Origin of the sequence: Arthrobacter sp. 131MFCol6.1, from assembly GCF_000374925.1 — a bacterium.
Lineage (GTDB): Bacteria > Actinomycetota > Actinomycetes > Actinomycetales > Micrococcaceae > Arthrobacter.
Genome location: NZ_KB895557.1, coordinates 1 through 57,671 on the forward strand (window position 1 = coordinate 1; position 57,671 = coordinate 57,671).

At 67.4% G+C, this 57,671-nt stretch carries 48 protein-coding genes, 1 tRNA gene, 1 pseudogene and 2 riboswitches (1 of these 52 running past the window's edge); of the genes and pseudogenes, 34 read left to right on the plus strand and 16 right to left on the minus strand.

Annotated features, from left to right (window positions below; genetic code table 11):
* From C566_RS23495 to C566_RS0119310, 4 genes and pseudogenes are all read right to left on the minus strand, one after another.
* Positions 1 to 153: pseudogene (locus C566_RS23495) on the minus strand (IS110 family transposase); the annotation flags it as partial.
* A gap of 116 nt (positions 154 to 269) precedes the next feature.
* Complete coding sequence (locus tag C566_RS0119300; RefSeq protein WP_018776000.1) at positions 270 to 1,916, minus strand: DNA repair helicase XPB; 1,647 nt, start codon at positions 1,914 to 1,916, stop codon at positions 270 to 272.
* Positions 1,913 to 4,405 (minus strand): helicase-associated domain-containing protein, encoded by a 2,493-nt coding sequence (locus C566_RS0119305; protein ID WP_018776001.1) that lies wholly within the window; start codon positions 4,403 to 4,405, stop codon positions 1,913 to 1,915. Before C566_RS0119305 ends, C566_RS0119300 begins: the two co-directional genes overlap by 4 nt.
* A gap of 10 nt (positions 4,406 to 4,415) precedes the next feature.
* Positions 4,416 to 4,649: a hypothetical protein gene (locus C566_RS0119310; protein ID WP_018776002.1), complete on the minus strand. Its 234-nt coding sequence runs from the start codon at positions 4,647 to 4,649 to the stop codon at positions 4,416 to 4,418.
* A gap of 178 nt (positions 4,650 to 4,827) precedes the next feature.
* Between C566_RS0119310 and C566_RS0119315 the strand changes: the two genes are divergently transcribed.
* The 3 genes from C566_RS0119315 to C566_RS21835 are packed head-to-tail and all read left to right on the plus strand — an operon-like array spanning position 4,828 to position 7,198.
* A complete protein-coding gene (locus C566_RS0119315) occupies positions 4,828 to 5,211 on the plus strand; it encodes a cold-shock protein (RefSeq protein WP_018776003.1) in 384 nt (127 codons plus the stop codon).
* Between the two features lie 8 nt (positions 5,212 to 5,219).
* Positions 5,220 to 5,834: a DUF3027 domain-containing protein gene (locus C566_RS0119320; protein WP_026266866.1), complete on the plus strand. Its 615-nt coding sequence runs from the start codon at positions 5,220 to 5,222 to the stop codon at positions 5,832 to 5,834.
* 44 nt (positions 5,835 to 5,878) lie between these two features.
* Entirely contained in the window at positions 5,879 to 7,198 is a 1,320-nt protein-coding gene (locus tag C566_RS21835; RefSeq protein WP_018776005.1) for an MFS transporter, read from the plus strand.
* Positions 7,199 to 7,259: 61 nt separating this feature from the next.
* On the opposite strand, the gene serC is transcribed toward C566_RS21835, so the two are convergent.
* Positions 7,260 to 8,390 carry a phosphoserine transaminase gene (gene serC / locus C566_RS0119330; RefSeq protein ID WP_018776006.1) on the minus strand — a complete coding sequence of 377 codons (1,131 nt, stop codon included), beginning with the start codon at positions 8,388 to 8,390 and terminating at the stop codon, positions 7,260 to 7,262.
* Positions 8,391 to 8,735: 345 nt separating this feature from the next.
* On the opposite strand from serC, the gene C566_RS0119335 reads away from it, so the two are divergent.
* The 9 genes from C566_RS0119335 to C566_RS0119375 all read left to right on the plus strand — a co-directional run bounded on the left by C566_RS0119335 (position 8,736) and on the right by C566_RS0119375 (position 19,423).
* Positions 8,736 to 9,431, plus strand: a complete 696-nt coding sequence (locus C566_RS0119335) for a metal-dependent transcriptional regulator (RefSeq protein ID WP_018776007.1) — start codon at positions 8,736 to 8,738, stop codon at positions 9,429 to 9,431.
* A 150-nt stretch (positions 9,432 to 9,581) separates the two neighbouring features.
* A riboswitch (cyclic di-AMP (ydaO/yuaA leader) is annotated at positions 9,582 to 9,796 on the plus strand.
* Positions 9,797 to 9,800: 4 nt separating this feature from the next.
* Complete coding sequence (locus C566_RS0119340) at positions 9,801 to 10,622, plus strand: M23 family metallopeptidase (RefSeq protein WP_018776008.1); 822 nt, start codon at positions 9,801 to 9,803, stop codon at positions 10,620 to 10,622.
* Positions 10,623 to 10,759: 137 nt separating this feature from the next.
* A riboswitch (cyclic di-AMP (ydaO/yuaA leader) is annotated at positions 10,760 to 10,929 on the plus strand.
* A gap of 295 nt (positions 10,930 to 11,224) precedes the next feature.
* Positions 11,225 to 11,983, plus strand: a complete 759-nt coding sequence (locus tag C566_RS0119345) for an NlpC/P60 family protein (protein WP_018776009.1) — start codon at positions 11,225 to 11,227, stop codon at positions 11,981 to 11,983.
* Between the two features lie 219 nt (positions 11,984 to 12,202).
* Entirely contained in the window at positions 12,203 to 12,703 is a 501-nt protein-coding gene (locus tag C566_RS0119350) for an HNH endonuclease (RefSeq protein WP_026266867.1), read from the plus strand.
* A 98-nt stretch (positions 12,704 to 12,801) separates the two neighbouring features.
* Entirely contained in the window at positions 12,802 to 13,473 is a 672-nt protein-coding gene (gene mobA / locus C566_RS0119355; RefSeq protein ID WP_018776010.1) for a molybdenum cofactor guanylyltransferase, read from the plus strand.
* Between the two features lie 21 nt (positions 13,474 to 13,494).
* Positions 13,495 to 13,782: a DUF6457 domain-containing protein gene (locus tag C566_RS23020; protein WP_018776011.1), complete on the plus strand. Its 288-nt coding sequence runs from the start codon at positions 13,495 to 13,497 to the stop codon at positions 13,780 to 13,782.
* Positions 13,779 to 15,290, plus strand: coding sequence for a molybdopterin molybdotransferase MoeA (locus C566_RS0119365; RefSeq protein ID WP_018776012.1), 1,512 nt, complete (start codon positions 13,779 to 13,781; stop codon positions 15,288 to 15,290). Before C566_RS23020 ends, C566_RS0119365 begins: the two co-directional genes overlap by 4 nt.
* A gap of 134 nt (positions 15,291 to 15,424) precedes the next feature.
* Positions 15,425 to 16,297, plus strand: coding sequence for a formate dehydrogenase accessory sulfurtransferase FdhD (gene fdhD, locus C566_RS0119370; RefSeq protein WP_018776013.1), 873 nt, complete (start codon positions 15,425 to 15,427; stop codon positions 16,295 to 16,297).
* Between the two features lie 90 nt (positions 16,298 to 16,387).
* Positions 16,388 to 19,423 carry an alpha-mannosidase gene (locus tag C566_RS0119375; protein ID WP_018776014.1) on the plus strand — a complete coding sequence of 1,012 codons (3,036 nt, stop codon included), beginning with the start codon at positions 16,388 to 16,390 and terminating at the stop codon, positions 19,421 to 19,423.
* A 260-nt stretch (positions 19,424 to 19,683) separates the two neighbouring features.
* On the opposite strand, the gene C566_RS0119380 is transcribed toward C566_RS0119375, so the two are convergent.
* The 3 genes from C566_RS0119380 to C566_RS0119390 are packed head-to-tail and all read right to left on the minus strand — an operon-like array spanning position 19,684 to position 21,945.
* Positions 19,684 to 20,427 (minus strand): hypothetical protein, encoded by a 744-nt coding sequence (locus C566_RS0119380; RefSeq protein ID WP_026266868.1) that lies wholly within the window; start codon positions 20,425 to 20,427, stop codon positions 19,684 to 19,686.
* 43 nt (positions 20,428 to 20,470) lie between these two features.
* Entirely contained in the window at positions 20,471 to 21,202 is a 732-nt protein-coding gene (locus C566_RS0119385; RefSeq protein ID WP_018776016.1) for a hypothetical protein, read from the minus strand.
* Positions 21,199 to 21,945, minus strand: coding sequence for a hypothetical protein (locus C566_RS0119390; protein WP_018776017.1), 747 nt, complete (start codon positions 21,943 to 21,945; stop codon positions 21,199 to 21,201). The genes C566_RS0119385 and C566_RS0119390 overlap by 4 nt, the downstream gene beginning before the upstream one ends.
* A gap of 279 nt (positions 21,946 to 22,224) precedes the next feature.
* On the opposite strand from C566_RS0119390, the gene C566_RS0119395 reads away from it, so the two are divergent.
* On the plus strand, positions 22,225 to 23,892 hold the full coding sequence (locus tag C566_RS0119395; RefSeq protein WP_018776018.1) for an ABC-F family ATP-binding cassette domain-containing protein: 1,668 nt from the start codon (positions 22,225 to 22,227) through the stop codon (positions 23,890 to 23,892).
* Complete coding sequence (locus C566_RS0119400) at positions 23,889 to 25,802, plus strand: ABC transporter ATP-binding protein (RefSeq protein ID WP_018776019.1); 1,914 nt, start codon at positions 23,889 to 23,891, stop codon at positions 25,800 to 25,802. The genes C566_RS0119395 and C566_RS0119400 overlap by 4 nt, the downstream gene beginning before the upstream one ends.
* 58 nt (positions 25,803 to 25,860) lie before the next feature.
* Here C566_RS0119400 and C566_RS0119405 read toward each other — a convergent pair whose 3' ends face one another.
* The 3 genes from C566_RS0119405 to C566_RS0119415 all read right to left on the minus strand — a co-directional run bounded on the left by C566_RS0119405 (position 25,861) and on the right by C566_RS0119415 (position 26,923).
* On the minus strand, positions 25,861 to 26,271 hold the full coding sequence (locus C566_RS0119405; RefSeq protein ID WP_018776020.1) for an NUDIX hydrolase: 411 nt from the start codon (positions 26,269 to 26,271) through the stop codon (positions 25,861 to 25,863).
* Positions 26,268 to 26,786 carry a DUF6314 family protein gene (locus tag C566_RS0119410; RefSeq protein ID WP_231386452.1) on the minus strand — a complete coding sequence of 173 codons (519 nt, stop codon included), beginning with the start codon at positions 26,784 to 26,786 and terminating at the stop codon, positions 26,268 to 26,270. Before C566_RS0119410 ends, C566_RS0119405 begins: the two co-directional genes overlap by 4 nt.
* Positions 26,787 to 26,850: 64 nt before the next feature.
* Positions 26,851 to 26,923: transfer RNA gene (locus tag C566_RS0119415), tRNA-Arg, on the minus strand.
* A gap of 82 nt (positions 26,924 to 27,005) precedes the next feature.
* Between C566_RS0119415 and C566_RS0119420 the strand changes: the two genes are divergently transcribed.
* Positions 27,006 to 27,803, plus strand: a complete 798-nt coding sequence (locus tag C566_RS0119420) for a hypothetical protein (RefSeq protein ID WP_018776022.1) — start codon at positions 27,006 to 27,008, stop codon at positions 27,801 to 27,803.
* Between the two features lie 128 nt (positions 27,804 to 27,931).
* On the opposite strand, the gene C566_RS0119425 is transcribed toward C566_RS0119420, so the two are convergent.
* Complete coding sequence (locus tag C566_RS0119425) at positions 27,932 to 29,527, minus strand: chitinase (protein WP_051082380.1); 1,596 nt, start codon at positions 29,525 to 29,527, stop codon at positions 27,932 to 27,934.
* A 519-nt stretch (positions 29,528 to 30,046) separates the two neighbouring features.
* Between C566_RS0119425 and C566_RS0119430 the strand changes: the two genes are divergently transcribed.
* Genes C566_RS0119430 through C566_RS0119440 form a run of 3 tightly spaced genes read left to right on the plus strand, consistent with a single transcriptional unit; the run spans position 30,047 to position 34,105 of the window.
* Positions 30,047 to 32,080 (plus strand): glycosyltransferase family 2 protein, encoded by a 2,034-nt coding sequence (locus tag C566_RS0119430; RefSeq protein WP_018776024.1) that lies wholly within the window; start codon positions 30,047 to 30,049, stop codon positions 32,078 to 32,080.
* Positions 32,077 to 32,583: a DUF7793 family protein gene (locus C566_RS22205; RefSeq protein WP_018776025.1), complete on the plus strand. Its 507-nt coding sequence runs from the start codon at positions 32,077 to 32,079 to the stop codon at positions 32,581 to 32,583. The genes C566_RS0119430 and C566_RS22205 overlap by 4 nt, the downstream gene beginning before the upstream one ends.
* Complete coding sequence (locus tag C566_RS0119440) at positions 32,573 to 34,105, plus strand: putative bifunctional diguanylate cyclase/phosphodiesterase (RefSeq protein WP_018776026.1); 1,533 nt, start codon at positions 32,573 to 32,575, stop codon at positions 34,103 to 34,105. The genes C566_RS22205 and C566_RS0119440 overlap by 11 nt, the downstream gene beginning before the upstream one ends.
* A gap of 108 nt (positions 34,106 to 34,213) precedes the next feature.
* Here C566_RS0119440 and C566_RS22825 read toward each other — a convergent pair whose 3' ends face one another.
* A complete protein-coding gene (locus C566_RS22825; protein ID WP_018776027.1) occupies positions 34,214 to 34,363 on the minus strand; it encodes a hypothetical protein in 150 nt (49 codons plus the stop codon).
* A gap of 217 nt (positions 34,364 to 34,580) precedes the next feature.
* Here C566_RS22825 and C566_RS0119450 point away from each other — a divergent pair, with 217 nt between their 5' ends.
* A complete protein-coding gene (locus C566_RS0119450; RefSeq protein WP_018776028.1) occupies positions 34,581 to 35,603 on the plus strand; it encodes a hypothetical protein in 1,023 nt (340 codons plus the stop codon).
* Positions 35,604 to 35,861: 258 nt separating this feature from the next.
* Here the strand turns inward: C566_RS0119450 and C566_RS0119455 are convergent, their stop codons facing one another.
* The gene (locus C566_RS0119455; protein ID WP_018776029.1) at positions 35,862 to 36,512 is read right to left on the minus strand and encodes a hypothetical protein; all 651 of its coding nucleotides are present in this window, start codon (positions 36,510 to 36,512) and stop codon (positions 35,862 to 35,864) included.
* A 101-nt stretch (positions 36,513 to 36,613) separates the two neighbouring features.
* Here C566_RS0119455 and C566_RS0119460 point away from each other — a divergent pair, with 101 nt between their 5' ends.
* The 4 genes from C566_RS0119460 to sucD all read left to right on the plus strand — a co-directional run bounded on the left by C566_RS0119460 (position 36,614) and on the right by sucD (position 42,876).
* The gene (locus C566_RS0119460) at positions 36,614 to 37,471 is read left to right on the plus strand and encodes an inositol monophosphatase family protein (protein WP_018776030.1); all 858 of its coding nucleotides are present in this window, start codon (positions 36,614 to 36,616) and stop codon (positions 37,469 to 37,471) included.
* Positions 37,472 to 37,832: 361 nt separating this feature from the next.
* On the plus strand, positions 37,833 to 40,385 hold the full coding sequence (gene pcrA / locus C566_RS0119465; protein WP_043467512.1) for a DNA helicase PcrA: 2,553 nt from the start codon (positions 37,833 to 37,835) through the stop codon (positions 40,383 to 40,385).
* 406 nt (positions 40,386 to 40,791) lie between these two features.
* Positions 40,792 to 41,961 carry an ADP-forming succinate--CoA ligase subunit beta gene (gene sucC, locus C566_RS0119470; RefSeq protein ID WP_018776032.1) on the plus strand — a complete coding sequence of 390 codons (1,170 nt, stop codon included), beginning with the start codon at positions 40,792 to 40,794 and terminating at the stop codon, positions 41,959 to 41,961.
* Between the two features lie 12 nt (positions 41,962 to 41,973).
* Positions 41,974 to 42,876: a succinate--CoA ligase subunit alpha gene (sucD, locus tag C566_RS0119475; RefSeq protein WP_018776033.1), complete on the plus strand. Its 903-nt coding sequence runs from the start codon at positions 41,974 to 41,976 to the stop codon at positions 42,874 to 42,876.
* 183 nt (positions 42,877 to 43,059) lie between these two features.
* Here the strand turns inward: sucD and C566_RS0119480 are convergent, their stop codons facing one another.
* Entirely contained in the window at positions 43,060 to 43,542 is a 483-nt protein-coding gene (locus C566_RS0119480) for an SRPBCC family protein (protein ID WP_018776034.1), read from the minus strand.
* The gene (locus tag C566_RS0119485) at positions 43,539 to 43,901 is read right to left on the minus strand and encodes an ArsR/SmtB family transcription factor (RefSeq protein ID WP_018776035.1); all 363 of its coding nucleotides are present in this window, start codon (positions 43,899 to 43,901) and stop codon (positions 43,539 to 43,541) included. The genes C566_RS0119480 and C566_RS0119485 overlap by 4 nt, the downstream gene beginning before the upstream one ends.
* Before the next feature lie 214 nt (positions 43,902 to 44,115).
* Between C566_RS0119485 and C566_RS0119490 the strand changes: the two genes are divergently transcribed.
* The 11 genes from C566_RS0119490 to C566_RS0119540 all read left to right on the plus strand — a co-directional run.
* Positions 44,116 to 45,759 (plus strand): alkaline phosphatase D family protein, encoded by a 1,644-nt coding sequence (locus C566_RS0119490; RefSeq protein WP_026266871.1) that lies wholly within the window; start codon positions 44,116 to 44,118, stop codon positions 45,757 to 45,759.
* Positions 45,756 to 47,036, plus strand: a complete 1,281-nt coding sequence (locus C566_RS0119495) for an alkaline phosphatase family protein (RefSeq protein ID WP_018776037.1) — start codon at positions 45,756 to 45,758, stop codon at positions 47,034 to 47,036. The genes C566_RS0119490 and C566_RS0119495 overlap by 4 nt, the downstream gene beginning before the upstream one ends.
* A 174-nt stretch (positions 47,037 to 47,210) precedes the next feature.
* Complete coding sequence (locus C566_RS0119500; RefSeq protein ID WP_026266873.1) at positions 47,211 to 47,615, plus strand: tautomerase family protein; 405 nt, start codon at positions 47,211 to 47,213, stop codon at positions 47,613 to 47,615.
* 221 nt (positions 47,616 to 47,836) lie between these two features.
* Positions 47,837 to 48,838, plus strand: coding sequence for a 5-dehydro-2-deoxygluconokinase (gene iolC / locus C566_RS0119505; RefSeq protein ID WP_018776039.1), 1,002 nt, complete (start codon positions 47,837 to 47,839; stop codon positions 48,836 to 48,838).
* Positions 48,835 to 49,791 carry a Cgl0159 family (beta/alpha)8-fold protein gene (locus C566_RS0119510; RefSeq protein ID WP_018776040.1) on the plus strand — a complete coding sequence of 319 codons (957 nt, stop codon included), beginning with the start codon at positions 48,835 to 48,837 and terminating at the stop codon, positions 49,789 to 49,791. The genes iolC and C566_RS0119510 overlap by 4 nt, the downstream gene beginning before the upstream one ends.
* 39 nt (positions 49,792 to 49,830) lie before the next feature.
* Positions 49,831 to 51,759 (plus strand): 3D-(3,5/4)-trihydroxycyclohexane-1,2-dione acylhydrolase (decyclizing), encoded by a 1,929-nt coding sequence (iolD, locus tag C566_RS0119515; protein WP_018776041.1) that lies wholly within the window; start codon positions 49,831 to 49,833, stop codon positions 51,757 to 51,759.
* Positions 51,760 to 51,812: 53 nt separating this feature from the next.
* Positions 51,813 to 53,321 (plus strand): CoA-acylating methylmalonate-semialdehyde dehydrogenase, encoded by a 1,509-nt coding sequence (locus C566_RS0119520; protein WP_018776042.1) that lies wholly within the window; start codon positions 51,813 to 51,815, stop codon positions 53,319 to 53,321.
* A gap of 103 nt (positions 53,322 to 53,424) precedes the next feature.
* Complete coding sequence (locus C566_RS0119525) at positions 53,425 to 54,336, plus strand: sugar phosphate isomerase/epimerase family protein (protein ID WP_018776043.1); 912 nt, start codon at positions 53,425 to 53,427, stop codon at positions 54,334 to 54,336.
* Between the two features lie 16 nt (positions 54,337 to 54,352).
* The gene (locus C566_RS0119530; protein WP_018776044.1) at positions 54,353 to 55,366 is read left to right on the plus strand and encodes a Gfo/Idh/MocA family protein; all 1,014 of its coding nucleotides are present in this window, start codon (positions 54,353 to 54,355) and stop codon (positions 55,364 to 55,366) included.
* A gap of 86 nt (positions 55,367 to 55,452) precedes the next feature.
* Positions 55,453 to 56,328: a sugar phosphate isomerase/epimerase family protein gene (locus C566_RS0119535; RefSeq protein ID WP_018776045.1), complete on the plus strand. Its 876-nt coding sequence runs from the start codon at positions 55,453 to 55,455 to the stop codon at positions 56,326 to 56,328.
* A protein-coding gene (locus C566_RS0119540) for a sugar porter family MFS transporter (RefSeq protein ID WP_018776046.1) crosses the window boundary here: on the plus strand, positions 56,325 to 57,671 show its 5' portion. 141 nt of this gene lie beyond the right edge of the window; the window shows 1,347 of its 1,488 coding nt (coding positions 1-1,347); its start codon is at positions 56,325 to 56,327; its stop codon lies beyond the right edge, outside the window. Before C566_RS0119535 ends, C566_RS0119540 begins: the two co-directional genes overlap by 4 nt.

Below are 57,671 nucleotides of genomic sequence, written 5' to 3' on the forward strand. Positions count from 1 at the left end.
CACCGGGGCCGGGAGGGACACGATCCAGGCAAGAATCTCGGCATAATCCGGGGACATCCGGTGCGGAATGATCTCGCCGGTCTGCGCGTCCAGGGCGCATCCGGCAACAGAACGGGCATGGACATCCAGGCCGACGCTTGTACGCTCAAACATAGCTGGAACCTCCAATTTCAAATGTGGCTCTACCTGTTCGCCAAGTGTGGCAGGCAACCCACGTCCCGCTTTGAAAAGGAGGTTCCAGCCCGAAAAACCCGGCTACCTCATATCGTCTAGCCAGCGGTGCCGACGTCCTTGGCGTCCATGATCCGGTAGGCGTAGCCCTGCTCGGCGAGGAACCGCTGCCGCTTCGCGGCGAAATCCTGGTCCAGGGTGTCCCGGGCCACGAGCGAGTAGAACCGGGCGGAGCGGCCGTCCTTCTTCGGGCGCAACAGCCGGCCCAGGCGCTGGGCTTCCTCCTGGCGGGAACCGAACGAACCGGAGACCTGGATCGCGACCGACGCCTCGGGCAGGTCGATGGAGAAATTGGCGACCTTGGAAACCACCAGGGTCTGCACGTCGCCGGCTCGGAAGGCGTCGAAGAGCCGCTGGCGTTCCTTCACCGACGTGTCGCCCTTGATCACCGGCGCGCCCAGGCGCTCGCCGATCTCGTCGAGCTGGTCGATGTACTGCCCGATCACCAGGAGCTGCTCCCCGGCGTGTTCGGCGACGAGTTCTTCGACCACCCGGGTCTTCGTCTCGGAGGTGGCACACAGGCGGTATTTGTCGGCGTCCTCCGCCATGGCATAGGCCACCCGTTCGTCCCGGGGCAGGTCCACCCGGACTTCCACGCAATCGGCCGGGGCGATGTAGCCCTGGGCCTCGATGTCCTTCCACGGCGCGTCGTAGCGTTTCGGACCGATCAGGCTGAAGACCTCGCCCTCCCGGCCGTCCTCGCGCACCAACGTGGCGGTCAGCCCGAGCCGGCGGCGGGCCTGCAGGTCTGCCGTCATCCGGAAGATCGGAGCGGGCAGCAGGTGGACCTCGTCGTAGATGATCAGGCCCCAATCGTTGCCGTCCACGAGCTCCAGGTGCGGGTACAGCCCGCCGCGCTTTGTAGTCAGGACTTGGTAGGTGGCGATCGTGACCGGCCGGACTTCCTTGACGGAGCCGGAGTACTCGCCGATCTCTTCCTCGGTCAGCGACGTGCGTTTGAGCAGCTCGTCCTTCCACTGCCGCGCGGCGACGGTGTTGGTCACCAGGATCAGCGTGGTGGTGGAGCTGGTGGCCATGGCGGCCGCCCCGACCAGCGTCTTGCCGGCGCCGCAGGGAAGGACGACGACGCCGCTGCCGCCGGCCCAGAAGTTCTCCGCGGCCAGTTGCTGGTAGGGCCGCAGCTTCCAGCCGGATTCGTTGAGCATGATGGGGTGCGGGGTGCCGTCCACGTAGCCGGCCAGGTCCTCAGCCGGCCAGCCCAGCTTGAGCAGCAGCTGCTTGAGCTGCCCGCGCTGGGAGGAATGCACCACCACCGTTTCCCCGTCGATCCGTGGCCCGAGCAGCGGGGCGATCTTCTTGGCGCGGCTGACTTCTTCGAGCACCGGGTAGTCGGAGGTGCGCATGACCAGGCCATGCTGCGGGTCCTTCTCCAGCCGGAGCCGGCCGTACCGGGACATGGTCTCTTCGATGTCGATCAGCAGGGAGTGGGGCACGGGGAACCGGGAGTACGTGAGCAGGGTGTCCAGCACCTTTTCGGCGTCCAGCCCGGCAGCCCGGGCATTCCAGAGCCCCAGCGGCGTCAACCGGTAGCTGTGCACATGCTCCGGGGCCCGTTCCAGCTCGGCGAACGCCGCGATGGCGTGTCGGGCCTCCGTTGCGAGTTCGTGGTCGACCTCCAGCAGGATGGTCTTGTCACTCTGGACGATCAGGGGCCCGTCATTCACTGGAACAATTCCTCTGTAGCTTCTACGTCGATAATCCGGTGGATGGACAGGACCCGCTCCATCTCCTTGTCCGGATCGAACACCCGCACCCGCCCACCGTTCACAGCTACCGGAACAACGGTCTCGCGGGTGGCATTCCCCATGCTGTCCACGACGTTCATGATGACCCGCTGCCTGAGGCGGATCGCCTTCAACAGGGTCTCGAGCCCCAGCTGGGTCGCCTCCTCGCTGCCCGGGGCCGCCGGCGGGTGGGCGCCGGAGCCGGGCGCCCGGGACCCGTTGGCGCGCAGCACGGCCAGTTGGGCCTCAATGTCGGCCTCCGGCGGGGCGGTCCGCGGAGCGGTGTAGACCGGCCGGCCGCTGCCGGGCGCGGGGGTGCTGCGGCGCAGCCGGACGACGGCGGAGGCAGCTTCCTCCAGTACGGGGGCGAGACCCAGGCCCCGGAGGACCTGGGCGGTTTCCCGGGTCGCGGCGTGGGAGACGACCACGGTGGGCGCGATGCGCACCAGCCCGAGGCCGGCGGCGGCCGGGGCGTTGAGCAGCTCCAGCAGGGCGGTCTCGTCCTCGCTTTGGATGAAGCTGGCAGCGGCCCCCACCCGGAGCCGGGAATGGCGCGCGGCGGTGTCTTCGATGAGGTACTGGAGGGGCTGCGGGATGGCTGTGGCCGAATGCTGGCGCAGGAAGTCCAGCATCGCCGCGGCGTCCTGGCCGGCGTCGAGGGCCCGGCGCACGGAGGTGACGGAGAAACGGTAGATGGTGGCCGGTCCCTGCCCTTCGGCCGCGGCCATGGTCAGGAGCCGTTCGCTCAGTTCGGGGTCGAGGTAGCCCGGCGCCACCGCCGTCAGGTCCGCCTGCAGCAACACATGCTGCAGGGCAGCGGGCAGGTGTTCGCCCAGGATCCCCAGGGCATCATCCGGCTGCTCGGCGGCGATCGCGGCGCCCAGCTGGCTGAGCGCCCCGGAGCCGATCAGGCCGAGCATCTCGGCCTCCGCGAGGATGCCGCGGATCAGCGAGCTGAAGCGCCTGGCCATCCGGGGCTGCGTCCACTCGGCACGCTCCAGCACGGCGGCGGCATCGAGGACGGGGGCCTGCCCGTCGGGCGCCGCGGCCTCGAGGGTGAGTTCGCGCAGGATTTCCAAGACCCGTTTGCGGACCACCGGGGCGTCCGGCCGCTGCGCCTCGGCAGAGAGCGCATTGATGGTGGTCCCGGCCGGGCCCCGGTGTCCGGCAGGGCCCGGCGCGGCGGCATTCACCGGCTGGCCCACGAGGGACGGCGCGCGCTCGCTGGCCAGCCAGGCGTTGACCAGCCACAGCCACTGCTCCTGGCGCGGCAGCGACAGCCACTCCAGCTGCGGCGGCTGCACCCACGCAGAACTGTCGACGTCCAGCCGCAACAGACCGGCCATTCCGCAGAGCTCCGCGAGGACGCCGGCCTCGTGCACGTCCATCCGCAGCGAATCCGCCAGCCGCTTCATCTCCCGGACCCCGACGCCCCCGCTGCGCAGCGTCGCCAGCGGCTGTTCGCGCACGGTGTAGAGCACTTCGCCCACGAGCCGCAGCGTCTCGGCGATAGCGCCCAACGCGGCGTTCCGGCGCAGCCCCGCGCTTGTGTGGCCCAGCCGGGGGACGGGCGGCGCGAGCGAAAAGTTCTCGATGACATACCCGCCGCGCAGCGACACTCCGACGCTGTGCGGCAGTTCGACGTGGGCGGCGTCCAGCGGTACCAGCAGCCCGCGCGCCAGCAGCCAGTCCACGGGGCCGACGTCGGCGCTTTCGTGGAGCACGGACGCCCGGCGCTGCGCCTGCGGAACGGCGCCCATGGCCCAGTTCCCGAACCGGGCCAGAAGGGCTGCGGTCCGATCCGGTGCGGTGGCCAGGATTTGCTGGAGCGATTCCGGTGTTGCCGTCCAGTGCTGCAGGGAAAGGGCGGCTTCCATCGGCGTCGTGGCGGGGGAGATGGTCGCCCCGCCGCGGTGCAGTTCCCCCACCAGCTGCACCACGCGCTGCGCAAAAGCGGGCTGGAGCCGTACAAGTTCGGTGTAGCTGCGTCCCAGCCCCGCCGGGTAAATGCCGATCACGTCCTTGAGGCTGCCGACCGGAAGATAGTGCCGCTGCTTGGCGGCGGCGGGAGTCGCGCCGTGCGGCGGATCGGCGCGGTTGACGAGGGCCAGTTCCTGCAGGGAATGGAGGATCCGGTCGACGGCGGCAACCGAGGAGCCGTTGATCAGTTTCTTCAGCATCGCCGCCGACGCACTGTGCCCGGTATCGGCGTTGGTGCACAGGTGCAGGGTTTCCAAGACCTGCATCTGCGGGCGGTTGAGCCGTTCGAGTGCCCGCTGCACGCTGACCCGTCCGCTGGCACGGGCGGCGAGGGCGGCGAAGTCCGGAACGCCCGGAGAAATCAGGTCCGGCCGCGCGGAGAACAGGGCCCGCAACGATTCGTCGCTTCGTGCCTGAAGTTCCTTGCTGAGCGCGCGGATGAGGGACATCGCTCCAACGTTACCTTTCGCCGGGCCCGCGCGGGCGGCGACGTGCTACCACCGAGTCCACAACAAGCGCCAGCATGAGCAGGAAGGCCACCGGGAGGCCGTAGAGGGCCGTCGAAGTAATCCAGGCGGGCGCCACGGCATTGTTGAAGGCCATGGCCATGACAGCGGCGACGGCAACCAAGGACAGCACAGCAAGAGTGGCCGCTGCGATCATCAGGGGCCGCCGGTAACGCGTCAGTGTCATGGGGGCAACGCTAACAGTCCGGCATCGCCCGCGCCTCAAGCCGCGAAAGTGAACCAGGCAGGATAACCTTGAAAGATACAGACCAACACGGTCCGGGCAGTCATACCCTGAACCCGCGTATCCATGCGGATGCGGTGACCGCCGGCCGTGTCCCCGCAGAACGAAGAAGGTTGATTACGTGCCTACCGGCAAGGTCAAGTGGTATGACAAGGAAAAAGGCTTCGGATTCCTCGCGGGCGAGGACGGCCAGGAAGTCTTCCTGCCCAAGTCCGCGCTGCCCGAAGGCATCACGGAGCTCAAGGCCGGCACTCGTGTTGAATTTGGTGTAGCCGACGGGCGCAAGGGTGCCCAGGCGCTGGGCCTGCGCGTGCTGGACAAGACGCCGTCCATCGCCAAGGCAAAGCGGCCCAGTGCCAGGGACCTTGCCCCGCTGGTCCAGGACCTCGTCAGCGTGCTGGACAACCTCTCCGGGACCCTGTCCGCGGGCAAGTACCCGGAAGGCAACAAGGGCAAGGCGATCGCAGCGGCCCTCCGTAAGGTTGCCGACGAGCTGGACGTATAAGGCTTTTGATGACTCAGGAACCTGATCAGTTGCCGGCGCCGGATGCCGGATCCACAGCGCCCGCCGGGGCCAAAGCAACCGGCCCCAAGCAGGGAATCCGCCCGCGCGCCGGCGTGCCCGTCTGGCGCACCGGCAAGCCTGACGCTTTCCTGGCCGCCGCCGTCGACGTCGCCCGCGCCGCGGTGGAGGGCATTGCCCCCGCCGAGCAGATCGGCGAGCACATCGGCGCCCGAAGCGAGGGCGACCGCCTGGTGACCCACCTCTTCGAATCCAGGCTGCCCGGCTACGGCGGCTGGCAGTGGTACGCCGTGCTGACACGCAACTCGCGGTCCAAAGTGGTCACGGTGGACGAACTCGGTCTCCTGCCCTCCGAGGACTCCATCCTGGCGCCGGCCTGGGTTCCCTGGGCCGAGCGGGTCCGCCCGGAAGACGCGCAGGCTGACGAGGCCGCCGAGACGCCGTCCGGTTCCGAGGCGCCGTCGCAGGTGTCCGACGCCGACCAGCAGGATGCTGCCGACGCCAACGCCGCTGCGATGAACGACGACGACGCCAACGACGACGACGCCAACGACGACGAGCCGAACGACGACGAGCGGGAACGCTCCGCGGACGAGGCCGACTAGCGGTTGGAAGCGTCCGGGAGCGTGTCTGGGGAGGGCTGGGGCTGATGTCCACGTTCAAATCCCTGCACATCCTGAACTACCGGATCTGGTTCGTCGGCGCCCTCATCTCCAACGTTGGCACCTGGATGCAGCGCACCGCCCAGGACTGGCTGGTGTTCGCCCACCTGACGGCGCACGATGCCGGGGCGGTGGGGATCACGATGGCCCTGCAGTTGGGTCCGCAGCTCTTCCTGGCACCCGTGGCCGGGCTGGTCGCCGATCGTTTCAACCGCAAGCGGCTCCTGGTGCTGACCCAGTCCGCCATGGCGCTGCTGAGCGCGGGGCTGGGCATCCTGGTGGTCACGGGCGCGGCGCAGCTCTGGCACGTCTACGCGTTCGCCCTGATGCTCGGCGTGGTCTCGGCCCTGGACGCCCCCGTCCGGCAGACCTTCGTCTCGGAGCTGGTCCAGGACGACTACCTGCCCAATGCGGTGGCCCTGAACAGCGCGTCCTTCAACGTTGCCCGGATGATCGGCCCGGCCGTCGCCGGCGTGCTCACGGCCGCCGTCGGGCCCGGCTGGGTCTTCCTCCTCAATACACTCACCTTCGTGCCCCTGTTGCTCAGCCTGGCGAAAATCCCGTCGTCGTCGCTGCGCCGGCTGCCGCGTGCACCTGCGGGCAAGGGCAGGATCCGGGAGGGGCTGCGCTATGTGAGGTACCGTCCGGACCTGGTCGTGGTGCTGGTGGCGATCTTCATCGTGGGAACCCTCGGGCTGAATTTCGCCCTGTTCATCGCGGCCATGGTGGGGACGGAATTCGGCCTCGATGCGGGGGCCTTCGGCTTGATGAATTCGATCATGGCCATCGGTTCCGTCGCCGGGGCCCTGTTGTCCGCCGGCCGCGGCAAGCCACGGCTGCGGGTCATTTTCGGGGCGGCCGCCGCCTTCGGCGTGACCTCGGGCATCGCAGCGATGGCCCCGAGCTACTTCTGGTACGGGGTCGCACTTGTGCCCGTGGGGCTGTTCGCGATCACCATGATGACAAGCGCTAACGGGTACGTCCAGACCACCACGGAGCCCGTGATGCGGGGCCGGGTGATGGCCCTCTACATGGCGATCTTTATGGGCGGAACTCCCCTTGGTGCGCCGCTCGTCGGCTGGGTGGCAAACACCGCGGGCCCCCGCTGGTCCATGGCGGTCGCGGCCGGCGCCGGCCTGCTGGCGGCCCTGATCGGGCTGGTGTGGATCATCCGCGCGAAGCACCTGCGGCTCCACTTCAACCGCCGCGCCCGCGGGCTGCGGTACTTCCGCGTCGAAAGCGGGACGGGCGCGGCCGGTGCCGGCCTGGACGCGCAGCCGGAGGCACAGCCGGGCGGACGGGCCTGAAACGACGACGGCGCCGTCACGGTTTGGGTTCTGTGGGGCCGTGACGACGCCGGACGCAGGGCTACTTCTTCAGTTCCGCCACGACGAAATCGATGCACTCGAGCAGTGCCGAGACATCGTCGGGCTCGATCGCCACGAAGGTGGCGATGCGCAGCTGGTTTCGGCCCAGCTTTCGGTACGGCTCGGTATCGACGACGCCGTTGGCGCGGAGCACCTTGGCGATGGCCGAGGCGTCGATTGATTCGTCGAAGTCGATCGTGGCGATCACGTTGGAACGGTCCTCAGCCTTGGCCACGAACGGCGTGGCGTATCCGGACGCCTCGGCCCAGCGGTAGATGCGGCCGGCAGAGTCCGCGGTCCGGCCGGCGGCGAAGTCCAGGCCGCCGTTGGCGTTGAGCCACTGCACCTGGGCATCGAGCGTCACCAGGGTGGCCAGCGCGGGGGTGTTGTAGGTCTGGTTCAGCCGGGAATTGTCGATCGCCGTCTGGAGGTCCAGGAAATCGGGGATCCAACGGCCGCCGGCCTTGATCCGTGCCGCCCGCTCAAGCGCCGCCGGGGAGAACAGGCCCAGCCACAGGCCGCCGTCGGACGCGAAGTTCTTCTGCGGCGCGAAGTAATACACGTCCGCCTCCGCCACGTCCACGTCCAGCCCGCCCGCGGCCGAGGTCGCGTCCACCAGCACCAGCGAGCCCTCGTCGGCGCCGGCCACGCGCTGGACGGGTGCGGCAACGCCGGTTGACGTCTCGTTCTGCGGCCACGCGTAGACGTCGACGCCGGCCTCCGCCCGGGCGGTGGGGCGGGTGCCGGGTTCTGCCTTGATGATGGAGGACTCGGCAAGGAAGGGTGCCTTGTTGGTGGCGGAGGCGAACTTTGAGCCGAACTCGCCGAAGGACAGGTGCTGCGCCTTGTTCTCCACGAGCCCGAAGCTGGCAATGTCCCAGAACGCGGTGGATCCGCCGACGCCCAGCACCACTTCATAGCCTTCCGGTGCCCGGAAGAATTCGCTGAGGCCGTTGCGGACCGAGCCGACCAGGTTTTTCACGGGTGCCTGGCGGTGCGAGGTCCCCAACAGCTTCGACGAGGCCGCGGCCAGGGCGTCCATCTGTTCCGGCCGGACTTTCGACGGGCCGGCGCCGAACCGTCCGTCCTTGGGCAGGAGGTTGGCGGGGATCGTGATGCTGGTGTCGCTCACAGTGGCTCCAATTTTCGGCTGGTTCGTAGCGTGGCTGGGAGGTGGCGGGAGGGATGGCTACCACGGACACCCCTTTTCATACTGCCTGTTCTATTTTGCCTGACAGCTCCCGGCGATACGGAAAAAGGCCTGTCATAGTCCGGTCATTGAGACACCAGGGGACGGCTGGCCGGCTGGGGCTGAGGCAATAGCTCCAGGCCGATCGAAAGATTATCCGGAGTAATTCAAAATAGGCTAGGCTGGCATGCGAACGTACGGCGGTTCCCGCCAGGGCGCATCCTGCATGCAGCCCGCACGCGGTACGGTGGGAATGACGCTAGGACTGCGCTCGAGGAGCTGAGCTGAATGACGGATCTGATCGATACCACGGAGATGTATCTTCGGACCATTCTGGAACTTGAAGAAGAAAACATCGTTGCCCTCCGCGCCCGCATCGCCGAACGGCTCCGCCACTCCGGCCCCACTGTGTCCCAGACCATCGGCCGGATGGAGCGCGACGGGCTGGTGGTTGTTTCCGGCGACCGGCACCTTGAGCTGACGGAAACCGGACGGAAACGCGCAATCGGCGTCATGCGCAAGCACCGTCTGGCCGAACGCCTCCTCGCGGACGTGATCGGGCTCGACTGGGCCTACGTCCATGAGGAAGCGTGCCGCTGGGAGCATGTCATGAGCGAACGCGTCGAGCGCAGAATCTTTGAGATGCTCAACCACCCGACAGTCTCACCCTACGGAAACCCGATTCCAGGGCTTGCGGATCTTGGCGGCGTGCCCAACGGCGCCCCCGTGGACAGGGCCGTGAACCTGCTGGAGGCCATGGCCGGCTACGGTGTGAGCTCCCGGGTTACGGTCAACCGGCTCGCGGAGCCGATCCAGGTGGAGCCGGAGCTTCTTGCCCAGCTCGACGAGGGCGGAATCAGGCCAGGCGCGCTGGTCTCGCTGGAGCGGGTGGGGGAGTACATCTCGGTCCGCGTGCCCGATATCGAAGGTGCCCTGGAGTTGCCGCCCGAGGTTGCCGCGCACGTGTTTGTAACAGTCGCCTGACCAGCCACTCCGCGCCGGTCATGGGACGACCCATGAGTTGTACACAATTGCGATTACGGATTTATTACCGGGCGGCTTAATCACCTATAGTTAGTGGCCAGTACCGATACCAAAGCGTTACCTGATCCGAAGCCGAACCCTGCCAGCGGATCAGTCGCAGAACCACCTCCTGGCAGGGGCGGGGGAACCACTTTCGGCTGCTACTTCGGCAGCCTTGGGGTGAAGTCCGTCAGCGGCAAGCAGCTTCCACCGAAGGATCCCATGGGGATGCCTCTGTGCCTGGCTGCTTGCAACGGCGGACCGGGTCTTTGATCTCTCTGACCCGAATCCGACAGCTAACTCCGCAGGCCATCCAGAGAGGAACCGTTCTTGACCACCCAGACCGCCAGGGGCCGTCGCCGCGCGACCGGTCCCGCTCCGGAGCCGCGGCCCGTCGTCGCTCACACGGCCGAACGCCCGCGTGACGTGCACCGCGATGAACGGCGTCACCGGCGCAGCCCGTTCCGCCAGGTCACGGACTTTGCCGCGGCCAGCGGAGTCGGGCAGAAGGCCGGGATCGCGCTGGCCGCAACTGGTCTGGTTCTCACCGTGACGGTTCCCGTCACGAGTCCGGTGATGGCTTCGAATCCGGGCGGATCCGGCGCGCTCACCGCTGCCGTGCAGCCGGATGTCACGGCTGCCGCCGCCGCAAAGGTTGACTTCAACCGCACGGCCGTCACCACGAAGGGTGATCCGGACGGGAAGCTCAAGCAGTTGCTGAGCGCCCAGTCTGTGGGCACCATTACCCGCGCGGCATCGGCGGGCACCCTTGGTGCGCCGCTGGACCAGCTGGTCACGGCCTCACCCTTCGGCTACCGCGTCAGCCCCATCACTGGGGGCGCGGGGGAGTTCCACCGCGGCCAGGATTTCGCCGCCCAGTGCGGCACGGCGGTCCACGCGGCCGCCAGCGGCACCGTGACCTTCAACGGTTGGCATCCCTTCGGCGGCGGAAACCGCGTGGTCATCGATCACGGCAACGGCCTGGAGACCACGTACAACCACCTGTCCTCGGCCTCGGTCCAGGTCGGCCAGAAGGTTTCCCGCGGTGACGTCGTCGCCATGAGCGGGACCACCGGCGCCTCCACGGGCTGCCACCTTCACTTTGAAGTGATGGTCAACGGCGACGTCGTTGATCCGCTCGGCTGGCTCTAAACAAGACGATGGGCTGCTCTCAAGTTCCCGTGACACGCCGTGATCTGAATGTGACATTGGATCCGGACTGCTGTAGGGTTTGAAGCACGCCAACTTTTCCGAAGTTGGCGCTCTTGAGTGGATTGCCTAGCTCTGCCACCGCTCAAGGTCCGTTCGCATTACATCGTCTGGCAGGGGCGGGGGAACCAATTTTGGCCTTCGAAAGAAGGCCTTGGGGTTAAGTCGCAAAGCTTCCCAGGAAGCAGCGCGGCCGGGTGACTCCCATCCGAATCCGACAGCTCACCTCGTAGGCATTGGGAGAGGCTACTTTCGTGTCTTCACGCCACAATTCTGCGCGCATGCGCACCGGCGAGGCTCTGTCGAGCCCGCTGGAATCCACATCACGTGCCGCCCTTGCCGGCGCCCGGATTGGATCACGTTCCGCAGGCTCAATCTCTACCGAGCCCGGACAGCATGCAGTTTCCGCTTTTGGCGCGTCTTCGCAGTACACCCTTCGCTAAGTAACCCATTTCGGGGCGATCCGGCGTACCCCCAAGATGCCGGAGCGTCCTCAGTCCGTGCCCGAAAGCGCGCGGTCCAAGGATCACGAAAGAGAGAACTTAATGACTACTCGTGCAAACGTTGCACGGCACCGCGCCGAGGTCACCAAGACCAACTCGCTGGCTGTTATTGCTAAGGCTGTCGGCGACAACGCCGGCGGCGTGGGCCGTCAGGCCGCGGTCATCGCCGCAGCTTCCGGTCTGGTCCTGACCAGCGGAATCGCAGCCAACGCTGCTGAAACCAATGTTCAGCGCGAATCCACCTCCGCTTCGGCCCTGGAAGTCCAGTCCGCAGCTCCGGCCACCATCTCGGCCGCTTCCACCATCGCGATCTCATACGAGAAGCCCGCCGTGACCACCACGCCGGCTCCCGTCGTCGAGGCTCCCAAGCCCGTCGTGAAGGTCCAGGACGCTACGGCCTCCCGCGCCGGCGGCACCGAGCTTGGCGTCAGCGGCGGCGTCGCTGCCCAGGCTCCGGCCGGCATCGGAAGCGGCGCTGGCGCGACCATCGCCGCCGCTGCCTACGCACAGATCGGCGTGGCGCAGGACTGCACCGCCCTCGCCACCAACGCACTGGCCGCGGCCGGCATCCACTACCACGGCTGGCCGGCAGGTTACCTGTCCCTGGGCCGCACCGTGAGCGCCGGCGAGGCACGCCCGGGCGACCTCGCCTACTACCAGAACGGCGGCGTGGGCATGGCTCACATCGCGGTCTACGTCGGCAACGGCATGGCAGTGCACGGCGGCTGGAACGGCGGCACCACCGCGCTGTACAGCGTAAACGTCGGCTCCGGCCCGGTCTTCATCCGCGTCGGCGCCTAAGCACGAACCCCAGCTTTTCGAAAGACCCCCGCCTGCAGGCGGGGGTCTTTTGCGTTGCCGCGCAGTGAACTTTCCGCGCCGCGGACTGCGCCGGTGAAAAAATATTCGGTGATCCGGCACTTGAGTGTTTACTCTTGTGTTGTCGATCCATAGCCCGACCATGCAGAGGGCAGCCGGCCCTCGTGCCGCTGGCGGGTGCGGCCGTGAAGAGGTATGCGGATGCGCACTCTCGTTCTGAATGCTGGATATGAACCGCTGGCGGTCATCACCTTCCGCCGGGCGCTCGTCCTTGTCCTGACCGGAAAGGCCAGCGTGGTGGCCGAAGGGGACGACCCCGTTGTCGGCCCGCAGGACATTTTGGGCCGCCCGTCCGTGATCCTGCTGAACCGCTACATCCGGCCCAGGTACAACACGATGACTGCGGTGAGCCGCCGCGGCGTGCTGCGCCGGGATGCCCACCGCTGCGCGTACTGCGGCAAGGCTGCCCACACCATCGACCACATCCAGCCCAAGTCGCGGGGCGGAGCCGACTCCTGGGAGAACCTGGTGGCGGCCTGCCTGCGGTGCAACAACGCCAAGAGCGACCATACGCCGGCGGAGATGGGCTGGAAGATCGGTTTTGTTCCGGGCCCGCCAAAGGGCGCCATCTGGCAGATCAAGGAACTCGAGAAGCCGACGCCGGCCTGGGATCCGTTCCTGCTGCCTGAATCGGCTGCCTGACCCGCCTCCTGGCCTGCTGCCTTGTCAGCTGGTGGGATTGCTGCCGGCGCACGTCACGGCTTGCTCGGCGGCCGCCGGCGCCGCGCTAGGCTGAAGCGATGGAGTTCGATGCCATCATTCTCGCCGGGGGACGGGCCTCCCGCCTCGGCGGCGTGCCCAAATCCGGGCTGATCTTCGACGGCGCCACCCTCCTGGAGCGGTCACTGCGGGCCGCGGGCGCGGCGGCGCGCACCGTCGTCGTCGGCCCCGACCCCGGGGGTCTGCCCGGCGGCGTCCTGACCTGCCGTGAGGACCCGCCCTTCGCAGGGCCGGCCGCAGCCATCGCCGCGGGCCTGGCTGCCCTGGCCGCCGACCGCGCAGGCCGGCGCACAGCCGCCGCGCCCTTTACCCTGGTTCTGGCGTGCGACATGCCGCGGTCCGCCGACGCGGTCCGCGCTCTGGCCGAGGCGCTGGCCGCACACGCCGCAGGTCCGCCGGAACGGGACGGGCCCGACGGCGTCATGGCAGTCTCGGCCGACGGCCGGAAGCAGCCGCTCGCGGGCTTTTATGGCACGGCTGTGCTACAACGTTCCGTCGCCGACGCCGCGTCCCGGAACAGGCTGGAAAACGCGTCGGTCTTCGCCCTTCTTGCTAGGCTGGACGTGCGGGAAGTTCGCGTTCCCCCGGGTTCCACGGACGACGTCGACACCTGGGATGACGCGTCCGCACTAGGGGTATCCGGCAGGATTCCCGACGGCGGTCCGGGCTCCGGCCCGGCTCTGCGCAGCTGAACTCGACCATGGAGGCAAACGGTGAAAAGCCAGGATGAAACACTGGAAGACTGGTGCCGTGCCCTGCTCCAGGCCCTGGAGCTGGACGACGTTGAGATTGACGTGAATGAGGTCCTCGCCCTGGCCGGCGTGGCCGCCCATTCCGTGGTGCGCCCCGCGGCGCCGCTGACTACGTTCATTGCCGGCTTTGCCGCCGGTCTGGCCTCGGGCTCCGGGCAGGCCACGGACTCCGTGTCCATGGAGGCGGCGATGGCCGTGGCCCGCCGGCTCGCCAAGGACTACGCAGCCGCCGAAACTTCCGGGGCATGACGGCTGCGGCCCCGGACGGCAGCGGACCCACTGCCCCTGGCAGAAACGGCGGTGGAGGCGGAGTCCGAGATGACCTCGGCGATCCCCCCATCACCGCTGACCAGGATGTAGCGGACCAGGACACCGCGGCGCAAGATGCAGCCGACCAGGACACCGAGGGCCAGGATGCGGCGGACGAGGACACCTCGGCGGAGCCGCACAGGCACCTGGCCCACACGTGGCAGGAGGCCCGGCAACTCGCGTTCGACTGCGCCGTTCCCATCCTGGCCGCCCCTGTCCCGCTGCGGCACGCGCTGGGCCGGACCCTCGCGGCGGACGTCGTTGCCCAGCAGGACATGCCCCATTACGCTTCTTCCGCAATGGACGGCTGGGCCGTCAACGGCAGCGGCCCCTGGATCCTGGCCGAACCCGGCCAGCGGCTGGCGCCGCATCAGGCCAGCACGATTGCCACCGGCGGCCTCATCCCGCCCGGGGCCAGGGCGGTGTTGCGCAGCGAAAGCGGCATCATCGGTGCCGACGAGGACGGCCTGCCCCTCCTGAAGCTGGGCGGCACCGCGAAACCAGGGGACCCGCGCAACGGCGAGCACATCAGGAAGGCCGGAGAGGAAGCCGCCGCCGGGGACGTCCTGATCAAGCGCGGCACGGTCCTGAATCCCGCCCATCTTGCCCTCGCCGCGCTGGCCGGAAGCGATACCCTTCCCGTGCTCGGCAAGGCCGTGGTACGCCTCGTCTTCACTGGCTCCGAGGTGGTGACGAGCGGGATGCCGGCACCAGGGCAGGTCCGCGACACCTTCGGACCCCAACTGGCCGCCGTGGTGGGAATGCTCGGCGGGATCTGCACCGAAGAAGTGAAAGTCGGCGACACCTACGCCGAATGGCTCGCGGCGCTGGAGGACACCGATCCTGCCGGTGAAAACCTGCCCGCCGACGTCGTGATCACCACCGGCGGCACGGGACGCTCCGGAACGGACCACCTCCGGCGCTCGGTCGCCGAACTCGGCGGCCGCCTGCTGATCGACGGAATCGCCATGCGGCCGGGCCACCCCGCCGTGCTGGCCGAGCTGCCAGACGGCCGTTACATCCTGGGCCTGCCTGGAAATCCGCTCGCGGCCATGATGGCGCTGTCCACGATCGGGGCCCCACTCCTCGCAGCCCTGGGGCACGGCGCGGTCCCCCCGCTGAGCGAGGTGCCCTGCGGCTCGACCATTGACGCCGATCCGGGCCGGACCCGGCTCATGCCCTTCCGGTTGCTCTATGGCATGGCATCGCCGGCGCAGCACACCGGTCCGGGAATGATGCGGGGCCTGGCCGCCGCCGACGGTGTGCTGGTGGTCCCGCCCCATGGCGTGCAGCTGGGGGAATTGGTCCCCGCCTTCGCCCTCCCGTGGGGTGCGCCGCTGCCTGACGCTTCGGCAGCGGCCGCCGCGCAGAAGCCGGCGCCGAAGCGGACCGCCAGGAAGACCGCGGCCAGCGACGGGCCGGTGGACTGGAGTGCCCTTTTGGGCTGAGTCCTGGCCCGCAGCGCCGGCGTCAGGGCCGGACACGCCATCAGAATCAGACACTTACAATGATGGAACCAGCCAAAGATTCAAACTGCCGCAAGATTCAAACAGCGGCACGACATGTTGCTTAGGAGCACCGGATGGGCCGTGTGACACAGCGCCGCAAGGTGCACAAGATCGTCCTGGACGGGTCCCCGCAGGCCCTCGAATTCCCGGTCCGGCACCGGGAGGACGTCCTTGCCGTCGAGGAACCGCTGGAAATCCGGCTCGGCAACATGTCGTTCTCCGTCACCATGCGAACGCCGGGCAATGACTTCGACCTCGTCGCTGGCTTCCTCGTCTCGGAGGGGATCATCTGGGCTCCCGAACAACTGGTCTCGCTCAGGTTCTGCGCCGGCGAAGACGCCGATGGCATGCAGACGTTCAACGTAGTGGAGGCGCAGCTCCGGCCCGACGTCGTACGGCCCGAGACGGGACGCAACGTCTTCACCTCCAGTTCCTGCGGTATCTGCGGGACGGACTCGATCGATGCCGTGCGGAAGTCCTCGCACTACAGCCCGGCACAGGATCCGCTGACCGTCCCCGTGGAAACGCTGGCGGCCCTCCCGGATGCCCTCCGGTCCGCCCAGGAGGTCTTCGAGGTCACCGGCGGCGTGCACGCCGCCGGACTCTTCAGGATCTCCGACGACGGCTCGGCCGAGTTGCTGTGCCTGCGCGAAGACGTGGGCCGGCACAACGCGGTGGACAAGGTGGTGGGCTGGGCGCTCCGCGAAGGCCTGCTCCCGCTCCGGGGCACCGTGTTGCAGGTGTCCGGCAGGGCATCGTTCGAGCTGGTCCAAAAGGCTGCCCTCGCCGGAATCCCGGTCCTCGCCGCGGTCAGTGCCCCCTCCAGCCTGGCCGTCGAGCTCGCCGAGGCCAGCGGGATGACCCTGGCCGGGTTCAGCCGCGGGACCAGCCTGAACGTGTACGCTGGCCAGCAGCGCGTCGCGGTTCCGGCGCCCGCGGCCGGCTAGCGGCAACAGTTGGCCAACAGGTTCTCCGCGGCGTAAGTTTTATCCATCGATTGGAAATCGATCGGACCCCCAGCGCTGAAGAGGATCACATTGCACGACGACCGCCGTCTTACGGAAGTCCGGCTGGACCGCTTTCTGCGTGACCGGATCGGCCCGGCCGTCTACCCGCGCAGCGTGCCGCTGACACTGAGCAGCTGGGATGCGCCGGACGAACCCGTGCCGGTGTTCGAGGCCCTGCGGCAGGAGTTCGCACCCCAGGAACACGGCGCGGCCTGGGGCCGGCCCTGGAGCACCAAGTGGCTCCGGCTCCGGGGTGAAGTGCCGGACGCCTGGGGAACCTCGGCCGGCACCTCGGTGGAGATCCTCGTGGACCTCGGCTTCAGCGGCGAACTCCCGGGCTTCCAGTGCGAAGGCATTGCCTGGCGGTCCGACGGGACCATCATCAAGGCGATCTCGCCACGGAACCAGTACATCCCGCTCAAGCTCCTGGGCAGTGGCATGGCCGTCGACTTCTACGTCGAAGCCGCGGCCAACCCCGACTTGTCCCAGAACTGGACATTCGCCGCCACCCCCTACGGCGACAAAGCGACGTCGGGCAGCGAGTCGAAGTACCGCCTCGGCAGGATCGCCATTGCCGAACGCAACCAGGCCGCCTGGGAACTGCAGCAGGACATCCTCACGCTCAGCGGGCTCATGCACGAGCTGCCCATGGACCTGCCGCGCCGCCACGACATCCTGCGGGCGCTCGAACGCATGCTGGACATCATGGACCCTGACGACGTTGCCGGGACCGCGGAGGCCGGACGGGCCGCCCTGGCCGATGTCCTGTCCCGGCCGGCCTATGCCTCGGCGCACCAGCTCGTGGCCACGGGCCACGCCCACATCGATTCGGCCTGGTTGTGGCCGGTCCGGGAAACCATCCGCAAGTGCGCCCGGACGTTCTCCAACGTCGTCGCGCTGATGGACGAGAATCCAGATTTCGTCTTTTCGTGCTCCTCCGCCCAGCAACTCGCATGGATGAAGGAGTACTATCCGGAGCTCTTCGGGCGCATCAGGGACAAGGTCCGGGCCGGCAGGTTCGTTCCCGTCGGCGGGATGTGGGTCGAATCCGACTCCAACATGCCCGGCGGCGAGGCCATGGCACGGCAGTTCCTCGAGGGCAAGAGCTTCTTCCTGGCCGAATTCGGCGTCGATTGCCAAGAGGCGTGGCTGCCGGACACCTTCGGGTATTCCGCGGCCCTGCCGCAGATCATCAAGGCCGCAGGCAGCCGCTGGTTCCTGACCCAGAAGATCTCCTGGAACCAGGTCAACAGGATGCCCCACCACACCTTCAACTGGGAGGGAATCGACGGCACCAGGGTGTTCACCCATTTCCCGCCGGTGGACAGCTACAACTCCGACCTCAGCGCCCGGGACCTGGCGCACGCAGAACGGAACTATCGGGACCACGGACGTGGAGGCACGTCGCTGGTTCCGTTCGGGTACGGCGACGGCGGCGGCGGCCCAACCCGCGAGATGCTGGCCGCAGCGGAGCGCACGGCGGACCTGGAAGGATCCCCGAAGGTGCGGATCGGCTCGGCTGCCAGCTTCTTTAGCCAGGCCCAGGCCGAGTATGAGCCCCTGCCGGTCTGGGTGGGGGAAATGTACCTGGAACTGCACCGAGGGACCTACACCAGCCAGGCCAAGACCAAGCTGGGGAACAGGCGCAGCGAGCACCTGCTCCGGGAAGCCGAGCTCTGGAGTGCCACCGCGGCTGTGCGGGCCGGGCACAGCTACCCGGCTGCGGAGCTCAAGCGCCTCTGGCGGCTGGTCCTGCTGCAGCAGTTCCACGACATCCTGCCGGGGAGCTCCATCGCGTGGGTCCACCAGGACGCCGAACGGAACTACGCCGCCGTCGAACGGGGGCTGGAAGCGATCATCACGAACGCCGCGGCGGCGGCCCTCGGCGCCGGCAGCCGGGAATTCCTGCTCAACGCGGCCCCGCACGAGCGCCTTGGCGTGCCGGCGCTGGCCGCTGCCGAAACGGTCCGGCCCGGGCGGCCGGTAGAGGTCACCGAGGCCGGCGGCGGCTACATCCTGGACAATGGCATTATCCGGGCCGTGGTGGATGCCAACGGACTGCTGGTCTCCCTCGCGGACCAAGCCAGCGGACGCGAGGCGATTGCTCCCGGCGAGGTCGGCAACCTCCTGGAGCTGCACCGGGACACGCCCAATGAGTGGGACGCGTGGGACATCGACGCCTTCTACCGAAGGAACGTCGTCCGTCTGGTTGAGGCGCGTTCGGTGACACTGGAGAGCGGCCTCCGGGGCGAAAGCCCGGACGCCGTCGTGGTGGTGGAGCGGATGGCCGGGTCCTCTGCCGTGACCCAACGGATTACGCTCGCGGCGGGTGCAGACTCGCTTGCGATCACCACGGTCGTGGACTGGCAGGAGAGCGAGAAGCTGCTCAAGCTGGGCTTTGCCCTGGATGTCAGGGCGGACCGGTCGGCGGCGGAGACGCAGTTCGGGCACGTGTTCCGCCCCACCCATGTCAACACGTCCTGGGAGGCCGCGAAATTCGAAATCTGCGCCCACCGCTGGATCCACGTCGCCGAGCCGGGCTACGGGGTGGCGATCTCCAACGCTTCCAGCTACGGTCACGACGTCACCCGCAACGTCCGGGAGGGCGACGGCGGCACCACCACCACAGTGCGGCTCTCACTCCTGCGGGCACCGAAGTTTCCGGATCCCGGCGCGGACCAGGGCAGGCACGAGCTGCACGTCACGGTCCGTCCGGGTGCCACGATTGCGGACGCCGTCGAAGAGGGCTACCGCACCAACCTGGCGCCGCGGGTGGTGCGCGGGGCGCACGGGGTGGAACCGCTGGTCACAGTCGTCAACCAGGCCCTTGTCATTGAAGCGGTCAAACTCGCTGAAGACGGCTCCGGAGATGTGATTGTCCGGCTGTACGAAGCGCTGGGGGAGCGGTCCACCGGCGCGGTGAAGGCCAATTTCCCGGTCCGCGGGCTGCACGCCGTGGATCTGTTGGAACGGCCCGTCGACGCCCCGGGAGTGACGGCAGGCCGCGATTCGGCCGAGCTTAGCCTGCGGCCCTTCCAGCTGGTCACGCTGAGGTTTGTGCGCTGAAAGACAGGGCCGCCTGACACCGCCCCACGCAGGGGAATCCGGCCGGCACTGTCGGGGCATCCGGACGACACTGTCCGGAACAACCGGAAATACCCTTAAACAGGCTGAGTGGGAGCGGTCCTTCCGGACCGCTACCACTCATCCCCCCAATGGCGCTTGGACGACTGCCTCTGCTTCGCACGGCTGACTTCCGTACACGAAGCGGTTGCCGCTTTCACACATTCATGATTCTTTCACGATCTAATGATTTTGTGAATGCCCTAGGTTTCGTTCTTACGGAATGTTGCGCGAGTGTTACCAGATTTCTTCGCAACGAGCCCCGACGCCCAGAACAGGCCCAGGCCCAGGACGTAGCCCACGACGGCCAGATAGTTGACCGTCTGCTGCGCGAGGAACCAGTCTTCCGGGGCGAAGGAGGCGGGCACGGTGAACGCGGTGGCGAGGGCGCCGAGGCAGGTCAGGAGGGCCCCCGCACGCACGAGCCGCGGCAATTGGCTCCTGGCGGTGGCCAGCAACGCGGGCAGCAGGGCGAGGGAGACAAAGGCAGGGTAGGTGCGGCCGGCCGCGGCGTAGAACGGCGCCAGGGCTGCATTGGGCCCGCCCTTGTCCGCGATGCCCAGCAGGCCCGACGAGGATCCGCGGGTGTCCATGAGGAAGAAGGTTCCCGCCACGACGACGGCGCTGAGAGCCAGGGCCCAGCGGCCGGCCGGGCCCGCAATGAAGCGGTAGCCGCGCTCATCCTCCAGGCCCGTCGCCACGCGCAGACCTACCAGCAGGACGGCCGCGAACACGAGGAACCGCAGGAGGAGATGGGTGAGGTTCCATCCCCCCAGCGCCCCGTCGATCGCCTCATAGGGGCCGGTCACGGAGAGCAGGCTGCACAGGGTTGCGAGCGCCAGGATCCAGAAAACGGCCCTGTTCCGGCCCCGGATCGCATCCGGAACGCGGAGAAGGAGCACCACGGTGCAAGTGACCAGCGTGCCCCACTGGAGGATTGCAATCATTCCGGGTTCCCCCACGTCGCTTTCCTGCTCATCCCCAAGATGGTCAGGCCATGCCAGCTTGCTTCTTCGGCGCCCGCTTCGCAAGTGACTTGGCCAGCCAGATCAGGGACAGTCCCAGGACCAGGCACAGGACCGCCGAGTAGTTGAAGACGAACTTCATGAATCCCAGGGACGAAGGAATGACCGGGGAAAGCAGGCTGAGGCAGATGGCCACAGTGCCCAGGGCCAGCAACGCGGCGCTGGAGCGCACAAGGGCCGGGAGTCCGCTGCGCAGGGTCCGCAGCATGGCCGGAAACAGGGCTGCGGTGATGAATGCCGGGTACAGGCGGCCGGCGGCCCCGTAATACTCCACCAGGGCGGCATTGTGGCCGTCCTTGGCGAACACGGCGACCAGCCCCGCCGAAGAACCGGCCGTGTCCATCATGAGGAAGACCGCCACCACCGCAATGGAGGCGGCTGCGGCGATCGCGATTCCAATGGGGCCGGTGATGAGCTTCAGGGCGTCGCACGCGCTGAAGCCCCGGGCCAACCGGATCCCAAGAAAGAAGATGCCGCCGAAGATGACGAAGCGCAGCACCAGGTTGGCGAAGTTCATGCCTCCCAGGACCTGGTCCACGGCCAGATAAGGGGCATCGATGCTGAGCAGGATGGCCACGGTCATGAGCGCAAAGATCCAGAACAGGGACCGGTTTTCACCGCGGAGAACGCTGGGCACGCGGACAAGCGTGACGACGCAGCACAGCGCCAGCGTGGTCCACTGCAGGATCGCGATCATCCGAGGTTCTCCCAAATCTTTTCTGTTTGTGCCTGCTCCTGCTCGTGGCGCCGCAGCGACTTCCCGAGCGCCTGGAGACGCTCCCCGGCCAGGGAACTAAGTTCACCGTCGGAAAGGGCATCCAAGGCTGCCTGCTTAGCTCCTGGCGTCCAGCCGGCCTCGGCCTCGGTGATCAGGCCCGTGGCGACGAGCCCGCCCGTGAAGCCTACGCCCGCCGCGCGGGCGGTCGCGACCGCCAGTTCGGGGGAGAGCCGGTTGGCCGTGAGCTGGGCCGAATAATTTTGCGGAGCCACGCCGGTGGCAGCCGAAACCCGGTGACGCAACTCACCGTCGTCAATCGCATCCACCCAGTTCCGGACGGACGTGGCGTGCGGGGCGGGGCTCAACGCCGGAGTCATTGAGCTGCCCTGGTCGCCATAGCCGCCGTAGGCAGGGGAGGACCGGGAAATGACTGCGCGCAACAGGTCCATGGTGGCAACCTGGCTGACGAGTTCGGCCGGCGTGGGTGGCTGCGGCGGGGCGGCCAGCTCCACATAGTGGTCGAAGGACGCGAGCTCCGCCAGCGGGCTCAAGCCCAGGGCGCGGCTGATGCTGACCAGAGTGGTTTCGGCTACTTTTCCGCGCACCAGCTGCTGCGCGAAGGTGGTGCGCTTGATCCCCGAGATTCTGCAGAGATCGGCCGTGCTCGCGGACGGGGCAACGCGGTGAAGCCAGAGTTGGAACGCCTTTGCGGGTAATGGCATCTAGGGCTTCCTGCGGAGTCGGCGGGCAGTATGGCTACTGGCATGCGGTCGGGCAGCGGCGATTAGGGCGGGCGGTGACGGGGGCGTCACGGAGGGGGCTGGGATTTTACGTGAGGTGCTAATTCAACTATGCTAAATGGTCGAACCCGCTGGTCCGTACACCCCCCAAGTCCGGACCGGCGGGTTCTTCTATGCCCGGCTGGTTTTGGTCCCGTCGGGACGCGCAGTTTCTCCCCAGTCGGGACGGTCCGTTTTGGGCCGCAGTGAGAGGATGAAGTAATGACTGCAACCCTTGTTGCCAAGGACCTTTCCGGTGGACACGATCACCGCACACTCTTCTCGAAGCTGTCCCTGACCGTAGCGCCCGGTGACGTCGTCGGCGTGGTCGGCGCCAATGGTGCCGGCAAATCAACCCTGCTGCGGCTGCTGGCCGGCGTCGACGGTCCGCAGGAAGGCACAGTGAGCCTGGCCCCCGCCGACGCCTTTGTCGGCTGGCTGCCGCAGGAGCACGAACGGATTGCCGGCGAAACGGTGGCGGGCTATATCGCCCGGCGCACCGGCTGCGCCCAGGCGACCCTGGAGATGGAATCCACCGCGGAGGCGCTGGGCTCCGGCGCTCCGGGCTCCGACGACGCGTACTCCCTGGCCTTCGACCGCTGGATGGCCTCCGGTGCCGCCGACCTGGAGGACCGGATCCCGTCCGTCCTGGCGGACCTTGGCCTCGATGTGGGCCCGGACGCCGGAATGACTGGCCTGTCCGGTGGCCAGGCGGCCCGCGTGGCGCTCGCCGCCCTGCTGCTGAGCCGGTTCGACATCGTGCTCCTGGACGAACCCACCAACGACCTGGACCTCAACGGCCTGGCCAAGCTCGAGGCCTTCGTGCAGGGCCTGCGCGGCGGCGCCGTCCTGGTCTCGCATGACCGCGAGTTCCTGTCGCGCTGCGTCACCACCATCGTGGAACTGGATCTGGCCCAGAACTCGGTGGCGGTGTACGACGGCGGCTACGAGGCCTACCTTGAGGAACGCGCCGTCGCCCGCCGGCACGCCCGGGAACGTTTCGAGGAGTACGCGAACACCAAGGCAGACCTCGTCTCCCGCGCCCGCACCCAGCGCGAGTGGAGCTCCCAGGGTGTCCGCAATGCCATGAAGAAGAACCCGGACAATGACAAGATCCGCCGGGCGGCCAGCACCGAGTCCTCCGAGAAGCAGGGCCAGAAGGTCCGGCAGATGGAGTCCCGCATTGCCCGGCTCGAAGAAGTTGAAGAGCCGCGCAAGGAATGGCAGCTGCAGTTCAGCATCGGGGCGGCACCCCGCTCCAGCGCCGTCGTCGCCACCCTGCGCGACGCCGTCGCGGTGCAGGGCGACTTCACCCTGGGTCCGGTGAACCTGCAGCTGAACGCGGGCGAGCGGATCGGGATCACGGGTCCCAACGGCGCCGGCAAGTCCACCCTGCTCCGGCTCCTGCTCGGCGTCCAGCAGCCCGACTCCGGTGACGCCTCCATGGGCGCGTCCGTGGCCGTCGGGGAGATCGACCAGGCGCGCGGCCTCCTGGCCGGCGATATGTTGCTCGCAGACGCCGTCGAGGCCGTCCTGACGGACCAGGCCCCGGCCGAGGTGCGCACCCTGCTGGCCAAATTCGGCCTCAAAGCCGATCACACCAACCGGGCCGTGGACTCCCTTTCCCCGGGGGAACGGACCCGGGCCGCCCTGGCGCTGCTGCAGGCCCGCGGCGTGAACCTGCTGGTGCTGGACGAACCCACCAACCATCTTGACCTGCCCGCCATTGAACAGCTCGAGGAAGCCCTCGACAGCTATGACGGCGCGCTGCTGCTGGTCACCCACGACCGCCGGCTGCTGGAAAACGTCCGCCTGGACGTGCGCTGGAACGTCGAGAACGGCGTCGTCACCGAGCTGCACGCCGATGCCCCGAAAGGCAACACCACATGAGCATGGACCGGGTCGCCTGGAGCTCCCTCTACAACATCACCCGCGCCTCCAGCGGGTCCAAGCCGTTCTCGAAAGAGACCCTGAAGCGCGTGTTCAGTTTTGCCCGCCCCCACCGCGGCAAGCTGATCGCGTTCGTACTGCTGTCCATCGTGATGGCCTTCCTGGCTGTCGCCACCCCGGTCCTCGCCGGGCAGGTAGTAGACGAGATCATTGCCCACGCGGAGGCCTCAACCGTGATCTGGCTGGCCGTCCTGATCGCCATCGTCGCGGTGGCCGAGGCGGGGCTGGGCCTCGTGACGCGCTGGCTGTCCTCCACGATCGGCGAAGGCGTGATCGTGGACCTGCGCACGAAGGTCTTCGACCACGTCCAGAAAATGCCGATCGCCTTCTTCACCAGGACCCGGACCGGGGCCCTGGTCAGCCGGCTGAACAACGATGTCATTGGCGCGCAGTCGGCCTTCGCCGGCACGCTCTCCGGCGTGGTCAGCAATGTCGTGGCCCTGGCGCTGACCCTCGCGGTGATGCTGAACAAATCGTGGCTTGTGACGGTGCTCGCCATGATCCTGCTGCCGATCTTCCTGATCCCGGCCCGCCGGATGGGCTCCAAACTGGCCGATCTGCGGCGCGAAGCCGCCGAACACAACGCCACCATGGGCACCCAGATGACCGAGCGCTTCTCCGCGCCCGGTGCCACGCTGGTCAAGCTCTTCGGCCGCCCGGACGAGGAATCCCGCGAGTTCGCCCTCCGGGCCGGCCGCGTCCGGGACATCGGCGTCCGCACCGCCATGCTGCAGTTCACCTTCGTCACGGCGCTGACGCTGGTCTCTGCCTTGGCCCTGGCACTGGTCTACGGCCTGGGCGGCTGGCTCGCGCTCGAGGGGCAGCTGGCCGCGGGCGACGTCGTGGTGCTCGCGCTGCTGCTCACCCGCCTGTACGCGCCGCTCACGGCACTTTCGAGCGCGCGGGTGGAGGTCATGAGCGCCCTGGTCAGCTTCGAGCGCGTCTTTGAGATCCTGGACCTCAAGCCGCTCATCCAACAGAAGCCGGATGCGGTGGCCTCCCCGCCGGGTCCGCTCTCGGTGGAGTTCGACGACGTCCGCTTCGCCTACCCCTCGGCGGAGAAGGTCTCGCTGGCCTCCCTGGAGGACGTGCTGACCCTGGACACCCGCGGTGGCGAGGAAGTGCTGCACGGCATCAGCTTCCGGGTGGAACCGGGCCAGACAGTGGCCCTCGTCGGCTCCTCCGGAGCGGGCAAGTCCACCATTGCGCAGCTCCTGTCGCGCCTGTACGACGTCGACTCCGGCGCCATCCGCTTCGGCGGCACCACTCCCGGCACGGGCGTGGACGTCCGCGACCTCACGTTCGACTCGATGCGCGCGACCCTCGGCATGGTGACGCAGGACGGTCACCTGTTCCACGAGAGCATCGCCTCCAACCTGCGCTTGGCCCGCCCGGAGGCCACCGAAGAGCAGATGTGGGATGCGCTGCGGCGTGCCCGGCTCGAAGACATGATCCGGTCCCTGCCCGATGGGCTGGACACCGTGGTGGGGGAGCGCGGCTACCGGCTCTCCGGCGGCGAGCGGCAACGCCTGACCATCGCCCGCCTGCTGATCGCGCAGCCGCGGGTGGTCATCCTCGACGAAGCCACCGCCGCGCTGGATTCGACCAACGAGGCCGCCGTCCAGGAGGCGCTGGGCGCCGCGCTCGAAGGCCGTACCGCCGTCGTGATCGCCCACCGTCTCTCGACGATCCGCGCGGCGGACGCGATCCTGGTGGTGGAGGACGGCTCAATCGTGGAGCGCGGTACCCACCGGGAGCTCCTCGCCGCCGAGGGCCGCTATGCGGAGCTGTACCGGACGCAGTTCTCCGAGGCCAGCGCGGTCGCCCAGGAGGCCGTGCCCGGCTACTGAGCCGGTGTTGGAGGCCGGTGTTGAAGGCTGGTGTTGGAGGCCTCTGGCCTGTGCGGTCCTAGCCCGCGGACGGCTTGGCGGACAGGGCCGGCAGCACATGGTCCGTCAGCAGCGGGGCGAGGTCGCCGGGCAGCTCGGCGGACAGGTCCAGCCAGCGGATCTCGGCGATTTCCGCCGACGGCCGGGCGCTCCACACCCCGGGCGCGGTGAAGACCGTGGCCTCGATCTGGGTGGCCGCCTCGTTGGCGGCATCCGCCAGCCAGCAGCCCAGCAGGTCCAGCCGGTCCGGGGCCAGCACTATCCCCACTTCTTCCTGGAGCTCGCGCGCCGCCGCCTGGGCCGCCGTTTCGCCGGCCTCGGGTTTGCCGCCGGGGTGCATGAACTTGTCCGTGCCCCGCTTCCGGACGGTCAGGAGGCGCCCGGAGCGATCGAAAACACAGACCGCGGAGACGACGATGCGCGGGTTCATCCGGCGCGCCCTGCATCCGGCGCGGCATCAGGGGCCGCGTCCGGCGTTACGCCTGGCCTTGGAACCGGAACTGGGCTTGGTCCTGCTCCTGGTGTTGCTTCCAGCCTGTGCAGGACGGACTCCAGCAGCTGGTCCTTGGCGGGGCCGGTGACATCCCAGCGATAGCCGCATTGGTCCGGTCCGCGGAACGTGTACGTCACACGGTAGGTGTCTGGGTCGCACCAGTGCTCGTCCTGGTTGGCCTGCCCGGCAAAGCCCATGCGGTGGAAGGGGCGGCCGTCCGGGAAGTACACGTCCAGGACCTCGGGGGTGTCCGCCGGCCGCAGCAGATATTCGCGGCTCGCCGGGCCGGTGAACGGCGCGCGGTCCAAGGGTGCCCAGCGCACGATGCCTTCTTCACGCCACCACAGGCCGCCGTCGTCGTGGGCGGTGAAGCGTACGACGCCGGTGAAGGTTCCGCTGATCCCGGTGCTGCGGTCCAGCAGGGTGCGGTCGACGGACCAGGAACCGCGCAGGTAGGCGCGGAGGTCAAAGTCCGGACCCGTGTCCGGGGTTTCGTCCGGGGCAGGAATGTTCAAGTGCCCTCGATTGGAATCGAACCAACGACACCGGCTTTAGGAGAGCCGTGCTCTATCCACTGAGCTACGAGGGCGGGTATCCGCGGGCGGCCGGGGCCGGTCCGGTCGGACACGGATATAAGCATACAAGGTGAGCGCGCGTACTACGCTCTTGGCATGACTGCAGGAACCGCCGAGCTTTCCGCCGGAGCCCTCTACTACCCCGATGTGGCCGCGACGAGGTTTTACGTCGGGGCCCTGGCGAAGCTGAGCGTGTTGCAGTATTTCGTGGCCGAGGCGGCTGTGATCGGCGCCTGGGCGGGGGCGGAGCCATACAGCCGCCGCACGGGCTACATCAGCGACCTCGGCGCCGTGGCGTGTGGAGAGTTCTCCGGCCGGGACGTCTGCTCGCCGGCGCACCTGCTGATGAACGCGTCGTTTGTGGTCCAAGGCCTTGGCATGATGGTCGGCGCGCTGCTGCTCGGCTCGGCGCTCCTGTGCTGTGCCGCGCGAACCGGAGTGCCCCTCAGGCGCGGCCGGGTGCCGGGGCGGGCGCACGGCCGCGCGCGCTGGGGCGCGGGGGTGGTGGCAGCGGCCGCCGCCCGGCTGCTGACGGGCACGGCCGGGGCAGGAACGGTCATCGTGGGGCTGGTGCCCGAGGACGCGGGATCGGCCTGGCACGTGGCCGGTGCCCTGATGTACTTCGCCGCCGGGGCACTGGCGCTCCTGGTCCTCGGTTGGCTTTGGCTCCGGCAGACGCCGCTCGGGTGGCTCATCCTGGGCTGCGGGGTTGTGTCCCTGGCGGCGCTCATTGCGGGCGGGCTGACGGACATGCATGTGCCGGAACCCGGCACCCTGGAGCGGCTCATGGGCTATCCCATCACCGTCGGCGTCGCTGCGGCCGGTCTTGTCATCGCCCAGCGGGTCCAGCATGAACGCACGGTGCGCAAGCACGCCCGGGCCCAGGCCAACTGAGGCGGGCCGGCTGGGGCGGGCCGGCTGGGGCGGGCCGGCGGTGGCGGGCCGGCCGTGCAGGCCCTCAGGCCCGCGCGAGAGGGCCCAGGCCAGAGGGCCCGGGCCCTCTGGCCCGTCGGGGAGGGCCCTTAGGGCGCCGGCGCCGTCGCGCTGGGAGCCGGGGCGGCGGTCGGCGTCGCCTGGGCCATGATCTTCATCAGTTCCTCGTCCCGCAGCTTTGACCACGGCGACTCCGGCGATCCCTGCAGTGCAGCTTCGGGGCTGTCGGTCTGGGTCCACCATTTTGCTTCGAACACCCGGCCTTCGAAGAGCACCCGGGCGCCCTTGCGGTAGACGGTGGCCGGCTGCCAGGCCGGGGCAGTCCCGGCGGGTGCCGTCAACTGCGGCGTCGGCCGGTCAGCGGCCAGGACCGGACCGATAATGCGCCAGGGGGTCGCGGTGCCCTGCAGGACGGGGTTATCCGGGGTGTCGGCGCGGGTCCACCATTTGGCCTCGTAGACGTTCGAATGCCACACGATCCGCTCCCCGGCGGTGTAGGCAGTTTCCTCGGACCACACCGGGTACGGGCTGGTGGAGGGGTTGTCGCTGACGGCCGGGACCGGCGTCTGCGGCGCTGCGGCGGACGGCGCAGCCGACGGGCTGGCCACGACACCCGCGCCAAGGATCGTGGCGAAGGATGAGCTTCCCTGGTCCACGCCGCTGCAGCCATCGGAAACCTTCGTGACGTCCGGGAAATTCTGGCTGCAGGTGCGGTCACGGTTCAGGGACCACATGGAAAGCCGGCCGATGCCGCGGGCACTGGCGTAGGCGCTCAGTTCCTGCGCGTCCTTGAGCGTGAAGATCTCGCCGGCGACGTCGTTCTGGCCGATCATCGGCGTCAGGCCGACCTTGCGCCACACCGTTCCGCTGCCGAGTTCGGTGCCGGCGGCCCGGTACAGGCCGGTCAGTTGCTGATGGGTGGCTTCCGCGGCGGACACAGCGTTCTCGTACATGGACCGGCCCGGCAGCATGCTCCCGCCGTAGTCCATGGTCATGGCGTTCACCCCGGCAAGGTCGACGCCCGCGGTGATCATCTTCTGGACGGCGTCGCTGCCCGCCGCCGTGATGCCGTTGGGGTCCGCCGGCAGCGTCAGCCAGACGCTCAGGGACTTGCCCTCGCGCTGGCGGTCCTGCTGGAGCGCGGCGATGGCCACCGAGCGCCGCTGAAGGGCCGCGGGGTCGGACAGGGCCTCGCCTTCCACGTCGAGGTCGATGCTGTTGACCTGATAGCGGTCGACGACGGTCCGGTAGGCCGACTTGAGCTGGGCGGGATCGGTGCACGCAACGGCCAGCTCCTGGTTGGCCAGCCCGCCGAAGGACACCGCCACGGTGCCGCCAAGCTGCTGAAGCCGGGCCACCCGCCGGTCCAGGTCCAGCGAGGCGGCGGCGTCCGAGAGGGAGTAGGCGGCCCCCCAGGAAGGCGAGCACGGATCCTTGGGGTCAGCCACCACAAAGGACAGCACGACCTTTTCGGCTTCCTTGGACGCCGGGTCCTCGAATGCGTACCGGGGCGTCGCGGTGACATCGACGTATCCCGAGAAAACGGACGGAATGGCCTCGGCCGCCCGGACGTCCTGGAAGTTGCCCCATGCGGCGACGCCGCCGGCGGCGGCCGCCACCACGGCGCCGATGAGTACACCCAGCCGGACCACTGATAGTTTGCGGCCTGGGAATCGTTCGGACACGGGGTCCCCCTTGTGCGTCTTTCGTTGGGCAGCCGGGCACGCGCCGGCAGCCGGCATCAGCTCGTGAAATTTCCGGGGTGTCTGATGTCCGGCAAGCCTCTGACCTTGCATTATCATAAGGGCACTCACCGGAACATTCCGGTGCGGCGTGCGGGTTTTGCCGTAGGCGCGCGCCAATATGCCGACTTTGCAGTCTTATGGGGACTAATGCCAGATCAGCTTGTCTTGCCGCGCTTGGATTCGGAAAGCGCGACCACCGAACAAAAAGGTGCGGTCCGGCGCCGTCAATGGGGGGCAGAGCGGCGTTCCGAGCCGCTGTCAATTGTTCATCCGAGACCATCCCGGCGCAAAATAATCCTTGGCCGCCTGGGAATTCTCACAACGCTGGCGGCTTGGGTAACGTACGTCATTTCCACCATTCTGAAAGAGCTCGCTGACAATCCCAATGCGGGTTTCAGGTTTCAGTTTGAGACGGTTTCCTACCTCATTGTCGTAACATTTCTGACGTTTTCCGCCCTCATGTACCTGATGGCCCGGCAGGGCGCCCTGTACCGGTTCCGCGACCATGCCAGGGTGCCGCGCGGCGAGCTGGACCGGCACTTCGCCGAGTACTCCGAGGGCGTCACCGTGCTGGTGCCCTCCTATGCCGAAGAGCCCCAGGTAGTGCGGGCGACGCTGTGGTCCGCAGCGCTGCAGGAGTTCCCGGATCTCAAAGTGGTGCTGCTGCTCGATGACCCGCCGCGTCCCTCGGACCTGGGTGACCGGGTCCGGCTGGACAAGACCCGAGCGCTGACCGACGAGATCGCCGCAGAGCTCAGCGTCCCGGCCGCGCGCTTCAACACTGCCCTGGCCGAATTCCGCAGCCGGGCAAAGGCGCACGGGCGCGGTACTGCGGCCGAGGTGGCCCTGCTGATCGCCGAATATGAGGCAGCTGCCGAGTGGCTCGAATCGATGGCCGCTGCAGAAACAGTGGAGGACCACGTCGATGAGTTCTTCGTCGACCTCGTCCTGATGGGCCTGGCCCGCGAGCTGAGGCTGGTGCTCCTGGGACTGAACGCTGCGCTGGCCCAGCAGACCTCGCCGCCGCGCACGCGGATCGAAGAGCTGTACCTCCGGCTGACCTGGATCTTCAACGTCTCCACCGAAACGTTCGAACGCAAGAAGTACGCGAGCCTTTCCCACGAGGCGAACAAGGCCATGAACCTCAACGCCTACATTTCGCTGATGGGCCACACCTGGCAGAAGGAAACCACCGCCGACGGCGTGGTCCTGCGCAAGGTGGGCGCCGGCGTCGTTCCTGACCTGGACGGCGAGATCATGGACGTCCCGGACACGACCTATCTGTTGACGCTCGACGCCGACTCGCTGCTTTTGCGCGACTACTGCCTCCGGCTGGTCTACTTCCTGGAATCGGCCGGCAACGAGCGCGTCGCGGTCACTCAGACGCCGTACTCCTCCTTCCGTGGGGCCCCCACCCGCATCGAGCGGGTCGCCGGAGCCACCACTGACCTCCAGCACATCCTCCACCAGGGCATGACCTACTACGGTGCGACCTTCTGGGTGGGCGCCAACGCCGTCATCCGCAAACGCGCCCTGGAGGACATCGTCGAGGTGGAGACCTCCGGCGGATTCGAGGTCCGGACTTACATCCAGGACCGAACCGTCATCGAAGATACGGAATCCAGCATCGATCTCGGCCAGCACGGCTGGACCCTGGTGAACTATCCGGAACGGCTCAGCTACAGCGCCACACCCCCGGATTTCGGCTCCCTCGTGGTCCAGCGCCGGCGCTGGGCGAACGGCGGCCTGCTGATCCTGCCCAAACTGTGGGTCCAGCTCCGCCAGCACCGGTCCGAGCGCCGCGCGATCCTGTTCCGGGAGGTGCTGCTGCGGGTGAACTACATGGCGTCCATCGCGTGGGCCAGCTTTGGCCTCGTCTTCCTCCTGGCGTACCCCTACGACAGCCGGCTGCTGAGCCCGATCGTGTTCATCGCCGCCCTGCCGTACTTCCTGGCCATGGGCAGCGACCTGCGCGACTGCGGGCACCGCTTCAGTGACATCCTCCGGATCTACGGCTTCAACCTCGTGCTGCTGCCGGTCAACCTGGCGGGCGTGCTGAAATCGCTGCAACAGGCCGTCACAGGCGACAAGATTCCCTTCGCCCGCACGCCCAAGGTCAAGGACCGCACCGCCGCCCCGGCGATCTACGTCCTGACGCCGTACGCGATCGTCGCCTTCTCGCTGCTGACCGTATGGCGGGACGCGCAAGTGGGGAACTGGGGCAACGTGGCCTTCGCCTCCGTCAACGCCGTCCTGGCTGCGGGCGCGATCCGCGCTTACATTGGAGTCTTCAACTCCGCCGTGGATGTCTTCCTCGGGGTGGTTAACTGGCTGTATGTCAGTCCCAGGCCCAAGAAAGAGAAGGAGAGCCCCGTGATAGCCAAGACAGCCGAGGAAGTCGACTGGGAAACGATTCTCTATCACGGCGACCGACGGCTGAACCGTGACCTCCGGGGCTCCGCCGACCGCCGCCGTCGAATTGCGGTCCGATGACGCTCGAGGCCCTGGCCGGGCCCGAAGGACGGATTCCGGAGGGGCTGCCGGACACGGCAGCGGCAGCCGGCGCCCTCCTGGGGGCGGCGGCGGTGGCCGCGGCCCGGGCAACCGACGGGGCGCCTGCCGACGGCGGTGCCGCCCGGAGCATCGGCGTGCGGATGATCGACGGCGGAATCATCGAGGTCCTGCTGCCCGCCAACCAGGAGATCGAGGGTCCTGAGGCGCGCATCGCCGGTGACATCGTCCGCACGCTCGCCGCGGGTCGGCGGATGCCGGTGCTCCTGGTGATCACTGGCGTCGTCGGTGTCAGCATGGAGGCCCGCCAGGTTTACAGCGGTTCCATAGCGGCGACGGCGTTCGCCCTGGTGGGCGAGAGCCCAGTGGACCGGGTCATTGCCCACTACCTCCTGCGGTCCCGAAGCGAGACGATCCCGGCCCAGTTCTTCACCTCAGAATCCGCGGCCGTCGAGTGGCTAAGGCAGTACACCCGTGAAGAATGAAGCACCGGACCCCAGGCTGCACGCCCTCGTGGAGGGCATCGTGCGGATCGCCGGAGGCGATCTGAGCACCCGGATCCCGCATTCGGGAGCCCGCGACGACGTTGCCGCCGTCATCGCCGGCATCAACCTGATGGCCGATGACCTGCAGACCATTTACCAGGAGCTGGAAGAGCGGGTCGAAAGCCGCACGGCCATGCTGCGCGAGGCGCAGGTGGAGCTCGAACGCATGGCGCTGACCGATCCCCTGACCCAGCTCGCCAACCGGACGGCGCTGAACTCGGTCCTGAGCCATGCCCTGGCGGAGTCCTCGCGCGGCGAGATGCCGCCGGCCCTCCTGATTCTGGATCTCGATTCCTTCAAGGGCATTAACGACACCCTGGGGCACAGCGCCGGCGACGACGTCCTGCGGGCCATCGCACGCCGGCTCCAGGACGCCGTCCGCGAAACGGATACCGTGGCGCGCCTTGGCGGCGACGAGTTCGCCGTCATGCTGCCGAAGTCCAATCTGGTCCGGGCACGCCGGGTGGCGAACAGGATCCTCAAGGCCCTCAGTGAGAGCCTCGACGTCGGGGACCTGAAAGTCACCTGCGGAACGAGCATCGGCCTGCGGATCGCGGAACCCGGCCAGTCCGTCGATGACCTGGTCATGGAGGCCGACACGGCCATGTACGCGGCCAAGGCGCAGCAGCACAGCAGCATCAAAGTCTTCGAGCCGGCCCTCCTGTACGCGCGCCGGCTGCAGAGCGTCATGATTACGGAAATGCGCGAGGCCATCCGGCAGGACCAGCTGACCCTGCACTACCAGCCGGTGGTGGATCTCGCGACCGGCAGGATCGAGGGCGTGGAGGCGCTGGTCCGGTGGAACCACCCGGAGCGCGGTCTGCTCATGCCGGACCAGTTCATTCCCCTGGCCGAGGAAACCGGCATGATCGTGGACCTGGGCCACTGGGTGCTGCGCAATGCCGTGCGCCAATTGCGGAAATGGCAGCAGGACCTGCAGGTGGACAGCAGCTTTAACGTTCGGGTCAATATTTCCACCACCGAACTGCAAAACCTCGAGCTGATCGAACATGTGCGGGACATCCTCAGGGAGACCGGCGTGGATGCATCAAACCTGATCGTGGAGCTGACGGAGTCCATGGCCGTCAATGGAGGAGACGTCGACCAGTATTCGCTCAACGGCCTCCGCCGGCTCGGCGTGCAGCTGGAGATCGATGACTTCGGGACCGGCTATTCCTCCATCAGCTACTTGCGCAAGCTGCCGGTGAACGTGGTCAAGATCGACCGCAGCCTGATCAGCGGCCTCGGCGACGACGAGCAGCAGCGGGACTTCGTCGCCGCGGTGCTGCACCTCATCCACGCCTGCGGCCTGAAGGCGCTGGCCGAGGGGATAGAGACGGCGGAACAGGCGGAAGTCTTGCGAGAAATGGGCTGCGGCAGCGGCCAGGGCTATTACTTTGGCAGGCCTGCGCCGGCGGGCGAGATCGTGGCGTTGTTTGCAGGGAATGGAAAGCTGTTGTAGTGCCGGGCCTGGTGGATGTTGGGCGGGGTCAGGCTGAACGAAGGTTAAACAGCGACGGCGGGTCCCGGAATCACTTCCGACACCCGCCGCCTGTCAATGCAGTCTCCGTTACTTCTTTGTGGAGTCCGGCCACCAACCGATAGCGGCGACTGAGCTGTGTCCGGAGGTGTCAGCTGCAGCAGAAATCGCTGCGGAGGCGGACATTCCCGCGACAGCCAGCGCACCGGCGACGAGGAGTGTTGCGAGGGTCTTCTTCATTAGGACTCCTGATACGTAAGAGGCTGATGTGACTCATGTGACTTGTGGTGCAAATTTAGTATAGGGCCAAACGACACGCCGCTGTATAACGATTCGCTCGGCAATATGCGAAGTCGTGATATTCGCGCGAAGCTTCGGAAGTCCTGAGGCAATATTGCGCAGGTCTTGCTTGCGCGGTTTGTTCGTTTCCGCTCCTTCGGCAACGGATAATTGAGGCATGCAACAAAGTTCCGTTTCACCCTCGTACGCCGCTGCAGAGCTGCAGGCGCGCGAGCTCCGGTCCAGTCACGACTTCAGCGAGGCCGCGAACGCCGCGCAGATGGCCGCGGATATTGCCATTGCTGAAGGTGATTCGTCGTCGTGGTGGCACATGACGTTGTTCCGGGCCGAAAGCCTCATTGCCGCCGGAGAAATCGAAGCTTGCGCAGAACTCGCCAGCACATTGATTGCTGAACCCTGGGAGGGGAACCGGCAGCTTCAGGCCCAGGTGCACATCCTTCTGGCCCTGACCCGCAGGGGCATGGGCCTGCTCGAAGAGGCCGCCGATGAGGCGAGAATCGCAGCGGACCTCATGGACGGCGAAGACGACGTCGAAATTGCGGTCAAGGCCCGGCAGGCCCTCATTGCGGCGCTTGCCGATAGTGGGAGGCTTGACGAAGCGTGGGCGGAAAGCCTTGTCATGGCCGACATCATTTCGGGCGAAGTCGATGACCAGTTGGTGGGCAAGGCGTACTGGGTCATTGGAAACGTCGCGTTCCTTTGCAGCAAAGTCGCCGAGGGGCTGCACTATCACGAGCTCGCCGCTGCCACCTTTTCACCGGCCCGGAACCTGACCGTCTGGGCAAAGTTCAACAAGGCTTCTGCTGCCATGCGGCTCGCCGCCGATGTCGCGGACGCGGACACCCTGCGCTGCATTGAACGCGCGGAACTAGCCACAGATGTTATTGGCGGCACTGAGGAAGATCACATACTGCTCAAGCTGAACCGCGGCCACTGGAATTTTCTGGCGGGGGATCAGAAATCGGCGGTCGATACTCTCGACGACATCTTCCCGGTCCCCGAAAAGACGTCGCCGCAAATACTGGGCGAGGCCTATCTGCTTCTGGGACGGTCGCACGCCGCTTTGGGAAACGGGGTCGAAGCGCGCAAATACTTACTGGAAGCCGCCGACTACTTTGAGAAGGCGGGAGCCTCGCAACGTGCGGAGCAGGCCCTTGAGTTCCTGAACGAAGTACCCTGACTTCGCGCTGAAGTGGACTTGCCCTCCGCTGGACTTGAGGGCTGGACAGAATGGCATGATGTCCTCCGGCCGGGCCGAACGCTGGACATGTCCCGTGCTCGAGGCCCGGTGCGAGGGACGACTCCAGTCGCCGCGACCAAGAATGGACATGTCCAGCGTTCTACGCCGGGTGTAGGGAAATAGCCCTGCCGCCGCGACCGAGAATGGACATGTCCCGCGTCCGAAGCCGGGAATTGAGAAATAGCCCCGCCGCGCGGATCAGGACTGGACATGTCCCGGGGTGGGGGAAGCTGCGGCTGCCTTGCGGCCAAGTATTACGGCGGCGACGCCGGCCACGACGCTCAGCGCCAGAAGTACCCAGCCGGCCACGGTGAGACCGGAGGCCAGGGCGACCTGACCGCCGTCGAGGGTGTCGGCGGACATCATTTCGTCGATCACCGTGTTGCCCCACAGCCGGACCGCAGCAAAGAGCAGCGGAAGCGACCACAGCGCCCAGCGCAGGGACTTCCGGGCCACGTTGGTTCCGATCAGCAGCAGCCAGGTGAAGCCAAAGATCAGCGGGAAGAGCATGCCGGCCGTCTTGTGGACGTAGTTCAGCTGGCCCCGGGCATCGGCGTCCATGGCCGCGCGCAGTTGCTCCACGAAGCCCAGGTCAAAGCCGCCGACCAACGAGTCGGGCATTGCCTGGCCGCCCGACAACTGCGTGAGCTGGTTGAGGGTGAGCAGGTGCAGATACCAGAACAGGAACAGGCTGGCCACGACTCCGGCGATGACAATCAGGTTGCTGTTGCTCTGTGCCTTCTGCGGTGTCCGGCTGGTGGTCGGATTGATCACCGGAGGGAGATGGTGCTGGGGGACCGCCGCGTTGGCGCCGTGCTTTTTGATCCGCTGCGCGGGTGTCTTGGCCATGGCTCCATTATCGCCCGCCCTGCACGCCCCTCCGCGCCGCCGTCAGCCCGGCTGTCCGCACCGGCTGTTCACTGCCAACGGGCGCCGATAGTCTGGGACGCGTGACCGAACTAGGAAAACACCGGCTCGGCCGGCACAGCACCGCAGAACTCGACCCGTCACTGGATGACTACCAACTGGCCGAGGCCCTGGTCCGCGAGGCCGGCACGCTGGCGCTGTTGATGCGGCAGGCGGGGCTTGAGGGCCGGCAGAAGACCTCTGTCTCGGACGTGGTCACGGCCGCCGACCATGCCGCCGAGTCCTATGTCCTGGAACAGCTCCGGCGTTGCCGGCCCGATGACGCCGTCCTGGGCGAGGAGGGTGCCGCGGTGGCGGGCAGCAGCGGCCGGACCTGGGTCATTGACCCCGTCGACGGGACCTTCAACTTCCTGCATGGATCCACGTACTGGTGCTCGGCCATTGCCCTGAAGGATTCCTCCGGTGCAGGGCTCGGCGCCATCTTCCAGCCGGAGGAGGACAAACTCTGGCTGGGCGGGACGTCCCGGTCGGCGACGCTCAACGGCGAAAAACTGGTGGCCTTTCTGCCCGCTGCGTCCGGTGGCACCGGACGCTCCGACACGCCGCTGTCCGACCTCGGCGCGGCAACCTACATCCACCCGACGTGGCTGGCCGATCCGATGTGCGCCATGCCCTGGCACGCGGCAGCGACATCGGCCGCCGCGCTGCGCATGTTCGGGTCCGGCTCCTGCGACCTCGGCCGGGTCGCAGACGGAGAGCTCGGCTGCTGGTTCCAGCACAGCTGCCCCGAGTGGGACTGGCTGCCCGGGAAGGCGATCGTAGAGGCGGCCGGCGGCGCGACCGACGTCGTGCGCGTCAACGGACTGGACTGGTTCATCGCGGGAGGCACGACGGCGGTGCAGCAGCTGCGCGCCGCGCTCAGCTCCGGGGGCGTCGGCTAGCTTCCCGCCTGCCGGACGTCCCGGGGGGACATGCTCATTTTTCACGGCGGTGACCGTGGGACATGCTCATTGTTCGCGGCCGGGACTGGGCACAAGGGGAGTATGTCCATTGGCCACGGGTGGCGGATGGCATGCTCGTCCCGCTGGGCCGAGGCCGTGGGACATGCCCATTCTTCAGAACAACCTCGGCAGTCTTCAGAACAACCCGAGTCTTCTCCAGGGCAGTCTCCGCCGGGCATGCCCATTCTTCGCGGCCAGGAGTGGGCATAAGGTGTTTATGTCCACCGGGCGCGGGCAGGGGAGGGCATGTCCCGGAGGGCGGACACGGCTGTCAGCGCCACCGCCTAGACTTAGATACACCATGGATATGTTGTTTGACCCTTACGCCGACGGACCCTTCCAAGCTGCCTCCAAGGCGGCGGCAGGCACTAAAGCGCGGGCCGGGTCCGGCCTGGCGGGCCTGGATTCAGGGCCGGATTTCGCTCCGCATGGCGGCCCGCACGGCGCCCCGCACAGCGGAAGCGCGCACGGCGACGGGCCCGACGGCGGCTGGGACCGCCCGCAGCTTCCGAACGCCGGCGAACTCCTCGAGGGGCTGAACCCGCAGCAGGAAGAAGCAGTCAAGCACGCCGGCAGCGCCCTGCTGATTGTGGCCGGCGCCGGCTCGGGCAAGACCCGTGTGCTCAGTAACCGGATCGCCTACCTAATTGCCACGAGGCGGGCGCACCACGGCGAGATCCTGGCCATCACCTTCACCAACAAGGCCGCGGCCGAAATGCGGGAACGGATCGAGGTGCTGGTCGGCGGCCGGGCCAAGACCATGTGGATCTCCACCTTCCACTCGTCCTGCGTCCGGATCCTGCGCCGCGAGGCCAAGAACGTCGGGCTGAACTCCAACTTCTCGATCTACGACTCCGCCGACTCGCTGCGCCTGATCACCCTGGTCGCCAAGAACCTGGACCTCGACCCCAAGCGCTTCGCGCCCAAGGCCATCCAGCACAAGATTTCCGCGCTCAAGAACGAGCTGATCGACGCCGACAGCTACTCCTCCAGCGCCAACTACAACGATCCCTTCGAGCAGGCCGTCGCCGAGGTCTTCAAGGGCTACACCCAGCGCCTGCGCCAGGCCAACGCCATGGACTTCGATGACCTGATTGCCGAGACCGTCTACATGTTTCGGGCCTTCCCGGCGCTCGCCGACTCCTACCGGCGCCGCTTCCGGCACGTCCTCGTGGACGAATACCAGGACACCAACCACGCCCAGTACGCCCTGGTGCGTGAGATCGTCGGCGAGGGCCCCGAGGCCGCCGAGCTCACCGTCGTCGGCGATTCAGACCAGTCCATCTACGCCTTCCGCGGCGCGGACATCCGCAACATCGTGGAGTTCGAGAAGGACTACCCGGACGCCCGCACCATCAAGCTCGAGCAGAACTACCGCTCCACCCAGACCATCCTCAGCGCCGCCAACTCGGTGATCTCCCGCAACCCCAACCGGCCGGAGAAACGGCTCTGGACGGCCGAGGGCGACGGCGAGAAGATCGTCGGCTACGTCGGCGAGAACGAACACGACGAGGCCCAGTTCATCGCGAAGGAAATCGACCGGCTCCAGGACGAGGGCGACCTGCGCCCCGGCGACGTCGCCATTTTCTACCGCACCAACGCCCAGTCCCGCTCGATCGAGGACGTCCTGGTCCGCGTGGGGTTGCCCTACAAGGTGGTCGGCGGCACCCGCTTCTACGAGCGCAAGGAGATCAAGGACGCCCTCGCCTACCTGCGCGTCCTGGTCAACCCGGACGACGACGTCAACCTCCGCCGCATCCTCAACGAACCCAAGCGCGGGATCGGTGACCGTGCCGAGGGTGCCGTCGCCGCCCTCGCCGAGCGTGAGCGCACCTCCTTCATGGCCGCCGCGAGGCGCGCAGATGAGGCCCCGGGCATGGCGACCCGGTCGCTCAACGCCGTGCTGGGCTTCGTGAAACTCCTCGACGACCTCGCCGAGGTCGCTTCCGGCTCCGGCGCCGCCGCGGCCCTCGAAGCCGTGCTCGAACAGACCGGCTACCTTGCCGGGCTGCGGTCCAGCACCGACCCGCAGGACGAGTCCAGGGTGGAGAACCTCGCCGAACTGGTCGCCGTTGTCCGGGAATACGAACGGGACAACCCCGAAGGCTCGCTCGGCGCCTTCCTGGAGCAGGTCTCCCTCGTGGCCGACGCCGACCAGATCCCGGACGCCCCCGGCGGTGACGCCCAAGACACGGCCGCCGCCGTCGCCGAAGCCAAGCGGCTCGGCGTCGTGACCCTGATGACCTTGCATACGGCCAAGGGCCTGGAATTCCCGGTAGTGTTCCTTACCGGCATGGAGCACGGGCTGTTCCCGCACCAGCGCTCCGCAACGGATCCCAAGGAACTGGCCGAGGAACGCCGGCTGGCCTACGTGGGCCTGACCCGTGCCCGCAAGCGGCTGTACCTGACCCGCTCCGAAGTCCGCAGCATGTGGGGCCAGAGCCAGTACAACCCCGCGAGCCAGTTCATCGAGGAGATCCCGGCCGAGCTCGTCGAGTGGAAGCGCGAAGGCGCCAGCCGCCAGGGCGGAGGCTGGGGGAGCGGTGCCGGGATCGGGTCCAGCCGCTATGGCGGATCGTTCTGGGGTGCAGGCACCGCTCGCGGCGCCGCGGCCAGCCCGTCCGCCGGGTTCAACGCCGATGTTCCCGCCGCCGTGGCCAAGAACAGGGTCCAGCCGCAGAAGGAAGTCGTCGCCGTCAGCGTCGGGGACAAGGTCAACCACACCAGCTTCGGCAACGGGACCGTCCTGGCGGTCGAGGGCGCCGGGGACAAGACGGTCGCCAAGGTCAAGTTCGACGTCGGCGAGAAGCGGCTGCTGTTGCGCTACGCGCCGCTGACCAAGCTGGACGCCTAGCTGACCGCACAGCTGGACGTTCGGCCGAAGACCCGGCGGGAGCCGGGAGCGGAACCCGGAGACCGGTCCGCCGGCACCCCACGCTGCCGGATGCACGGGCGTTCGCCCTACGTTACGAACGCCCGTCTGGCACGGCCGCGCCGGCCTTCGGAGCGCCGTCGAACACCCCAAAAACCCCGTAATCTAGCGGTTTTTCTACGCTCCATAGAATAGTGTCCTTACTCACATAACCGGTACTCTGGAACGGGCTGGTCCGATCGAAGGACTAGAGTTCCCAAAGGAGCATTGCGCCGTGTGGCTCGTTTCCAAGCTTGTCGCAGGGTGCGTTTATTCCGCAGCCCGGTAACCGCGAGTACGTGGGGTCCGGCTGTACAGAAACTACTTCGACGTAGAAGGACACTAAACCGTGGACCTGTTTGAATATCAGGCGCGCGATATGTTCGAGGCGCACGGTGTACCCGTGCTTGCTGGCATCGTGGCGCACACCCCTGAAGAAGCAAAGGCAGCTGCCGAGAAAATCGGCGGCGTAACTGTCGTAAAGGCGCAGGTCAAGGCCGGAGGCCGCGGCAAGGCCGGCGGCGTCAAGGTCGCAAAGACCGCTGACGAAGCGTTTGAACACTCCACCAACATCCTCGGGATGGACATCAAAGGCCACACCGTCCACCGGGTGATGATCGCCCAGGGCGCAGACATCGCCGAGGAATACTACTTCTCCGTCCTTCTGGATCGGGCCAACCGCAACTACCTGGCCATGTGCTCGGTTGAAGGCGGCATGGAAATCGAGCAGCTCGCCGTTGAGCGCCCCGAAGCCCTGGCCAAGATCTCGATCGACCCGGCCGTGGGCATCGACCAGGCCAAGGCCGACGAAATCGTCGCCGCTGCAGGCTTCGCCGAGGAACTGCGTGGCAAGGTCGCCAGCGTAATCCTGAAGCTCTGGGACGTTTTCAAGAAGGAAGACGCCACCCTCGTGGAGGTCAACCCGCTGGTCCTGACCGGCGCCGGCGACATCGTTGCCCTCGACGGCAAGGTCTCCCTCGACGAGAACGCCGACTTCCGCCACCCCAAGCACGCTCACCTTGAAGACAAGGACGCTGCTGACCCGCTCGAGGCCAAGGCCAAGGCGCAGGACCTCAACTACGTCAAGCTGGACGGCGAAGTGGGCATCATCGGTAACGGTGCCGGTCTGGTCATGTCCACCCTCGACGTCGTTGCCTACGCCGGCGAGAACCACGGCAACGTCAAGCCCGCCAACTTCCTGGACATCGGCGGTGGAGCGTCCGCCGAGGTCATGGCAGCGGGCCTCGACGTCATCCTGGGCGACCCGCAGGTCAAGTCCGTCTTCGTCAACGTCTTCGGCGGCATCACCGCCTGTGACGCCGTCGCCAAGGGCATCGTCGGTGCACTGGCCGAGCTGGGCCACTCCGCGAACAAGCCGCTGGTCGTCCGCCTCGACGGCAACAACGTTGAGGAAGGCCGCCGCATCCTGGCCGAGGCCAACCACCCGCTGGTTACCCTGGCCGCCACCATGGACGAGGGCGCCGACAAGGCTGCCGAGCTCGCCAACGCAGCGAAGTAGAGGGACTCGACTATGTCTATTTATCTGAACAAGGACTCCAAGGTCATCGTCCAGGGCATCACCGGCGGCGAGGGCACCAAGCACACCGCCCTGATGCTCAAGGCCGGCACCAACGTTGTTGGCGGCGTCAACGCCCGCAAGGCCGGCACCACGGTCCTGCACGGCGACACCGAGATCACCGTTTTCGGCACCGTCAAGGAAGCCATGGCCGAGACCGGCGCTGACGTTTCCATCGTCTTCGTGCCGCCGGCCTTCACCAAGGACGCCGTCGTTGAAGCCATCGAGGCCGGCATCGGCCTGGTTGTCGTCATCACCGAAGGCGTGCCGGTCCAGGACTCCGCTGAGTTCTGGGCACTGGCCCAGTCCAAGGTTGACGCCAACGGCAAGCAGGTCACGCGCATCATCGGACCGAACTGCCCCGGCATCATCACCCCGGGTGAGGCCCTCGTCGGCATCACCCCGGCCAACATCACGGGCAAGGGCCCCATCGGCCTCGTCTCCAAGTCGGGCACCCTGACTTACCAGATGATGTACGAGCTGCGCGACCTTGGCTTCTCCACCGCCATCGGCATCGGCGGCGACCCGGTCATCGGCACCACGCACATCGACGCCCTCGAAGCCTTCGAGGCGGACCCGGAGACCAAGGCGATCGTCATGATCGGCGAAATCGGTGGCGACGCCGAAGAGCGTGCCGCGGACTACATCAAGGCCCACGTCACGAAGCCGGTTGTCGGCTACGTGGCCGGCTTCACCGCTCCGGAAGGCAAGACCATGGGCCACGCAGGCGCCATCGTCTCGGGTTCCGCGGGCACCGCCCAGGCCAAGAAGGAAGCCCTCGAGGCTGCCGGCGTCAAGGTCGGCAAGACGCCGTCCGAGACCGCCAAGCTCCTGCGCGAAGTCTTCGCGACCCTCTAGGTCCGAAGCACCGAAGCACCACAGCAACGCGGGGTCACTCACGGCCCATTCCACTCGGTGGGATGGGCGCGGAGTGACCCCGCGTTGCTTGTTTAAGGCTGCTGGTAAAAGTACGACGGCGGCAGGCCACCTTCCCGGCGAAGGTGGCCTGCCGCCGTCGTACTCTCCAAGACCCCTGACGTCCTAGACCTTGGCCCCGCTGATGACTTCCTCGAGCCGCTCGTAGGCTTCGATCATGCCGCCCTCCATTCCGGACTGCGCCATGCCGTCGCGAGCCTCCATGCTGGGGTAGACCGCCCGGGCGCGGAGGCGGCAACGGCCGCCGCCGAGATCTTCGAAGGTCAGGAACTCAATGCTCACCACATCCGGGTAGCCGTCGAATTCGAAGGTTTGGATGGCGAAGTCGTTCTCGCGGACAGTGTGGAAGACGCCGCTGAAGACATACGCGCTGCCGTCCGGTGCGGTGTGGGTGTAACGGTAGCTGCCGCCGGTCCGGAAGTCGTAGTGGTCAATGGTCATGGTCATCCGCCGCGGACCGAGCCACTGGGCGACGAGCTCGGGGTCCTTGTGCGCCCTGAAGACCTCGGAAACGGGAAAGTCGAAGTCGCGCTCAAAGTCGATGAAGGGCAGCCCTTCGGGGACTGTCAGTTTCAGTGCGTTGCTCATGATGCATCCTTTGCCTGAGTGCCGCTCTGGGCGGCGCGGATTTCAAGCACGGCGTCAAGGCTGCGGAATTGCCCCTCGCGGACCAGCCGGTACTGGTCGATCCAGGCAGTGAGCGCTTCCAGCCGTGCAGGGTTCAGGTGCACGGGCCGGCGCTGGGCGTCACGGGTGCGCGTGACAAGTTGCGCCTGCTCGAGGACCTGGATGTGTTTCGAGACCGCCTGCTTGGTGATCGCGAAGGGCTCCGCCAGTTCGTTGACGGTGGCCGGGCCCCGGCTGAGCCGGGCAATGATGCGGCGGCGGACCGGATCGGCGAGGGCCAGGAAGGCCGCGTCGAGCTCACCGTCGTCGCTGGAATCCATGGGCTGGGACCTCCTCGCCGCGCGGCTAATCAATCCATAGATTGATCAACCTTTTGATTGTTTAAGGATAAGACGGGACCCGCGGCAAGGCAAGGACGGTAGCGCTCCCGTGGCTAAAGGGGGCACCACGCCGCGGTGAACTCTCGGCGAACGTCCGGCCAATGGGGCGCAAAAATCGATTTTTGGCCGGCCGGGCGTGGACATACTTGAAGGCATGACTACCTTTTCTCGTCGTCAAGTATTGCGTTCAGCGGGGGTCGCCGCCGTTGCCGGGGCCATGGCCGCCAGCACCTCCGAGAACGCATTTTCAGCCTCCCCAATCGGCCTCTTTGGCCACGGGATCGCCTCAGGAGATCCCATGCCGGGCAGCGTGCTGCTGTGGACCCGCGTCACGCCCACCCCGGAATCTTTCCCCGGCAGCGGTGCCGGTCCGGACGTTTCCGTCCGCTGGGAAATATCCGCCGATCAAGCGTTTACGAAAGTAGCTGCCAGCGGTACTGCCTCCACCGGCCCGGCCCGCGACCATACCGTCAAGGTCGTTGCAGGCAGGCTGTTGCCCGCCACGAACTACTGGTATCGGTTCACCCTGGGGCAGGAGACCTCACCCGTGGGCCGCACGCGAACCGCACCGGCCGCGGGGGCAGCGGTGGACCGGCTGACATTCGGGGTGGTTTCCTGCGCGAACTGGCAGGCTGGCTACTTCTCCTCCTACCGCCATCTGGCCGCGCGCGGCGACCTCGACGCCGTCCTCCACCTGGGTGACTACCTCTACGAATACGCCCCCGGCGACTACCAGGCCCGCGACGTCGTGGTCCGGCCGCACGAGCCGGCCGTCGAGATGACCCGCCTGGAGCACTACCGCCGACGCCACGCCCAGTACAAGACCGACCCGGACCTCCAGGCCCTGCACGCTGCGGCCCCGTTTATCGTTACCTGGGACGACCACGAATCGGCCAACGACGCCTGGCAGGGCGGCGCCGAAAACCACACTCCAGGCGTCGAAGGCGCCTGGAGCGAGCGCTTCGCCGCCGCGCACCAGGCCTACGCCGAGTGGATGCCCGTCCGCTACGAGCCCGGTGGCCAAATCTACCGCCGCCTGGAGTTCGGCTCGCTGGCTAGCCTGGCCATGCTTGACCTGCGCTCCTACCGTGACCAGCAGGCGGCCAGCGGCGCGGACTCCTCAATCAGCAGCCCCGCCCGCACCATCACCGGCACCGCCCAGATGGACTGGCTGCTGGGCAACCTTAAGTCCGATGGTCCGCAATGGAAGCTCGTCGGCAACCCCGTCATGATTGCCCCGGTCCGGGTTCCCTCGACCCTGAGCACCGCTGAATTGGCTGGTGTGCAGAAGCTGATGGGCGGGACAAGCATCAATGGCGTGCCCTACAACGTGGACCAGTGGGACGGTTACGAGGCCGACCGCAACCGCGTGGTCCGCCACCTGCGCGACAACGCCGTCAAGGACACGGTGTTCCTCACCGGCGACATCCATTCCGGCTGGGCCTGCGACATCCCCGCGGATCCGGCCAGCTACCCGGCCACCGGCGATTCCGTGGCCGCGGAACTGGTCTGCACCTCCGTCACGAGCGACAACCTCGATGACATCCTCAACGTTCCGCCCCGGACCGGATCCGTCGGCGTTGAAAACGCCATCAAGGCAGCCAACCCGCACGTGAAGTATCTGGACTTCGACTCGCATGGCTTCTCAGTCCTCGAGGTGACGCCCGCCGGCGTCCGGATGGACTGGTACGTCCTCGCGGAGCGAACGGACCCGGGGTCCCAGGCCACGCGATCCACGTCATTCCAAGTGCAGTCCACCTCCGGCAAAGTCACCCGGATGCAAGGAGGCCTTCAGTGAGTCGCTCAGCCACTAACCGCCTGACACCGGGCCGCCGGCAGTTCCTGCAACTCGCCGCCGCCGGCGGTGCCGCCGTCGTCCTTTCCGCCGCGCCGGGCACCACCTGGGCCGCCCCTGCCGCCGTCCGGACCAGGAGCTACGTACTCGTGGTGGACGGCTGCCGCCCGGACGAGATCACACCCGCCCTGACGCCGAGGCTCGCCGCTCTGCGGGCCGCCGGGTGCAATTTCCCGGCGGCACGCTCCCTGCCGATCATGGAGACCATACCCAACCACGTCATGATGATGACCGGGGTCCGCCCGGACCGCTCGGGAGTTCCGGCCAACGCCATCTTCGACCGCGCCGAAGGCGTGGTCCGAGACCTCGACCGCTCTACCGACCTGCACTTCCCGACTCTCTTGGAGCGGCTGCACGAGCGCGGGCTTACCACCGGGTCGGTGCTCAGCAAGAAGTACCTGTACGGCGTCTTCGGTGCCCGGGCCAGCTACCGGTGGGAACCCCAGCCAGTGCTTCCGGTAACCGGACACGCGCCGGACGCCGCCACAATGGACGCCCTTCTGGCGATGGTGAGCGGGCCCGACCCCGACTTCGTTTTCACTAACTTGGGTGACATTGACCGCGTCGGCCACTCCGACCTTTCGGGAACCACGCTGCGGGCAGCACGTGAAACTGCCCTCACGGACACCGACGTGCAGGTGGGGCGCTTTATCGACCACCTCAAGAGCGCCGGCAAGTGGGACTCCAGCGTAGTGATGGTGCTGGCCGACCACTCGATGGACTGGTCGGTCCCGAGCAATGTCATTTCCATCGACCTGATCCTCCAGTCCCGTCCGGAACTGCAGTCCAACGTCAAAATCGCCCAGAACGGCGGGGCGGACCTGCTCTACTGGACCGGCGCCGACGCCGACCGCGCGGCCGGACTGGCCGCCGTCGAACAGTTGGTCGGCGCCCATGAGGGGGTGTTCTCGGTGAACAGTCCGGGGGATCTGCGCCTGGGGGCCGAAGCCGGCGACCTGGTGGCCTACTGCCGCGCGGGCTGGCGTTTCTCCGACCCCTACGTTGCCTCTAACCCCATCCCGGGCAACCACGGACACCCGGCCACGGAACCGATTCCGTTCTTCGTCTCCGGAGGCAGCCCGCTGGTGGCAAAGAGTGTTGTGTCCTCCGAGGCCGCCAGGACAGTGGACGTCGCACCGACCATCGGCGGAATTTACGGGCTGAAACCGCCCGCCGGCGGCTACGACGGCACGGCCCGGAGTTCTGCCTTTACCGGCTAGTCCGGCCTGCCGCTCCGGCAGGCGCAATACCCCAGCGCGGGGTCACCTGGCGCCGTCCCGAACCCCGGGATGGGCGCCAGATGACCCCGCGCTGCTGTGTCCACGCGGAAAATCCTTGCACCGCTTCAATTTAGTTTGTTAGTATGTCAGGACAAACTACTGAAGGAGATGCGAGTGCCTCTCGTGCGAATCGACGTCAATCAAGGCCGCACCCCGGAGCAGCTCCGCGGGCTCAGCCAGGGAATCCATGCCGCCATCGTGGCCGAATACGGCATCCCGGAGCGGGACTACTTCCACGTGCTGACCGAGCATCCCGCGGGGCAGATTGTCGCCCAGGATGCCGGGCTCGGCTTCGAGCGGACGCCGGACGTGGTGATGATCCAGATTTTCACCCAGGCCGGGCGCAGCCAGCCCGCCAAGCAGTCCCTGTTTGCCGCCATTGCGGACAAGCTGGCCGCCGCGGGGGTCGCCGGCGAGGACGTCTTTATCGGATACGTCGAGAACACGGCGGGGGACTGGTCCTTCGGGTTTGGCCAGGCCCAGTACATAACGGGTGAGCTCGGCATTCCCGCCAAGTAGCTACCGGGGTGGTTTCGGCGCTTGCGCCGCAGCGACACCCGCGCGGGGGCGGCATTTGGGGCTCCTGTGTCATGTTGTAAATATGTCAGTACAAACCTTTGACAGTACATGGATTCTGAGGCAAAGTAGTGGTTGTGGCCCGGCTCACGCCGGCCCCCTAAGCACCGAAGCTCAGGCTGCGCAAAGGTACCGAGTTCACACCAGAAAGGTCCGCGATCACCGTGACCCACGAACTGCTCACGATCGGGCGCATCAGCGTTGATATCTACCCGAATGACATCGGGGTGGATCTGGAGGATGTCACGTCCTTCGGAAAGTACCTTGGCGGATCACCGTCCAACGTGGCGGTCGCCGCTGCCCGCCACGGCCGCCGCGCCGCCGTCATCACCCGCACCGGCGACGACGCCTTCGGCAAATACCTGCACCGCGAACTGCGCAAGTTCAACGTGGACGATTCCTTCGTCACCCCGGTCAAGGAATGGCCCACCGCGGTCACGTTCTGCGCGATCAAACCGCCCGAAGACTTTCCGCTCTACTTCTACGGACGGTTCCCCACGGCCCCGGATCTGCAGATCAAGGCGGAGGAGTTGGACCTGGACGCCATCAGGGATGCGGGCATCTTCTGGTCCACCGTCACAGGTCTCTGCCAGGAGCCCAGCCGCGCCGCGCACCTCAAGGCCCACGAGGCGCGGCCCCGCACCGGGCTGAAGCCCGGCCAGTTCACCATCCTGGACCTCGACTACCGGCCGATGTTCTGGGCCTCCGAGGAGGAAGCCCGGGAGCAGGTCGCCAAGATCCTGCCGCACGTCACCGTCGCGATCGGCAATGACAAGGAATGCGCCGTCGCCGTCGGGGAGGGCACCCCGGACGAACAGGCGGACCGGCTGCTTGCCGCCGGCGTCGAAATCGCCGTCGTGAAGCTGGGCCCGGAAGGGGTCATGGCCAAGACCCGTACCGAGCGTGTGGTCTCCGCCCCGGTGCCCGTGGAAACCGTCAACGGCCTCGGTGCCGGCGACTCGTTCGGCGGGGCCTTCTGCCACGGCCTGCTCTCGGGCTGGCCGCTCGCCCAGGTCCTCGACTTCGCCAACGCTGCCGGCGCCCTCGTCGCGTCCCGCCTGTCCTGCGCGGACGCGATGCCGACGCCGGACGAAGTCACGGGCCTGCTCGCCGAACGCGGCCGCCTGCTGCCGGGTACCTACGCCACCGAAGGAGCAGCACTGTGAGTGCAAACCCAGCCGTCGCCGCCCGCGCGGTGAACGATGATCCCCGCCGCTACGAGCACCTGAGCATTATCCGGCTCGAAGACCCGGAAGCGATCGCCCGCGCCGCCAAGGCACGGCGCCGCCACCCCGGTGTCCGGGCCCACCGGCAGAACTTCATTGTGGCCGCCGACCACCCGGCCCGCGGCGCGCTCGCCGTCGGGAATGATCCCGTGGCCATGGCCGACCGCCGCCAGCTCCTGGACCGCCTGCAGATCGCGCTGGCCAACCCGGACGTCGACGGGGTCCTCGCCTCGCCGGACATCATGGACGATCTGCTCCTGCTCGGCGCGCTCGAGGGCAAGCTGCTCTTCGGCTCCATGAACCGCGGCGGCCTCTCCGGCCTGGTGAACGAATTCGATGACCGCTTCACCGGACACACCGCGGCCGCGCTGGAGGCCCTGGGCGCCGACGGCGGAAAGATGCTCACCCGCATCTGCCTCGGCGACCCGGACACGGTGGTGACCCTCGAAGCAACCGCGCGGGCGATCGATTCCCTTGCCGAGCGCAGGCTGATCGCCATGGTGGAACCGTTCCTCTCCGTCCGCGAGAACGGCAAGGTCCGCAACGACCTCTCCACCAATGCCGTCATCAAGTCAGTCGCCATCGCCGAAGGCCTCGGCGCGAGCAGCGCCTACACCTGGATGAAGCTCCCCGTCGTGGCCGAGATGGAACGCGTCATGGCGTCCACCACCATGCCCACCGTGCTCCTCGGCGGAGACCCGGACGCCGGCCAGGACGAGGTGTTCGCCAGCTGGCAGGCCGCCCTCGCCCTGCCGGGCGTCCAGGGCCTCACCGTCGGCCGGACCCTGCTCTACCCGCAGGACGGCGACGTCGCCGGCGCCGTGGCGACCGCCGCGTCGCTGCTGCACCACGCCGCCTCAGAATCCACCCGCACCACAGAAGTATCGGAGTAGCTTCCCATGGGAATGAGCACTGCATCAGGAACACGCAGAATGACCGTCGCCCAGGCCGTCGTCGAATACCTGTCCAAGCAGTACACCGTCGATTCGATCGGCGGCCAGGACTTCCGGGAGCGCCTGATTCCGGGCACGTTCGGCATCTTTGGCCACGGCAACGTTGCCGGCGTCGGCCAGGCACTGAAGCAGTACCAGCAGCTCGATCAGACGATCATGCCGTACTACCAGGGCCGCAACGAACAGGCCCAGGCGCACCAGGCCGTCGGCTATGCCCGGCACACCCGGCGCCGCCAGACCTTCGCGATCAGCACCTCGATCGGCCCGGGTTCCTCGAACCTGCTCACCGGCGCGGCGCTGGCCACCACCAACCGGCTCCCCGTGCTGCTGCTGCCCAGCGACACCTTCGCAACCCGGGCCGCCGACCCGGTGCTGCAGCAGCTCGAACGCCCGGAAGCCTATGACATCACCGTCAACGACGCTTTCCGGCCGCTGTCCAAGTTCTTCGACCGGGTCTCCCGGCCCGAGCAGCTGTTTTCCGCGTTCCACCACGGCCTGCGGGTCCTGACGGACCCGGCCGAGACCGGCGCGGTCACGATCTCGCTGCCCCAGGACGTCCAGGCCGAGGCCTTGGACGTGCCCGAGGAGTTCCTCGCCGAGCGCGAGTGGCGGATCCGCCGTCCCGACGCCGACGACGAGGACATCCGCCGCGCCGCCGAGGCGATCCGCGCCGCCAAGCGCCCGCTGATCATCGCCGGCGGCGGCGTGCTCTACGCCTACGCCAACGAGGAACTCGCGAAGTTCGTCGAGCTCACCGGGATCCCGGTGGGCAACACCCAGGCCGGCGTCGGCGTGCTGCCGTGGGACCACAAGTTCTCGCTGGGCGCGATCGGCTCCACCGGCACGACGGCGGCCAACGCCATCGCCGCCGAGGCGGACCTCATCATCGGCATCGGCACCCGCTACGAGGACTTCACCACCGCGTCCCGGACCGCGTTCCAGAACCCGGACGTGAAATTCATCAACATCAACGTCGCCGCCATCGACGCCTACAAGCACGGCACTTCACTGCCGATCGTGGCGGACGCCCGCAAGGCCCTGGTCAAGCTGAACCAGGCCCTCGGCGGCTACCGGATCGGCGCGGACCTCGAGCAGCGGATCGCGAACGAGAAGACCCGCTGGAACGCCACGGTGGACGCGGCCTTCGACACGCGCTTCACCCCGCTGCCGGCGCAGAACGAAATCATCGGTGCCACCAGCCGCGCCATGGACGCCCAGGACGTCGTCATCTGCGCCGCCGGGTCCCTGCCCGGTGACCTGCACAAGATGTGGCGCGTCCGGGATCCGTTCGGCTACCACGTCGAATACGCCTACTCCTGCATGGGCTACGAAATCCCCGGCGGCCTCGGCGTCAAGCGGGCCGCCCTCGCCGAAGCCGCGAAGGGCGGGGCGCAGCGCGACGTCGTCGTGATGGTGGGGGACGGCTCCTACCTGATGATGCACACCGAACTCGTCACCGCCGTCGCCGAGCGGATCAAGCTGATCGTGGTCCTGATCCAGAACCACGGCTACGCCTCGATCGGCTCGCTCTCCGAGTCCCTCGGCTCGCAGCGCTTCGGCACCCAGTACCGGGCCCTGGACGAGGAGCACCACAGCTTCGACGACGGCGACCGGCTCCCGGTCGACCTGGCCCTGAACGCCGAAAGCCTCGGCGTGAAGGTGATCCGGATCGAACCGGGGGAGAAGGTCATCGCCGAGCTCGAGCAGGCCATCCGCGACGCCAAGGCTGCCCCCGAACGCGGCGGCCCGATCGTCATCCACGTCGAGTCCGACCCGCTGCTGGATGCCCCCAGCTCCGAGTCGTGGTGGGACGTTCCGGTCTCCCAGGTCTCCGAGCTCGACTCCACGAAGCAGGCCTTCCAGACCTATGCCGACCACAAGAGCCGCCAGCGCAAGCTGCTCGGCTGACCCCCTTCATCACCAGCAAACGAACAAGCCACAGACCAAGGAAGTCCATCACCATGTCAACGACGACCGTCTCGACCATTAGCCACTTCATCAACGGCGCCGAAACCGCAGGCGTCGGCACCCGCACCCAGCCCGTCTACAACCCCGCCACCGGCGCCGTCTCCGCAGAGCTGCGGCTGGCCAACCGGGAGGACCTGGACGCCACCGTCGCCGCCGCCCGCGCCGCGGCCGATTCCTGGGGCGACATTTCCCTGGCCAAGCGCACCGCCGTGCTGTTCAAGTTCCGCGAGCTCGTCGCCTCCCACATCGACGAGCTCGCCGAACTGATCACGGCCGAACACGGCAAGGTCCTCTCCGACGCGAAGGGCGAGATCGGCCGGGGCCTCGAGGTCATCGAGTTCGCCTGCGGCATCCCGCAGCTGCTCAAGGGCGACTACTCCGACCAGGTCTCCACCGGCATTGACGTGTTCTCCTTCCGCGAGCCCCTCGGCGTGGTCGCCGGCATCACCCCGTTCAACTTCCCGGTCATGGTGCCGCTGTGGATGGCACCGATGGCGATCGCCACCGGCAACGCCTTCATCCTCAAGCCCTCCGAACGAGACCCCTCCGCCTCGATGCTGCTCGCCAAGCTGTGGAAGCAGGCCGGCCTGCCCGACGGCGTCTTCCAGGTCCTGCACGGCGACAAGGAAACGGTCGACGGACTCCTGACCCACCCGGACGTGGACGGCATCTCCTTCGTCGGTTCCACCCCGATCGCCCGGTACGTCCACGAGACCGCCACCGCGCACGGCAAGCGCGTCCAGGCCCTGGGCGGCGCGAAGAACCACGCGATCATCCTGCCCGACGCCGACCTCGACAACGCCGCCGACCACCTCGCGGCCGCCGCCTTCGGCTCCGCCGGGGAACGCTGCATGGCCATCTCCGTCGCCGTCGCCGTCGGCGAAGCCGCCGACCTGCTGGTCAAGAAAGTCCAGGAACGCGCCCTGGACGTCAAGGTCAAGAACGGCACGGAACCCGACGCCGAAATGGGCCCGGTCATCACGCCGGCGTCGAAGGAACGCATCGTGAAGATCGTCACCGAGGCCGAAACCGCCGGCGCCGCCATGGTGGTGGACGGCCGCGACCTCGTGGTCCCCGGCCACGAGGACGGCTTCTGGGTCGGCCCCACGGTGATCGACCACGTCAAGACCGAAATGACCGCCTACACCGAGGAAATCTTCGGCCCCGTCCTGGTTGTGGTCCGGGTGGAGGACCTCGACGCCGGCATCGCCCTGATCAACTCCAACCCCTACGGCAACGGCACCGCCATCTTCACCTCCTCCGGCGCCGCAGCCCGGAAGTTCCAGCGCAGCGTCACGGTGGGCATGATCGGCATCAACGTGCCGCTGCCCGTGCCGGTGGCGTACCACTCCTTCGGCGGCTGGAAGGCCTCGCTGTTCGGCGACAAGCACATCTACGGCCCCGAAGGCGTCTCCTTCTACACCCGCGGCAAGGTGGTCACCTCGCGCTGGCCCGAACCCACGCACGCCTCCGGAGCCTCCTACAACTTCCCGTCCAACTAGTCCCCACCCACCGGCACCCAACAACCACGATCGACTGCTCCGCAACCGCCGTTTTGAGCGTCCAAAACGGCACCTGCGGAGCAATCGATGAGAAGGAATGGAAATGACAGAGAACAAGCTGATCATCGGCACCGCGCCGGACTCGTGGGGCGTCTGGTTCCCGGATGACCCGCAGCAGACCCCGTGGGAACGCTTCCTGGATGAGGTGGCCGAATCCGGCTACAAGTGGATCGAGTTGGGCCCCTACGGCTACCTCCCCACTGACCCGGCACGCCTCGCCGAAGAGCTCCAACAGCGCGACCTGCAGATCTCGGCCGGCACCGTGTTCACCGCCTTTCACCGCGGCCTGGACCAGTGGGAAACCGCGTGGGAACCTGCCCGCAAGGTTGCCGAACTCACCGCCGCCATGGGCGGGGAACACATCGTGGTCATCCCGGCCATGTGGCGAGACGACGTCACCGGCGAGGCCGTGGAAAGCGGCACGCTCACCGAAAAGGCCTGGAGCGACCTCTTCACGGGCCACAACCGGCTGGGCAAGACCCTGCTGGAGGACTTCGGCCTGAAGCAGCAGTTCCACTCGCACGCCGACTCCCATGTCGGCGCCCAGGCGGACATCGAGACCCTCCTCGCCGCCACGGACGCCCAGTACCTCAACCTCTGCCTGGACACCGGCCACGCCGAATACTGCGGCGCCTCCAGCCTCGACCTGATCAAGAACTACCCGGACCGGATCGGCTACCTGCACCTCAAGCAGATCAACCCGGACATCCTCAAAAAGGTCAACGAGGAAAACATGACCTGGGCGGCCGCCAACCTGGCCGGCGTCATGACCGAGCCGCCAAACGGCCTGCCGGACCTGCGCGCCGTCATCGAAGCCGTCGAGGCGCTCAACCGGCCGATCTTTGGCATTGTGGAACAGGACATGTACCCGGTGGCCTTCGACGTCCCGATGCCGATCGCCAAGCGCACCCGGAACTACCTGCTCTCCTGCGGCTCCCGCACCGCCGTCAACTAGAACTGAGGACAAGATCATGACTAAGACCCTCCGCGTAGCTGTCATCGGCGCCGGCCGTATGGGCGCAGACCACATCCAGCGGCTCAACACCCGCATCCACGGCGCCGAAGTGGCCGCCGTCGTCGACGTTGACCTTGCCCGCGCCCAGGCTGCCATCGAGGGCATCCCCGGCGCCGTCGCCCTGGCCGACGCCGAGGAAGCCCTCAACAACGGCGACGTGAACGCCGTGCTGATCGCCACTCCCGGCTTCCTGCACGAGGACATCCTGCTCAAGGCGATCGCCAAGGACATCCCGATCCTCTGCGAGAAGCCGCTCACCCCGGATGCCGAATCCTCCTGGAAGATCGTCGAAGCCGAAGAAAAGCTCGGCCACAAGCGCATCCAGGTCGGCTTCATGCGCCGCTTCGACGCCGAGTACGCCGCCCTGGGCAAGATCATCCGCGACTCCGAACTCGGCGAGCTGCTCATGCTGCACCACCAGCACCGGAACCCCACCACCCCGTCGGGCTTCACCAACGAGATGCTGATCAACGACTCCGTGGTCCACGAGTTCGACGCCATCCGGTACTTCACCGGCGAAGAAATCACCTCGGTCCAGGTCCGCCTCGGTAAGGCCACGCGGAACGCCCCGGCCGGGCAGCACGACCCGCAGCACGTCCTGATCGAGACCGAGTCCGGCGTCCTGGCCGACGTCGAGATCTACGTTAACGCCAAGTTCGGCTACGAAGTGGCCACCCAGGCCTCCTTCGAGGACGGCATCGTCAGCATCGGCGGGGACAAGGGCCCCTACACCCGCAGCAACGGCCACTGGGGCGGCAACGTCACCCCCGGCTTCGAGGAGCGTTTCGGGGCAGCGTACGACGTCGAAATCCAGTCCTGGGTGGACGCGGCCCTGCGCGGTGAGATCGGCGGCCCCACCGCCTGGGACGGTTACGCCACGGCGGCCTGCTGCGAGGCCGGCGTCGAGGCGCAGAAGAACGGCGAAAAGGTCGCCGTGAAGCTCAACGCCAAGCCCGCCCTCTACCGCTAGGAACCCTGCCGGCCGGCGCCCCCTCCTGACAAGTTCGGGGCGCCGGCCGCCTGCACGCCCACCAGATCCACAATGGAGTGTTCAACGTGAAAATCGCCCTTGACCCCACGCCGTTCCACCACAGCCACGGACTTTTGGAGTTCCCGCGCGTGGTGGCCGACCTCGGCTACAAGTACATGCAGATGACCCCGCACGCCGATTTCATCCCGTTCTTCAACCACCCGAAGGCCGACGACGCACTGGTGGGCCAGCTGAAGGCGGCCTGCAAGGACGCGGGAATCGAGATCGCCTCGGTGCTGCCCGTGCTGCGCTGGTCCGGGCCGGACGAGGACGCCCGCGAGGCCGCCGTCCGTTACTGGAAGCGCGCCATCCAGATCACCGTGGACCTGGGCGTGGGCACCATGAACACCGAGTTCAGCGGCCGGCCGGAGAAGGCCGAGGAATCCGAACGGGCCTTCTACCGCTCCATGGAGGAGCTGCTCCCCATCATCGAGCGGGAGGGGATCGACCTGCTGATCGATCCGCACCCGGACGACTTCGTTGAGGAGGGCCTGGCCGCGATCCGGGTGATCCGCGGGCTGAACTCGAAGAACGTGGGCCTGGTTTATGTGGCCTCGCACAGCTTCCACATGAAGAACGCCCCGCTGGAGATCATGCGGGCCGCGGGGGACAAGCTGCGCCTGGTCCACGTCGCTGACACCATGGACCACCACGCCTCACACGGCCTGCGCTACATCACCAACCCGCCCGGCAACCCCGTCCGCGTGCACCAGCACCTGAAGATCGGCGACGGCGACGTCAACTGGGACGAGTTCTTCGGCGGCCTGAAGGAAATCGGCTTCCTGGACCGCGACGACACGGTGATGGTCTCAAGCGTCTTCGCCGAGGACGACAACGCCGCGGAGGTCTCCCGCTACCAGCTGGAGACCATGACGCAGCGCATCGAGAAGGCGAGCCTATGACGAAGCCTGACGGCACACTGACCAGCTCAGCTCCGTCCGAGGCCGACTCCACGGCCCGGGAAGCCACGGCCGGGGAAACCGCGGCCCGGACCGCCGGCGCCGCGAATCCCAAGGGTTTCCTGCGGCGCGTGGCGTTCTTCTCCACGTTTGGCGGCCTCCTCTTCGGCTATGACACCGGCGTCATCAACGGCGCCCTGCCGTTCATGCAGCGGGATCTCGGCCTCACCCCGCTGACCGAGGGGCTCGTGACCTCCACCCTGCTCTTCGGCGCGGCGTTCGGCGCCATCTCGGCGGGCCGGCTCTCGGACCGATTCGGCCGGCGCAAGACCATCATGGGGCTCGCGCTGATCTTTGCCGTGGCCACCATCGCCTGCTCCGTCTCGCCGAGCACCGAGATGCTCATAGCCTCCCGCACCCTGCTGGGCCTCGCCGTCGGCGGGGCATCGGTGATCGTTCCGGTCTACCTCGCGGAGATGTCCCCGGCAGCCCAGCGCGGACGAATCGTGACGCAGAACGAGCTCATGATTGTCACGGGACAGTTCCTGGCCTTCACATTTAACGCCGTGCTGGGCAACGCCTTCCCGGAGGCCTCCCACGTCTGGCGGTGGATGCTCGTCATTGCCACGCTGCCGGCCGTCGTCCTGTGGTTCGGCATGCTGCTCCTGCCTGAAAGCCCACGCTGGCTGGCGTCGGCCGGCCGCTTCGGTGAAGTCCTTGAGGTGCTGCGCCGGACACGCGCCACGGAGGACATTTCCACCGAGTTCGACGAAGTCCGGCAGGCCGCGCGGGAAGACTACCAATCCAAGCTCGGCACCTTCCGCGACCTCACGGTTCCGTGGATCCGCCGCATCTTCGTCGTCGGACTCGGCATGGCCGTGATCAACCAGATCAGCGGCGTCAACGCCATCATGTACTACGGCACGTCCATCCTCTCCAGCTCGGGCTTCGGGGACCAGGGCGCCCTCATTGCCAACGTCGTCAACGGTGTCACCTCGGTGGTCGCCGTCGTCGTCGGGATGTCCCTCATGTCGCGGCTGCCGCGCAAGTCCATGCTGATCGCCGGCCTGACCGGCACGGCGGCGTCCCTGCTGGCCATCGGCATCATCTCCATGCTCATCCCGGAGGGTACCCTCCGCGGCTATCTCGTCTTGCTGTTCATGGTGACGTTCCTGGCCTCGATGCAGTCCTGCATTGGCACGGTGACGTGGCTGACGATGGCCGAAATTTTCCCGCTGCACGTCCGCGGCATCGGCATGGGCATCTGTGTCTTCGTGCTCTGGATGATCAACTTCCTGATCGGGTTCTTCTTCCCGCAGATGGTGTCCTGGATTGGCGTCTCGGTG

Coding starts and splice junctions, on each gene's coding strand:
- C566_RS0119305 (WP_018776001.1), bottom strand. CDS start 4,405: ATGTCCCTCATCCGCGCGCTCAGCAAGGAACTTCAGGCACGAAGCGAC.
- C566_RS0119310 (WP_018776002.1), bottom strand. CDS start 4,649: ATGACACTGACGCGTTACCGGCGGCCCCTGATGATCGCAGCGGCCACT.
- C566_RS0119320 (WP_026266866.1), top strand. CDS start 5,220: ATGACTCAGGAACCTGATCAGTTGCCGGCGCCGGATGCCGGATCCACA.
- C566_RS21835 (WP_018776005.1), top strand. CDS start 5,879: ATGTCCACGTTCAAATCCCTGCACATCCTGAACTACCGGATCTGGTTC.
- C566_RS0119335 (WP_018776007.1), top strand. CDS start 8,736: ATGACGGATCTGATCGATACCACGGAGATGTATCTTCGGACCATTCTG.
- C566_RS0119345 (WP_018776009.1), top strand. CDS start 11,225: ATGACTACTCGTGCAAACGTTGCACGGCACCGCGCCGAGGTCACCAAG.
- C566_RS0119350 (WP_026266867.1), top strand. CDS start 12,203: ATGCGCACTCTCGTTCTGAATGCTGGATATGAACCGCTGGCGGTCATC.
- mobA (WP_018776010.1), top strand. CDS start 12,802: ATGGAGTTCGATGCCATCATTCTCGCCGGGGGACGGGCCTCCCGCCTC.
- C566_RS0119365 (WP_018776012.1), top strand. CDS start 13,779: ATGACGGCTGCGGCCCCGGACGGCAGCGGACCCACTGCCCCTGGCAGA.
- fdhD (WP_018776013.1), top strand. CDS start 15,425: ATGGGCCGTGTGACACAGCGCCGCAAGGTGCACAAGATCGTCCTGGAC.
- C566_RS0119380 (WP_026266868.1), bottom strand. CDS start 20,427: ATGATTGCAATCCTCCAGTGGGGCACGCTGGTCACTTGCACCGTGGTG.
- C566_RS0119385 (WP_018776016.1), bottom strand. CDS start 21,202: ATGATCGCGATCCTGCAGTGGACCACGCTGGCGCTGTGCTGCGTCGTC.
- C566_RS0119390 (WP_018776017.1), bottom strand. CDS start 21,945: ATGCCATTACCCGCAAAGGCGTTCCAACTCTGGCTTCACCGCGTTGCC.
- C566_RS0119395 (WP_018776018.1), top strand. CDS start 22,225: ATGACTGCAACCCTTGTTGCCAAGGACCTTTCCGGTGGACACGATCAC.
- C566_RS0119400 (WP_018776019.1), top strand. CDS start 23,889: ATGAGCATGGACCGGGTCGCCTGGAGCTCCCTCTACAACATCACCCGC.
- C566_RS0119405 (WP_018776020.1), bottom strand. CDS start 26,271: ATGAACCCGCGCATCGTCGTCTCCGCGGTCTGTGTTTTCGATCGCTCC.
- C566_RS0119420 (WP_018776022.1), top strand. CDS start 27,006: ATGACTGCAGGAACCGCCGAGCTTTCCGCCGGAGCCCTCTACTACCCC.
- C566_RS0119430 (WP_018776024.1), top strand. CDS start 30,047: ATGTACCTGATGGCCCGGCAGGGCGCCCTGTACCGGTTCCGCGACCAT.
- C566_RS22205 (WP_018776025.1), top strand. CDS start 32,077: ATGACGCTCGAGGCCCTGGCCGGGCCCGAAGGACGGATTCCGGAGGGG.
- C566_RS22825 (WP_018776027.1), bottom strand. CDS start 34,363: ATGAAGAAGACCCTCGCAACACTCCTCGTCGCCGGTGCGCTGGCTGTC.
- C566_RS0119450 (WP_018776028.1), top strand. CDS start 34,581: ATGCAACAAAGTTCCGTTTCACCCTCGTACGCCGCTGCAGAGCTGCAG.
- C566_RS0119455 (WP_018776029.1), bottom strand. CDS start 36,512: ATGGCCAAGACACCCGCGCAGCGGATCAAAAAGCACGGCGCCAACGCG.
- pcrA (WP_043467512.1), top strand. CDS start 37,833: ATGGATATGTTGTTTGACCCTTACGCCGACGGACCCTTCCAAGCTGCC.
- sucD (WP_018776033.1), top strand. CDS start 41,974: ATGTCTATTTATCTGAACAAGGACTCCAAGGTCATCGTCCAGGGCATC.
- C566_RS0119480 (WP_018776034.1), bottom strand. CDS start 43,542: ATGAGCAACGCACTGAAACTGACAGTCCCCGAAGGGCTGCCCTTCATC.
- C566_RS0119485 (WP_018776035.1), bottom strand. CDS start 43,901: ATGGATTCCAGCGACGACGGTGAGCTCGACGCGGCCTTCCTGGCCCTC.
- C566_RS0119490 (WP_026266871.1), top strand. CDS start 44,116: ATGACTACCTTTTCTCGTCGTCAAGTATTGCGTTCAGCGGGGGTCGCC.
- iolD (WP_018776041.1), top strand. CDS start 49,831: ATGACCGTCGCCCAGGCCGTCGTCGAATACCTGTCCAAGCAGTACACC.
- C566_RS0119520 (WP_018776042.1), top strand. CDS start 51,813: ATGTCAACGACGACCGTCTCGACCATTAGCCACTTCATCAACGGCGCC.
- C566_RS0119525 (WP_018776043.1), top strand. CDS start 53,425: ATGACAGAGAACAAGCTGATCATCGGCACCGCGCCGGACTCGTGGGGC.
- C566_RS0119530 (WP_018776044.1), top strand. CDS start 54,353: ATGACTAAGACCCTCCGCGTAGCTGTCATCGGCGCCGGCCGTATGGGC.